Below are 57671 nucleotides of genomic sequence, written 5' to 3' on the forward strand. Positions count from 1 at the left end.
TGTTCCTCGGCCGCGATTTGGCCTTTTGCCGCTTGTAAGAAGCGATACGTCACACCTTGGAGTGTCATGTTGTTTCATCCGATGCGTTGGCAAAGCGATGAGAACATTCCGGTCACCGAGGCGGCAGAATGGGTGCGGCACTACCATCATTTGAATTCTGAGATGGACTCGATGCTGGCAAGTCTCTTCCAAACGCAAGCCGAGACGATTGCGCAGTGGACGCATCCTGGGCGGTTCGTGACTGGGGCGGAACTGGCCGCTACCGGTCTGGCCGAGCTAATCGAGCTTTTCTGATCGACGCCCAACGTATTACGATACCGTCTGGCTCCATTCGGAACACCTTGTTGGACGCTTCCCCTATGGCTCGCGCTGTCTTGTTGTTAAGCATTGCTCTGTTAACTAGTTCCATCCTGGGTTGTGGCGAACAAGTCGCTACCGATCCCTATGGTGCCAATGCAACGCCGGCTGATTTTGGAGAATTACGGCTCTCGGAGACGGTTAACGATCCGAGAATTAAGAACGAACTTGAGCGACTCGAAGCAAACGGCACGCTGCCCAAGCAGCTGGCATCGCAATACCAAAGTCGCACGGATGAGGCTTCTACCACGCAGACAGCTCGCTTTTTCGATGGCACCGATCCTGACTACGTCGACGAGCAACTTGCCAAGAGCGGGCATTGGTGGAATGTGAACGCTCCGGGGAGAGAGCTGTTGATTACCACGCAAGGTGAAGACTACCTTCGCAAGTGGGACAGCCAGCGAACTGCGGCACGCAAAGCGCTGATTCAGCCAGATGTTCGCTACCCGATTCAGATCGAGCAAGGCTACCTGGCCGATCCTACTTGGGTAGGCATGATGCACTGTCTGGCGCGCGCTGAACTATTAGAAGCAGCTCGGCAAGCCAAGCAAGATAATGTGGACGAAGCCGTGACCGCCGTTGCTTACGCGATAGCGTACGGCGATCAGTTGAACCAAGTGCCAATCTTAGCTGCTCGCAACACGGCAGCCGCTATTCGAGAAGAATCTTTTGTCACGTTGCGAGCCTTGTTGCGGCATCCGAAATTGGAAGCAGGACACCTAAGAACCTTGGAAACGGTTCTTGAGCAGTCGTCCCGAGCTTGGCCCGATGATACCGAGCTATGGAAAGTGGATCGTGCCTGCGGCTTGCACTTTCTAGAAATGATCCGTGCCGGGCATCTCGCCTCTCTGCTGACGCGGGAAGAATATGACGCGATGTCGGCTAGTGGAGAGCTGGCGAAGCTGTCGGTGAATATTGCTAAGAATTTGACAACCGATCAGGCATTCTATTTGGAATCGATGAAGAAGGTCGTCGACTCTGCCAAAGAGCCCTACTACGCTCGTGTGGAAGTCTTGAATTCCATTGCCGATGCTTTGAATCAAGCACGGAACTCAGGGGGATATCCCATCGTTTCAGGAGATTTTCTTTTAAGCGGAATGCACGCCCAGCAAGCAGACTTGGCAAAAGACAAGCTACGCTTGACGATTTGGCTAACGGCTTTGCAAATGGCCAACGGCCATGCTCCCAAAACGATGCCGCTTAGTGAATTCTCGGGGCAGCCCATTGAGGTTCGTGATGAACCGACCCAGGTAGTGGCCAGTTTCGCAAGAGTTCCTGGCGAGATTCCCGAGCTTATCGTGCCGAAGATGTCGACGAATTAGCGGTAACTCTCGTGGCAGGCACTACAGGCCTGACCAATATCGCCAGCGGCTTTACGGGCGGCGTCGGCGTTGTTGTCTTTCACCGCTTGTACGACCGCTAGGGCGGCATCTTGCATTTGTTGACAATAGCTGACGTAGTCTTCGTCGTCGTGGTATTCAAAGCCTTCCTTTTGCATCGCATGGCCAATCGCCGCGATAATCTCGGCTTCGTGCAAGATGTCTTCCGTGTTTGATTTAAATTCGCTTTCGCTGGCCGTCATCTTTTTAAGGCGTTTATCGAAGCCGATTTCCAGCCGTTCCATCAGTGGCGGGCGGTCGGCGATGGCGTCCCACGTCGCTTTCGGATCGGCATCGCGATCTGGAATCGAGCCACCACGGACTAGTTCTTCTAAATCCCGAGAGCGATCTTTGGCCTCTTTGAATGAATTGTCGGTACCTACCTTCGAGTTGAAGCCAGCCCGGGCGAAAAGATCTCGGGCAGTTAGGGCGTGTTCGTTCCAACGGACGTCACCGTTGTATTGAGCGATTATCGCGAACAGCATGGCCAGTTCGGTGTAATCGCGACGAGCATCCTCGAAGCCACCTCCGTTGAATTTACGAACGTTTTGTACGGTATCGAGAAGCTGCGAATTCAAACGCTTGACTTCATCTTGAATTGTCGTTGCGGAAATGATTTTAGCCCACTCGGTGTTGCCGTCAGCAGCGGCGGCAGGCGTGCTATTACCGCTTGATGCACTGGGATTCATGCCAGCCGGAGCCACGCGGTTCTGACTTAGTGCGGCAGGGCGTTCCCCTTGCAGGGCTTCGGAAAAGACATCTTTAAAGAAGATGATGCTGGTCGTCGCTTCATCGAATTGACGGTGCTTGGCACGCGGCTGGGCGTCTTGCCCCTGCGCAGCTGAATTAGTCGCCAGCAAGCCGAACATTCCGAGAGTGATAACCAGACCCAATCGACGCATTGATATTGTCTCCTGACATTTACAGTTCACAATTAGTATAACCCTTAAGTTGAATCAGGGACAGAATTTCGCTCTCTCGCTGCTAAAGCGTCCAGCCGAAGGATATGTCGTGACGTCTGAAGAGGAAAAACGGACAAGCCGCCGAAATTTTCTCCGCGGAAAGCTATCCTCGCCGTCCGAGGAGGTGGTGTCCGAAGAAACGTCGGCGGAAACTGCCCCCTCTGAGGAAGTGCCGGCTGGGGCTTATCTAATTCAACTTGCCCGCCAGGCCATGGCATGCCAGTTCGAGGTGTACTTAAACGCCAACGGTCCAGGCAGCGAGGCGGAAGCCGCAGTCGCTGCGCTCGACCTGGTCAACGAGTTGGAGCAGCAGCTTTCGGCATATCGTCCAGATAGCGAAATCTGTCGCTTGGGGGCGACTGCCTACTTGCAGCCGGTCGTGGTGGAACAACGTTTGTTTCAGTTGCTCGAGTTATCACTGCAACTGCACCGCGATACCCACGGCGCGTTTGATATTACCGCTGGCCCTTTGACCAAAGTTTGGGGCTTCTTTGATCGCGAAGGCAAAGTGCCGCAAGAGAGAGATCTGGTCGAGGCCATGAACCTTGTCGGCAGCAACCAGATTGAGCTCGATGCCGATAATCGGACGCTAAAGCTCGCTCGTGAGGGAGTTGAATTGAATCTGGGCAGTATCGGCAAGGGGTATGCACTCGATCGTTGCCAAGAGGTTTTGCTGGATGCAGATGTCGATGACTTTTTGATCCATGGAGGAACAAGCAGCGTTTTGGCACACGGAATTCGACGAGACGGTGTTTCCCGAGAGGGATGGGAAGTGGGCGTGCCCCATCCATTGCGACCAGATCGCCGGATTGGAACGGTGCATCTGAAAAACGAATCGCTGGGAACCTCAGGAGCGGCGTTCCAAGCGTTCTTCCACCAGGGAAAAAAATACGGGCACGTACTCGATCCGCGTTCTGGCAGACCAGCGACGAAGGTCCTCTCTGCGACGGTGATCGCTCCGACCGCAGCCCTGGCCGACGCATTGGCGACGGCCTGTTATGTGATGGGACCTGAGGAAACGGAAGCCTTTCTGGAGAATTACCCAGAGGTATCTGTTCTATTGGTAAGCGAAGGCCAGCGACGAGGCTCGGTGGAAACCATCATGCTGGGCGAAATGTCGCAGCGTCTATCCGTAGGTTAAATAGCTCGGGAGGGTGGATCGATTAGTCCCACCACCAACCGTGATGGTTAATCGTCTGCGGGACACTGCTTTCGATGCGCTCGGCGGACATCAAACCGTAATCATCGACATGGATGTTTTCATCCTTGACGAACTGAGAAGAATCGAAGCTAACGCCTCCACTGACTCCAGCGATGATATGTTTGCGATCGATGATTCGCATATTCATTATCGAGTCGACATCTTGCGGAGCTGGGGACGTTTGAGGAGTGTAGCTGCCCTTAGGCCCAAAGTGGGTCATGTTCCAGTGGGTCTGGTCGGCAAGGCGTTCTTTCTCGATCAGGGCACTGACAATTGCTAGATCGAAAATGTTCTTCATCTCGGCATAAATCGGGTATTTCACGGAAAGAGCATCGTAGTTTTGCGTGAAGTTTCGAGCGAACGTTGCGTTCAGTGCGGTTGCCGTATTGGTGTGGATTCGGCCTCCTTGGGCATCGAGCAGCTCGTTTTCGCACAAGACCTGGACGCCAGGCCCTTGCAGCTCAAAGGCCTCCCGTTTTTCCGTGGCGTTGATCGCTTTGTAGTTGAGGGTGAACCACCAACGCAGCACATCCATCGGGGGTGGACTGCCACCAGGGGGGACGGAGATCATTTCCAGGTAGCTGGGAACGCCGGCGGTACCCTCTTCCAGCCCCATGCCGATTCGCTTCATGTGGTAATCTGCTTCGACAATGACCTGTCCTACGCGTGTGTCGCGATTGATCCCATGAACATCAATCTCTTGCTTGCCGATTGCGTCGCGCAGTCCAGTTAGCCAAGCATCACGTTGGCGAGGGTGAAGTGGTTTGTCAGAGGTTGCGTCGAGATACTCTTGGGCGTTCTTTAGACCGGTTTGAGTGGGGGTGATCGCACAACCGAACCGCCCCTTATCCGTAATGGCATTTCGGAGCAGGACGACCAAGTCGTCTAATTGCAAAACAGGGTGAGAGGTAGCTTGGTTGACTGTGCGGCCTTCGGCATTTTCGTGCCACGGACCAGCAGGGCCAGCGATGACAATCTCCCCTTCTTCCGGATAAACGAGTACGTATTTAATTTCATAAATGCCGGCCAGATTTAGCATTTCTTCCGTGGGTGGTTGCCCCAAGGCCCAGCGAAGTTGGGATTCTTTTTCCAGGCGAGTTAGAGAAACCTTCCGCAGATGGGAAGTGATCGAGGCATCTTGATTGGACGCCGCGATTTTCGAGGCATCATGAATGCCAGAGAGCAACGTGTTGTCCGCCAGCTTGGTGACCCGCTGTAGCGTACCTTGAGAATCGACGTAAACACCGGTTGCGAAGGGGGCCACCGAACCTGGACCGCCTAGTTCTTCCCAGCTTTCCGGCTGGACGGTCGTGGTGATCAATTCGATTAATGAATCGAAGTCGGGCTGAACGCCACCACCTCGCGGAGCGACTGGTTCGGCACGTGCCGCCGTTGCTTCGGCAAGAAACTGTGAGCGTGTTTGGTCATCTTCAATATACGAAGCCGTTTCGACCGAAGCACGGACTAGCCCAAAACGAAGCTGATTACGAGCAATCGTGGCGTGAGCATCGTCGCGCTGGGCATTGCTTTTTAGATGTTTAATTTCATCTAATGCCCGCGTGAACTCGCCATGTTGACTAAATGCGTTGATTCGGCTGAGGGGATCTTGGTCCGTGGGGCGATCTTCACCAAATGTTACATTAGCAATGAAAGAAGCGAAAAGTAACGCGAACAAACCGTTCGCGAAAATCCCTGCCCGAATAAGGGTGAGCATGGGAGATTTCTCCAAGTGATCGAATTCTCTAGTTCCGTGAGTAGACTATTAGATTCTCTTCTTGGCGAGATAAGGTCAAGCAATTAGTGGGCAGTCGGCGGAATTCGACTCAAATTTCTTCCGCAACGGCCAAGAAATAAAAAACAGCCAGAGTTTCGTCTAGGAAATTCTCTGGCTGTTTTTTTATTTTACCGTGCTGGCGATTTAGGCCGCACCAGTCGCGACTAGCCGCAGCAAGTCGGTTCTGGAGCACAGCAGGTTGGTTCCGGCATGCAGCAAGCTGGCTTGCAGCAGCGGTGCAGCTTGTGCTTCAGGTGGTGGAACAAGCCACACTTCTTGGCACAAGGATCGCAGCAGGAAGGTTCTGGAGCACAGCAGGTGGGCTCTGGAGCGCAGCAAGTGGGTTCCGGAGCACAGCAGGTCGGCTCAGGAGCACAGCAGGTGGGTTCCGGTGCACAGCAAGCTGACTTGCAGCAGCGGTGCAGCTTGTGCTTCAGGTGGTGGAACAAGCCACACTTCTTGGCACAAGGATCGCAGCAGGAAGGTTCCGGAGCACAGCAGGTTGGCTCAGGAGCACAACAGGAAGGTTCCGGGGCACAGCCACAGCCGTGCGAGAAGCCGAACATACCGGCTTCAGCGGTGGAGGCAGCGGCAAAGATCAAACCGACAACCAACATCGCAGGGAAAGCAAAACGGGCATTCATCGAGAGGACTCCAACTTGACTTAACATTAACCACCAGAAAAAAACAAACTCTCACCCCATCCGCTGTGACCTAAATCCAGGGCGACAAAGCCTGGATCCCGCACTTTGAACTAGGCGAGTAACTTTCCTCGGTAAGGAACTATCACTCGCTATCGACTACCCAAAACGAAACCCTCTAGCAAAATGCCTAAATTGTCTAGTCGGAGCATCTTTACAGTTCCGGTCGTAGCGTCTTAAACGGCTGTGCTACCACTGGCTTCATTGAGGAGGTTAAATCGCTCCCCAGATGTGGGCGAAAACACGGTTCGAAACCCATGGTTAAGAAGGAATAGTCGCTTCTCGCTGGGGACCTTTCCCAACGGAAATTGCGATATGGAAGGGGTAAGCGAGCCTCTAATAAGGCTCAGCATTTAGGAAGGGGCGTGTTCAATGTCGACTACAGATCACCATGCGTTGGTCTACTCCGAATTTGGAGACGACGAGGATTTGGCCGAACTTGTCGAGATGTTTGTGGATGAGATTCCTGATCGTGTTCAAAGCATGCTTGATGCTGCCGAGAGTTCGGATTGGGAACAGTTGGGGAGAATTGCCCACCAGATGAAGGGGGCGGCAGGAAGTTACGGTTTCAGCGAGGTCACCAATGTTGCCGCCGTGCTAGAGCACGCTTGCCGACACAATGCCCCAGCCGAAACGATTCAACGGAGTTTGCATGACTTGGTAACAATATGCTTGCGAATGCGCGCGGGAACCCCAAACTAAGGGGCTGTTCAATCGCGTCCCCGTTGACCTGCCACGACTCGACTACCTATCATTCGGGAATCGTAACTACGCTTTCCGAATGACAAGGTATCGATGTCCATAGCGACCCCCTTCGGCGATAATGCTCGATCAGAATGCGATATTGCACCAGACTTGGTGCTCGCGAATCTTCTCGCGGAATGTTCTGCCGCGCCCGACTTGAAGCAGACCGTCCTCGACGGACTAACCAATCCGGTTGGCTACCCCGATTTGGCCCAGGCTTCGGTGCCAGGGGATGTCGTGTTGTTTGTGTTCGGCAAAGAAGTGGGCGATTACGAACCAATCGCTGCGGCGATTGTCGCCTATGCCCAAGCAACTGGGATGAACGATCGCTCGTTTCAATTTCTGCTCCCGCACGACACCTTGAGCCCTATCGTCGAGCGGTTGAAGCAGGTTACGGCTCCGCTGGGGGAACAGGCGGAAGTGATCGTGCATCAGCCGCAAGATCAAAAAGCGAACGCTTTTCTCACGTCAACACAAGAGAATCATGCGATTATATTGAATCGCCACCTATGCGATGCCGACTTGGTGGTGCCCATTGACGTAGCGCGAAGTAAGGGGGCCTTTGGTTACTTCGGTCCCTATTCTTCGATCTTTCCGACCTACTCCGATATCGACACACAAAAACGATGGAATTCGCCACTGTTTGTTACCCGTCTACCGCGTCGGAAACGGCGTATCGCTGAGGTGGAAGAGATTCGTCAATTATTGGGAATCGTCTACAATTGCCTCTTAATTCCGGCTCGTGGTGGTGGCTATGGAGCCGCGATCTTTGGTGAAGCGTCGCATGTCGAAAGGGAAGCGAATCGCCAACTGCGTGAATTCTGGGAGCCCCATCTGCCCACGATGGCCGGCGTCGTCATTGCTTTGATTACCGGAGGTCAAGCCGGACAGACCTGGGAGAATGCAGCCCGGGCGCTCGCCAACGTCGAGCATCTTGTCCGCCCGGACGGAGCGGTTATCTTGGCGACCGAAATTCGGCAACGTCCCGGCGTGGCGATGTCGCAAATGGCCGAGTCTTTGGAGTTCACCGACTTTGAAGCCCAAATGCGTAAGTCGCGGCACGAAGATTCTGCGATCGCACTTCAGTTCGCGCGGACGTTAGCCCAGTGTAAGGTCTATATCCGTACGGCATTACCGGAAGCGGTGATGGACGATCTTGATATGATTCCGGTTCAATCGGATGAAGAGTGTCGTAAGATTTGCGAACACTATCAAGACGTTGTGGTTGTCCATGATGCTCAGAATATGTCGGTCCGTGTTGCGGATTCGACTGCCTCTTTCTAAACCTTTGCTTGATTAAAGAATTGATGCCGGATCAAAGCTGCCAGCTATTGTGGACTGCCTCGCCTTGGGCAACCTGGATCGAAATCAGCGGGCCAAGTCACCTGCGGTTTGTTCAAGGGCTTTGCTCGAATGATGTGGCTGCGTTGGAAGCAGGACATGGCTGCGAGGCTTTCATCCCAACCCTGCAAGGAAAGATCTTAGCGCACGGCTATCTTTGGAAGTCGACCGACCGAATTGAGTTTGCTGGTTTAGGAAATCAGACGCCTGGCTTGCTGCCTCATTTGCAGAAATATGCCATGATCGAGGACGTGGAAGTCGCCGACCGAAGTACCTCAGGAGAAGCGATTCTGGTTTGGGGTGAAGAGGTAGCGGCCGTCTTGTCAGCGATTCTCGGAACCGAGGTGCCTCTCGGTGATTTAGAACAGAGCGAGGTTATTTGGGAAGGCAATTCCCTTCGTCTGTTTCGGCCCACTGCCATGAACACCGCTGCAATGGAAATTCGAGGGGAGCAAGCCACGGCTGTCGCCTCGCTACTGAGCGAGAAGGGAGCGAAGGAAGTTGGGATGAACGCGTTCCAGCAATCGCGAATCGCCCAGCGTTTCCCTTGGCATGGAGTCGACATCACCCCTGAGCATCTGGCCCAAGAGGCGAACCGAGACGATCAAGCGATTAGCTTTAAGAAAGGGTGTTATCTGGGTCAGGAAACAGTCGCTCGAATCGATGCTTTGGGGCACGTCAATAAGAAGCTAGTAGCCGTTCGCCTGCTTGGCACCTGCGAAGACTTGCCGCAAGCAATTGTCGTGGAGGGGAAAGAAATTGGGCAAGTAACCTCGCTGGCGGAAGTCGACGGGCAAAATATCGGCTTGGCCATGATTCGGCGCAGCCACAATGCCGCTGGTACTAAGATCGAGTGCGAACTAGGCACGATCGAAGTGCTTAAGTAATGCTTGTTGCGATGCGTGTCCCGGCAGCCTCAGCAAATATGTGAAGTTCACCCTCTGCACGCTGCGAAGTGATTAAGACGCCCAGTTATTGACATCGAAACCAAGCTCGGCACGCTCTTCTCGCATGATGAGTTGAATGTCGTCTCGTGCGGCGAAGAAGGCTTCAACCACCTTCGGATCCCACTGAGTTCCCGAACCTTCGCGGAAGATCTGGTCGACTTTCTCGGCGGGCATGCCTTTACGGTAGGGCCGATCACTCGACATCGCGTCGTAGGAATCGGCCACGGCGGTGATGCGGGCCATCAAGGGGATTGTTTCCCCGACCAGCCCATAAGGATAGCCTTTGCCATCCCATTGCTCGTGGTGATGTAGCACCACAGGAAGCACGTCTTTCAGTTGCTTTAGGCCGGCCAAAATATTGCAACCTAGTTCAGGATGCAGCTTGATATGTTCGTACTCTTCATCCGTTAAGCGCCCAGGCTTGCGGAGAACGCAGTCATCAATCCCAATCTTCCCCACGTCGTGTAGCAGACCTGCCATGTACATGAGATTGAGGGCTTGATTGTCGAGGCCTAGTTCTTGGGCCAGTCGAACACCTAGGCGGGCCACGCGATCGCTATGGCCGCAAGTATAAGGGTCTTTGGCATCGATCGCGGAAGTGAGTGCATGGACCACGCTAGTCACAAATTCGGACTGACGGCGGTATAGCTCGATATTGCCGCTGTGAATGCCAAGGATCGTGCCGACACTACTCAGCAAACTGGCTTCGACGGTCCCGAATCCTTTTTCTTCGTTGTGATTGATCGCAAAAAGCCATCCGAAGATGTTTTCGCTTTCAACGAGGGGGACCGCAATGATTTGCCGAATCTCGTGAAATGGCCAATCGGATCGTTCAGTCACACGCTGATTGGCGACGAACGCGGAACGCTTTTGATTCAGGTTCAGATGATGAACCAACTGACTCAACATCTGGGCATCGGCGGGGCAGTCCCCGGCGGTCAATTGCTGCGAGGAAAAAGGATTGCCATCGGCATTATGGGCGTCGCGATTGTTGCCCGGTTGTTGGAATAAAATCGAGAGTCCCCGACAAGGGATCACTTCCAGCAACCAATTTAATGCCAAGTCCCCAAGTTGAGCGTCGCTGCTAGAAATTCGTAAATTCTGGGTAAGGCCGTACAGTAAGCTGATTTCTTCGTAAGTTGAAGAAAGGCTGTCGGAAACTTTGTCGATTTCTTCGGTTAGACGAACAATTTCACTCTCGGCACTCATCTTGCCCAGTACAACCGAGGACATGCGTTGAAGGGCGGGGATGGTCCATTCTGTTTGTCTGTGGTACCAACGTTTGGCATCTCTCGGCGAGACGCTCAGGACCTTCGCCATGCGGGAAAAATCGACCGCCGCCGTCGAGGTGTTGGCCAAGCGAAACGGAGCCGAAGCTACGAGGTCTTGGTGTTCGTCTTTGAGGGGGAATGCGAGCAGCGTGCAACCGGCTTCCTCGGCAACAAACATTGCCGTGCCTTCCTTCACAACGCCAGGACTGATACTCGCAAGTAGATCCTCGTCTCCGTAACAATGCCCTTCTGCTGGTAAAATGAGTTCCCCAGATCTGCCATCACGAAAGCTAAAGGGTACTCCGAAGTAGTTTTGTAACTCTGTGCTTAACTGTTTCAAACGGTGGCGCACCGCTGGCACAAAGGCACCAACCGTATTGCCGGTGAGTGACAGCGAAGCGGGTGGCATCGACATAGAAACAATCCTGACAACAGAGATAGAAGAACCGCAGATGTCGGCTGGACATCTTTTAAATGTAGATCACAATGCCAATCTTGGCTGCCAAGTCCCTTTAAGTCATACTTTGGGGCGTCACCTACGGTTTATCGCGTAATTGTTCCCTTGTCTGAGTCTACTGCTTCGGCATGCAAGTCACCCCGAATTAGGGCTATCGAATAATCCGAAAACTCTTACGATGCGGATTCTGCTTCCCTGAGATCTAGTTCCAATGAGGTTTTCTTGTAGGGGTTGCAGGGATTGGGGGAAGTGAACACGGAAAACCGCTTTTCAATTCCCAGCCTGAATTTTTTTATGTATTGCGCATTTCAGTTCATTTAGATCATGTCTCTTCGCTTGCCATTGCTGATTACCGGGGTGCCTGGTGTTCCCGGTTACAACGCCTTATTTCACTTCGGCCATAAGTATCCTGGCCAGGTTGTTGGGCTACGTCCTACCGACAACTGGCGGCTAGATGGAGAACATATCGTCGCGTGCGACATGGAAGATATCGACGCATTAAAACGCCTCTTCGACGAACACCAGTTTGGTTCGGTGCTGCATTGTGCGGGGAGCTGCGCGCTGAAGTCGTGCGAGCTCGACCCTGCGATGGCTTGGCGGATCAATCTCGAAGGAACGCGCAATCTCCTGCACATCTTGGAGGGGACCAACACGCGGTTGGTGCATTTATCGATCGACTTAGTATTTAGCGGCGTCGGGACTGGCAATATGCTGGAAACGGACAGTACCGACCCGGTCACCGTGTACGGCAAAACGATGGCGGCGGCAGAAAGCCTGGTCTCTTTAATGCGCCCCGATGCGACGATTTTGCGGATCTCGTTGCCGATGGGGGTCAGTTTTAACGGGCACGCTGGAGCGATCGATTGGATTCAATCACGTTTTAAAAAGCAGCGTCCGGCAACGCTCTATTTTGATGAAGTACGAACGCCAACCTATACCGATTGTATGAATCTTGCGTTTGAAGAGGTTCTCGCGCGATCTTTGCCCGGAATTTATCATGCCGGTGGTCCGACACGCCTGAGCTTGTTCGAGATTGCCCAGGTCGTCAACCGCGTGGGTGGATACGACCCAGATCTGTTGATGGGGTGTATGCGTGTCGAAGCAGGCCCAATTCCGCCGCGAGCTGGCGACGTGTCGATGAACTCGACCAAGCTAGTCGAACAGCTGGGATTCGAGCCGTTTCATTCATGGCCCTACGACGCCCGGTATGTTCCGACCCACCGCGAGTGGCATTACGATCGAGCAGGGGACGAAGAGGGTAGTGCAGAACTTCTCGAACAGATTTTGTACTGCAACCCACTGCGTGAGGAAGGGGTTGTCCGCCCACCTTTCGTGCGCTAGACCAGCCGCCAGTCAGCGACCAGCCTAGCTTTCGAAAGAGAGTGTCAACAAGCGAGTTTTTCCGAACGACTACTTGATTGGCTGAGGGAATTCCGGGTTAAGGAATCGTCCGTTTTCGCTGATCAGTTCTCCATCGGCAAAGATTTGACCTCCTTGGCGAAGATCGCACACCATGTCCCAGTGCAGGCCAGACTCGTTTGTGCCGCCAGATTCTGGATACGCGGCCCCGACTGCGGCATGAAAGGTTCCGCCGATTTTTTCGTCGAACAACGTGTTTTTCGAATATTGCTGAATTGCGTAGTTCGTACCGATCGCAATTTCTCCGAGGACCCGAGCGCCGGCATCTTGGTCGAGCATGGCCAGAAGGAATTCTTCCCCCTTGGTGGCCTTGGCATCAACCACACGGCCATCCTGAAAGGTTAGCTCTATTCCATCCGACTCACGACCGCCGTGGACAGCCGGGAAACTGTATTTGACGACACCTTGGGTAGCGGTTTCGACCGGACCCGTAAAGACTTCTCCGTCGGGGAAGTTCTCGTGCCCATCACAATTGATCCACTTCCGCCCCTCGATACCGAGCGTGAGATCGGTGCCTTGCGGGGTAACGAAGCGGATCTCTTTTTTGGTCATCAAGAAATCGGCCAGTTTTTGCTGGCCAATGCTAAGCTGTTTCCAGATTGCGACTGGATCGTCTTCGTGGATGTAGCCAGAGCGGAAGACGAATTCTTCGTACTCGGAAAGTGACATTTCTGCATCTTGAGCAGACGATTCGCAGGGAAACTGAGTCCCCACCCAATTCAGCTCGCCCGATGCTGCGCGGCCCAGGAACTTCTTGAAATAGGTCTTCCTTGCTTGGCTTAGGAGCGTGCTTTTTTGAGGTGGAATGGAAGATAGGGCTTTGGTGTTCTTCTGGCCCCACAGGCCAATCGAACAGTCGATTGTTTCCACCGCTTGTATGAGCAAAGGGTTTTCGTAGAGGAGTTGCTCGTCGGAGCCTTCTTCTAGCAAGATTCGTTTGCATTCGTCGGGGACAACGCTGATTTCGGCATGGGCACCTGCTCGGATGACTTCCCGATAAATGGCAATAATCATCGGCTCGGCAATCGTTGGGCCGCTAATGCGAACCAATTGGCCAGGCTTCACTTTTCCGGAGTACTGCACCAGAACCTGGGCGAGTTTTTCGTAGCGTGGGTCCATCGAGACCGATTCCTTTCCGAGGGCAAAACAAAGCTATTCGCGACGGTGGGGCGGCGCGGAAAGAGGAATAGCGCCGAATCATCATCGGCGCCATATTATCAGAGCAAACAAAATCCACGGAGCCAGGGCGATTGCTAACGCGGCAATTTGCAGCGACTTGGGGGCTCGACGTTTTCGTCGAGATTGAACGATCGGCGTAAGAAGTCCGCCTACACTTCCGGTAACAACCGACGTGAAGAGGAGAAGATCCCCAAACGCACGCAACGTATCTTTGGGGCCACCTGCTAATTGCCAGATAGCAATTGCGAACCACATCAGTAGCACGCCAATGACAAACACCAGAGTCGCAAAGATGCAAAGACTCCAAAAGATTGTCAGAGATTCTATTGCCTGTGACTCGCCCGGAGGTGCATGGCCCTCGGGGCGGGACAGCTTTTTTTGACTGCGCCGCTTTTTCGACACGATGAGTTCCGCATTGCACGTGGGGGGGATGAATATTTCCCCCCAAGTATGTCGCTGTCGACTTCATTGGTCAACAAGGAAGCATTCCCGGTGGACATCGCGTTTTTACGGCGTAGCGATCTAATCGGCGAGTAAAACTACTTACCGTAATAATGGACGTCGACTTTGTCGCAACCTTTGAAGACGACCTTCACCTTAAAACCGCAGCACCATTCGTACTCGACGATCCCACGCTTAAACAAACCGCAGCGGCTAGAGATCGAGGGAACTCCTTCGCAACAAGCAGGCAGGCAAATCGGAACATCGACGTAGCAGTTACAGCGTGGATCGGTCACCTGCAAAATGGCTTCGGTCGGAGGTGTACACGAGCAAGAGAGTGCTTTTTTGGCGTGCAGACCATGCGTTTTGTATTTGAAGCATGGTTCGTAGCAGCACGGCTGAGGTGGTACAGGCGCACAGCAGCTTGGCTCAGCAGATTTCGCGGCTTGCGAGGCACTGGCCGAAGCGAATAGTACCACTGCGGCGAAAACAATAGGCAGCATGTTGGTAAACTTCGTCATGTTGGCAAACTCCTTAGGGCAAGTGGGCGACTGCGCGAGAATCCTTCGCTGGCGATACGTTCGTATTTCATGTGAACGCGAACATCTCCTTCCAGCCTACCATCTCTCTGCTGCCGGGCAACTGGGTGCTTTAGCCTAAGTTTATTAGCCAAACGAGGAGACTGTATCACCTACCTCAAAGGTATTTGTTTTGTCAATTTCGCGGGTTTCTTTTGCCAAAGGAAGAGTCGCGACCTACGTTTCAAATGGTGGTTGCTGGAACAGCGAGGCACCCTCCTCATAAACAGCGGGAAATCCAATGTTTCCCAAGAAAAACTTTTCGAGCTTGGCCCGTTTCGTGGGCGATCTTTTCGCAGAGTGGAATATGGCCGAGTTCTCTTCATGTGATAGGCGGAAGGCAGGGTTGACGTGAACGCTCACGCAATGGCTCCCTTGATGAGCACCGACTACACGCCGCTCGATCAAGCACTAAGCCAACTCCGTTTCCAAAACGGAGAGTTGGAAACGTTTATTGATCAGCTGCTCAGCGAGATTACCCATTGGGGTCAAGAGGTTGAATCGTATGCGAATGAACTGATCAACACGCGGCGAGAACTCGAGCAAACGGCCCAGTCTGCTTCTCAGCTTGCTGAGGAAAACCAACGTTTAAATCAAATCGTCCAGCAGCAAAACGAAGCGATAGACCAAACCAAGACAGAAATTGCAGAACTGCAACAACAGCTTTCTGCCGCGAACGAGGCTTGTCAGGCCGCCGAGAACAGGCCCACTGACCAGCAGCGGATTGCGGAACTCGAGCACGAACTTAGTGCTGCTCGTTCTCATTTCAACGGCGACGAATCACTGTTGGGGCAAGTCGAGCAACTTCGCCGCGAGTTGGCGGCCACCAAGTTGGAACTCCTTAAACGCGAGCAAGCCGAGGCGAATGAATCGCAGCATGAGGATTTCGACACTTTAAAACAACGCAATGAAGTACTCGAAGGCGAACTGCATCAGGTGCGTGGCCATGCGTTGCGCTTGACCGAAACGATCGACCAGCAACGCAAAGAGATGAATCAGCAGAAGTCTTCTTGGACCGAAGAGATGCAGGCTATGCGATCACTGCTCGAGCGACGCATGGCTCCGGCAGCCGCTCAACCCCAATCGTTCGCAGAAACGTCGGTTATTAACGAGACAGCCACCGTTGCAAGAGATGAACTAGAGATCCGAGCCAATAACAATAACACGGTAGTCGATTCCGTGATGGCGCAGTTTGCCAAGCTACAGCGAGATGTGAATAAGCGTCGCAACCAGCAGCGTAGCTAGACCCTTTTGAAGAAGTCATCATTCAGGATTCAACTCATGTATCGCTATTTAGTAGGGGGGATTGCGGTAGCTGGCCTGGTAGTACTAGGTGGGCTGGCCTGGCTTTCCCATAATCTTCTCTTGGCTTACATGGTCGCTCTTTTATCGGCCGCGCTGATCGCTGGGATGCTTTTCTATCGCGCGTTTCAAAAAAAGCTGTCTTCCTCGCCCGGTATGAAAGCGAAATCGCCAGCTACAACAACTGCGGCGTCTACTCGCGAACAGAATGCGATGGACTCGGAAGTGAATGATTCCCAAGACCTAGCCGAGCTCATGCTAGAGCAAGGACGTTACGCACTTCTGTTACGACCACAAATTGCCGCAAGCATTCCTCCCCAAACATTGGCTCGCGCCCAAGAGATGTTGGACGACGAGATGACCTTGGTCCCCTGCGGGGATACGATTGTCGGCAAAGGAGTCAGCGATTCGGCAGATCTGCCGGAACACCTAGATGGCCGCGTCGTGCATGTCGAGGGGTTTTATCTCGATCGATACCAGGTCACCAACGAACAGTATCAACGTTTTGTAGATGCCGGTGGGTACGAGCAACTTCCGCTTTGGGACCCTGAAATCGTTCCGGCTATTCTTGAGTTCGTCGATTCAACGGGAATAGGTGGGCCGCGCTATTGGAAGAACGGAACCTATCCTTCCGGCCAGGCAAAGCATCCGGTAGTAGGTGTTTGTTGGTACGAGGCTGCCGCCTATGCGCGGTGGGTGGGCAAACGATTGCCAACGGATCCCGAGTGGGTCAAGTCAGGGAGTTGGCCAGTACCACTGCCTGGCTCGCGGCCGATTCAGCGTAAGTTTCCTTGGGGAGAAGCATTCGATCAAAACAAAACCAACCTCTGGGGAAGCGGCAAAGGTGGAACCACGCCGGTCGATGACTTTGCCGACGGCATGAGTGTGGGGGGGGCCTACCAATTGATTGGCAACGTCTGGGAGTGGACATCCAGTCGTTTTGGCGCATGGCAATCGAGTATGCGTCCACTGATCTTGGATGCCTCGATGCGGAGCGTGCGGGGAGGTGCCTTCGACACTTACTTCGAAAATCAAGCCTCCTGTGATTTTCAAAGCGGCGACAAAGCCGTGGCTCGAAAGCGGAATATTGGCTTCCGCTGCGCGATCGGGCTGTGCGATCTGATTCCAGACGATGCGATGCAAGCCGACGAAACTCTGGATCAGGTCGAAACCTATGAAGAATTTGCTGAGGTGACCCAATGACCAAGCGTGTCCTCGTACCCATGGAATCGTATCGGCTTGCTGAAGCGGCTGTACCTTTGTCGTGCTACATCTGTGGTGTCGACAATAGTTACAGCACGGAATTATGCCGCCACTGTGGCGCTCCGCTGGCTCTTTCGCATCAAGCTCGGACCCAAGGCGTGCGTCCGCAGATGCTGGCCGTTCTAGGAACCGCTGCCGCTGGCAAAACGGTTTACTTGGGCATGCTGCTAGATATGTTGACGCGACAAAATGGTCGTGTGCAGGTGCTGGCCCGAGGGGCTTTCTCGATCACGCTACAGCAGCGGACCATGATGGCGTTGGCTAAGTGTCAATTCCCTGAGAAAACGCCGAACGAGCCTGATCGCTGGAACTGGGTCCATTGCCAAGCGAAGCTCAACAATAAAAAGGAACCAATGGAGCTGATCATGCCGGATATGGCCGGGGAAGCGATCTTAGAAGAGATCGACCATCCCAATGCCTATCCCGCGATTCATTCGTTCCTCGATAAATGCTCTGCGGTCATCTTGCTGGCCGATACCGATCGGATTGAACGTGGCGGGGCGGAACAAAATTACTTCTTAATGAAGCTGATCACCTATCTCAGCGAAAAGGATGGTCGCCGTAACAAAAGTAAGAAATCGACTCGCCCGGTTGCCATTGTCTTTTCCAAAGCGGATCGCTGTGAGCCTTGTTTCGATAATCCAGAACTGTATGCCAAGGAAAAGACTCCTAATCTTTGGCAACAAGTTCAACAGCGATTTGAGAATTATGGGTTCTTCGCTTCCGGGGTAGCTGGGGCTGTCGGTTTCCGGGAGGAGCCAGGCGAAGGGCCTCTGGCAGTACCACTGCGGATCGAGCCACGCGGGATTGTGGAACCATTTGAATGGCTTGTCCGCAAAGTTTAAATCGGTGAAAGCAGTGACTCCTCGCACGCCTCAGTCTCTTCAAGCATCCAAGTCGAACATCACAAGACCAGCCGGAACGGTTCCTGTTGAGCAGGCCATTTTTACTTCGGCTCGGACAGCGAAGAAAGACGGCTATCAACTGGTCGCTTGGAGCCCAGGAATTAGTGCGGATGACGCCCGCCTGTTAGCGGTATGGGGGCCGGCGCACGATTCGATGATCGTCGATGACCCATCCGATGTCAGCTTAAACTTTCATCCTTTAAGGGAAGGGAAATTCTGCATCTCACGCACGATGCTTGGCTCGGCCGAGTATAGTGGACGCGGCGGTCGCCAGGTTTACACGCACTGTTTCGTCTTAGATACGTCCGGCTTCGCTCGATTTTATAACGATCCGTTTCGTGTGCTGTCGGCCGCGTTAGCGATTCATGATTTACGTCCTGGGCCTGAGTTGCCGACCGATTTGCCGACGATGATGATGTTGCCTTCCGGGCCACCGGTCGAGCCTGGCTTGATTCGTTTCTTCGACGAACCCAAGCAGCAGCAGACGCTTGTAACCTGGTTTCATCAGGCACTTACGTCCAAAAAACTGTTATTCACCGGCGACTATAACGATCGTTTCCTCGCGGTGTTCTTTAATCTGCTGCCCGTCTCGATTCGACCTTGGTTTCCTTTCTCGACACGTTTGCGATATTCGCCGAGGCGTGAGTTTCGTTTGATCGGGCTGGCCAACGACATCGAAGAACAAAAGAAAGCTGCCCGGCAGGAAGGATGTTCGACGTTTGCATTCGACGCGCCAGCACGTACTCCGGAACTATCACGGCATCCTTGGGCAACGTGGGTGCAAGTTGCCCTGTGCCAACGCGAACCAGATTTTGCGGCGCGTATGATTGGCGAGCTTCCTTTGTCGACACGGTTAGAGGATTTGCCTTCGATTGGAAATCGCCTGCGAATCGCTCTCTCTGGACAACGCCGTCGAGAGGCTGACTCCGCCGCTGCAATAGCGTTGTCCCCGGTCGCGCTGGAAAACGATACCGATCGAGAAGAGTTGTTGCAGCTGGTCGAGCGTTCGCTCGAAGGGGATATTACTGCCTTAGAGCGGCTAAGCTCGGCCTGGGGCTGTCCCGCTGATGAGCGAATGGAGGTGTTGCGTGAAGACTGCGCCAAGCACTTTGTGCAACTCACACGTGAGCGGAAGTCTGCCAGAAATACGAGAATGGCGATGGCAATCGAAATCCTCAGCTTGATTCTGAGAACATCGACCTAGGCTTCTGCCCAGCAAATGCCAACCGTTGTCGCTGCTATTTAGGCGGTGGCGATTTCTTGCGTTCGTAGCTGCGTTCGATTTGAATCGCCTTGCGTCCTTTGTAGGCACCTGCGAAGGCTTGGAACGTTGGTGTTCCATTCACGTTGACTTGCAACGGAGTCCGTGAGTCCTTAGCGGTCGTAATCACATCGCCGACACGCAGGTCGAGCAGTTCTTCCATGGTGATCGTTGTTTCGGCCAGGATCACATCAAGATTGACGTGGGCCTTATCAATGTGATCGCCAATTGCCGCTTTCGATTGTGGTGTTGCTTCGGTGCTGCCGTAAGAAAACCAGGTGTTGGCGGTGAGCTTGTGGCTGATCCGTTCGATTGAGTTGAACGGAATACAAAGATTGATCATGCCGCGAACATCGCCGATTGCTAGTTCAAAACTTACTAGCACGACCACTTCGTTCGGCGGAACGATCTGTACTAACTGGGGGTTGCTTTCCACACGCACGACCTTGAGATCGAGCGGCAAAACGTTTTCCCAAGCTTCTTTTAGTTCCATGAGGAACAAATCAGAAATTCGCGAGACGAGTGTCAATTCGATCTCGGTTAAAGGACGGCGAGTAGCTGGCGTGCTCTCCTTGCCTCCGCCCAAAAGTCGGTCGATGATCGGGTAGAGAATCGACGGGTTGATGTCAAGAATCAAGTTGCCTTCCAGCGGCTCGGCCACAAGCAGGTTAAAGCAACTTGGGTTTTCGAGGCTAAAGACGAACTCGCTGTAGGTAAGCTGATCGACGCTGGTGAGCTTGACTTCGACAATCGAACGGAGCAGGGCAGAGAGAGCTGCTCCGAAGTTTCGGCTGAATCCTTCGTGCATCGATTGCAACGCCCGCATTTGGTCTTTACCGACACGTTCGGGGCGTTTGAAATCGTAGGGGGTAATCTTTTCACGATGACGCGGAGCGTGGCCAGCTTGAGAATCAGCCGAAGCGGTCGCTGCCGGTTTCGACGGTTCGTTCCCCGTCTCCATGGCATTGAGAAGGCTTTCGACTTCAGCTTGGCTCAGTACGTTGTCGGCCATGAATCACTCCCTTGATTCACGATGTCAGGTCGCGCGTAGCACCTTAGCTACGAACGTGACCCTCTCCCATGACGATGTATTTATAGCTCGTTAACGCTTCGATCCCACACGGGCCGCGGGCATGGAACTTGTCGGTACTAATGCCAATCTCGGCACCCAGACCGAATTCCCCGCCATCGTTGAAGCGGGTGCTCGCGTTGACCATTACCGCCGAACTGTCGATTTGGGCGGTGAACTTACGACTGGCGGCCAAGCTTTCGGTGATGATCGCCTCGGTGTGCTTCGAACTGTAGCGATTGATGTGGGCAATCGCTTGGTCAATGTCCGCAACGACTTTGACCGAAATAATTGGTCCCAGGTACTCTTCGCCGAAGTCTTGCTCGGTAGCGGGGACTGCCGATTTCACAATCTGACAAGTTGTCTCGTCACCCCGCATCTCCACTTCCTTCTCTGCGAAGGCTGCGGCGATCAGCGGGAGAAATTTTTCGGCAACCGCCTGATGAACGACAAGAGACTCGGCCGCGTTACACACGCCGTAGCGATGGCACTTGCTGTTAACCGTTACGCGAACGCCTGTCTCAAGATCGGCGTATTGGTCGACGTATACGTGACAGTTGCCGTCGAAGTGCTTGATCACCGGCATCGTCGCTTCTTCGCTAACCCGCCGAATGAGACCTTCTCCGCCGCGAGGAATCGCAACGTCGATAAACTGGTTGAGTTTCAGAAAATGGCCAACAGCGGCGCGATCGGTGGTCGAAACCAACTGCATCGCGTCTTGGGGAATGCCGAACTCGACGGCTTTGCCTTGCAAGATCTGAACGATGGCCTGGGACGAATGGATTGCTTCTTTTCCGCCACGCAAAATCACCGCGTTGCCGCTCTTCACGCAGATGGCTGCGGCATCGGCGGTAACGTTTGGTCGCGATTCGTAAATGAAGAACACAACCCCCAGCGGTACGCGAACTTTTTGAATCGAAAGCCCATTAGGACGCACGGTCGAGTCGATGGTTTCGCCGATCGGGTCGGGAAACATGGCGATTTGTTCCAACGCCGAGGCAATGCCTTCGATGCGATCTTCAGTTAAGCGAAGCCGATCGATCTGAGCGTCGGTTAAGCCGTACTCAGGGGCATTGGCAATGTCTTTGGCGTTCGCCTCGGCAATGATGTCAAAGCTCTCGCGCAGCGCCACGGCCGAGGCACGCAGCCAATCGTTTTTTGCCTGTCCGGAAACGGTCGCCAATATACGCGACGCCGCTTGGGCCTTTTCAGCCGTTTGAAGACAGTAAGTTGTTAAGTCAGTTTCGTCCGCGATCGCCATTTTCAAACCTTGAGAAGCTTTTCGTCCAACGTGAGATTATCTCTGGAATGGGATGCTGGGTCAATGCGAAAGGTTCGCTCTGTATGGAACTAGGGTGTTTTGTAATCTCTTTCTAGAAAAGAAGTTACGTAAAAATAGATCACAGCGAGGAATGTCGGCGGGAAGATAGTAGGCTCGCCGGAGGGAGATCACTGACGCTTGACTAGCCAGTAGGGGACTCCAGTGGTTTTACGAGAAAACGACGAATATTGACTACGAGATGTGCGGAGGCAATCAAGGAGAACAGGCCCAAGCAAGCTGTCCAGATAAGCAGCAGTGTCAATTCTTGGGCGGGAAGTGCATTGTGAGCGTAATAATCGTACAAGATGACGAGCGGAGCGAAGACAGTGAGCAGGACTCCCAGCGGCAAGCCAAAGACATACAGCGTGTAGATGCCTCGACCGGCTGGTGCCCAGTAGCTAATCATGCCGAAAGTGATGCCTAAGACAAAACCAATCAGAATGCCATAGATTCCAGCCACCGCACAGTAAATTCCAAGCGGAGTCAGCACTTGAGGAGAGATTCGCTCGGGGAAGAAAACCACGAGCGTCAACAAGATGCAAAGGGTCATACTCGCGACAAAGTACGCGGCAAAAAGTAGGATGCCGGAAAGAGTCGATAACCCAACCCAACGCCCCATGGTTTTCGATTGATGCAAAGGGCCCGTATATGCGGGGACCTCTTCAATCTCGGGACTAGCGAACGGGTTGGAAGGCGGATCTGGCATGATCCCAATTATCAGGGAATTGGAGTCTCCGGCAACTCCAGGGCAACGCCATCGATGCCCCCTGTCGCGACAAATGCTTCTAAGGCTTCCTGGTTGGCCCGTACGTCATGGACGCGAATGATTTGAATCCCGAGCCGAGCCAACGTGAGGGTTGCCCCAACAGTCGCGAGAGTGCGGTCTTTGTCCTTGTCGCCAAGTAGCTTCGCCAGAAAGCCTTTGCGCGAGTGGCCAACCAAAATCGGGCAGCCCAACGTATGGAACTCGTCGCACTTGGCCATCAGGTCGAGGTTATGCTGATGTGTCTTGCCGAAGCCGATACCTGGATCAAGACATATCTTCGAGCGATCGATGCCAGCGTAACGCAGTTGGCGATAACGTGCTTGCAGGTAGTCGAAAATATCGAGCACAACGTCGTCGTATTGGGGGTCGTCTTGCATTGTCTGCGGTGTGCCTTGCATGTGCATGGCACAGATCCCAACCCCGGTTTCGACCGCCAAAGGAACCATCTCGGGATCGGCTTCTAAACCGCTGATATCGTTGATGATTTCTACCCCGGCAGAGATTGCTTCCTTGGCAACGGCTGCCTTGGTGGTATCGATGGAAAGGGGAATATGAACCGCTTCATGAACGGCTTCGATAATCGGAATGACCCGTCGTAATTCTTCCTCGACAGAAACCGGATCGGCGTAGGGGCGTGTACTTTCTCCGCCGATATCAAGGATCGAAGCACCATCGGCTTCCATTTGCAACGCACGGTCGACGACCGCTTTAACGTCCAGCCCTTTTCCTGTGGAAGAAAATTGTCCCCCATCCGAGAAGCTGTCTGGGGTGACGTTTAAAATACCCATCAATTTGGGAAGCCGATCAAACCGGAATTTCTTCGTACGAAGATTCCAGGTAATCGCGCGGTAGGGATAGCGTTCGGCGAGTGTTGTGCTGTGTGGGATCGATTTCATAGAGGTAGTCTACCAAGGGAAGGGATATCTCAAATCCCGCGATCACCAAGGAGCCTGCATATTTTCGACAACTTGTTTGGCGAAGGCATCAATGGCCTCTTGCTGGGCGGTGACGATGGTTTGACCAACTTCTGGGTAGAGAATACCACGGGCGGTAATCGTGCCGGTCTTGAGAATTTGGGACAGACTGACAGTTGTTGGCTGGCGAATCAACTGGCCGCGCTGGTCATACCATTCATATTGAATTTGGAGATCTTCTCGCAAAATACGAGGGTCGTCGAGTGGGTTCGTCCCCTGGACAAATTTGTCGTCCCGCACAATGGTCCCCCGCAAGACACTATCGGCTGATTCTGCATCGGCGATTCGATAGGGAGAAGTGTCTTCAATCTCACGGATAATCTGTTCCGTTAATCGCTCGCCAAGATCGCGGCGGAAGCTCTCCGACTTGAAGATGGGAACATGTACGGAATGAATGTCAGGCCGAAATAGGCTGCGATTGCCAAACTGGTAATGCACACAACCGGTCATGTTGGCCAACGCCATTCCGGCGGCGGCCAACAGGAAATTGCGGCGATTGGTGTGTTGGTTTGGCATGAGGTAAAAGCGGACGATTAAATGTTAGCGGCGAGTTGTGTCTTGATCTGGCTGAGTCGCGATACTTTCGATCGGAGTTGCCGAAGCCTGTGGAAGATCTTTGCGGCGATCGAGCCAGCTGTAAAGGAATTCCCCAGGCGGAGTCGGTGTGTCGGGGCGCCCTTCGATTTCAACCAATCGATCTTTCGCTGTGGTGGCCATGTTGGATGAAGGGAACTGATCAATAATTTTCTTGTAGTAGTGTCGGGCTCCGGCGAAGTCGCTCCGCTGATCGTAGAAGGCGGCCATGTACCAGAGGCGTTGAGCTTTGGCGGCGCGGATGTCGTAATCGAGTTTCTCGATAACTTCGATGTTCTCCTGCGTCTTTTCAGGAAATTGTCGCTTCATGCGGGTGAGCAGTTTTTCGGCTTCATCTAAAGGTTTGCCATCGTAGGCTGGCCCTTGGTAGACCTTCATCTTGGTAACCACGCCCAAGTAGTGAGCATTGAATTGGTGTTCGCTGGTTGGGAAGTTCTGCCGCAAGTCGGTGTAGAAGCGATCTGCGGTTTCAAAGTTGGCTTCGCGGAAATGGGCATTCGCGGCGGCCAGGGTGGCATCATCAGCGAGATCTCCCGTCGGATCGTCCAGACGAATCAAGTCGAATAACTTGATGGCATTGCCAAAGCTGTCGAACGTTGGCATCTGCTGGTCGGTGAAGTTCGGTTGAATTGCCCAGGGACGGTCTTTGTTGAAGCGATCTAACCAATACCGGGCCAGTTTAAAACGACGTACGTCGATAACGTCGAGGTGCTTGGTATTGGGGTGTTTCTTGATCAGGTTGTCGTACTGCGTGGTCGCGTCGGCGTAGTAATCGATGAAGAAGTAACACTCGCCCGCGTACATGAGCGAATCTTCTTCGATGGAGGTGCCTGGCTGGTAGAGGGCGGCTCGTCGAAAGTATCCGGCCGCTTCAAGCATCTTCTTTTCGCGTGCCGCTCCCTCGGTGGCCAAACCTTCTTCGTACAAGGCTTCCCCTTGAGCGAATAACTGCTTGGCCAGAGTCTTGTCTTTACTGTTTTGGCCGGTCACTTCTAAGGCTCTTTGCCCTACACCGGTTGGGTCCCACCAAGCACGATCGGCTGTCGGTGCTGCGTCGGGGGATTGCCCCCGTTGCACTTCTTCTTCGTAACTTACCTGAGAGACACGATTAAACGAGGTGGAAGGCGGAGTGGGATCTTGTTGACCCAAGCTCGTGCAGCCCACCGCAGTGAGAGCCGAAAGAAGGCTGATCGTGAGAATCAAAGATGTTTTCATTATCGCGGACTTCCTTGCCCAGTGCGTTATCCAACCCGAGTTCAGATGGCGAGAATCCTCAGGTATTCTCGTAATCTGGGTGTCTTGCCCAGGGTATGGCTCATGTATCGGTTGACGAGTGCCCGGACTTCCATGGCCAGGCGAGGTGGAATTTCTGTTGTCTTCCAACGCTCGTCTTCTGCGGCGTAAATCGAAAGCAATTTGAGCGAATCGACCGCCACATCAATCACGTGACGATGACCGCTCCGTGCTCGTTTCGATAGCACGCCACCGGCGAGTAGTCCAAATGGAGTACGTCCGCTATCAGCAATTGGTTCTCCTGTTTCAACGCATTGCGTTAACTCAGGCAATTGGCCGAGGTAGCGAAGTAGCATCATTTCGAACCGCAACACCAAAGGAGCAACCTCTTGCAGATCGTTTAATTGGGAAAGTACCCGCTCGGACAAACGAAAAAGTTTCTGGTATGGGTCGGAACGGTCGGTCATCTCAGCTAACAGCTCAGCCACGTAGTAGCCAGCATAAAGATGATCGACACTCTTCTGTCCTGCACGAAACCTTCGTTCGACTTTCGCTTCGGTCAGCAAGTCGAGGCTGTCGCTTTTTTTGTGGAGGAAGACTATTCGACTTACGGTCAAAACGTCAAGAGCAGACTCAAACGGGCTCTTAGGACGCTTGCATCCTTTGGCCAATGCTGTAATCTTGCCGAAATCCTCGGTAAATAGCGTGACAACCGAGGATGTCTCGCTGAAATCGACGGTCCGAATCACAATTGCTAGCGTCTTTTCCGCCGACATGAAATAAAGCTTTTAGGTTGAGAGATGCCTCTGATATCACTGCATGCTTGCCCGGCGATGATACCGCGAGCGAAAGATTGCTCAAAGATCAGGCCGTTTGCGCTTTGTTTTGCTTGGAGCGTGTCAGACGCAATTGATGAATTCGGCGGCGATCGGCGGCGACCACTTGAATGCTGATATCACCCACTTGCAGGGTCTCGCCGGGCTTGGGAATCCGCCGCATCATGTGAATGACCAGACCGCCGATGGTGTCGTAGTCGTCCTCTTCGGGAAGTTCCATGCTGAGGACTTCGTTGATGTCTTCGACATGGGCTTTGCCGGTAACGTCCGCTTCTTCATCCGAAACTTGAATGATGCCGTTATCCGTTTCGTCGAGGTCATGCTCGTCGACGATTTCTCCCACGATTTCTTCCAGTACGTCTTCAATCGTGACAAGGCCGGTTACGGCGTGGTATTCATCAACCACCAAAGCCAAGTGAGTATGTTTGCGGAGGAAGTATTTCAGCAGTTCGCTGACGGTCATGCTTTGTGGAACGTGAATGACCGGGCGAGAAAGTTCCAGGAGCGATTTGCGGGTCGTTTCGGGACGGGCCAGTTCCGGCAGAAGATCTTTGACGTACAAAAGCCCTGCGAAGTTGTCGCGTGAGCCATCCCAAATGGGGATACGAGTTCGACCGGTCTTGGAAATGAATTCGACCGTTTCCCACCACGATGTTGTGGCCGCCAAAGCATCGATATCGGAGCGGGGCGTCATAATGCTCACGGTTTCGGTGTCGTCCAGCTCCATTACCCCTTCGATCATTTCCCGAGCATCTTCTTCGATGTGACCTTCTCGAATGGCTTCCGTGACGATGGTGCGGATTTCTTCTTCGAACTCTTCCTCTTCGTCGGTTGGTTCGTCTAAGATCCCTGCGGCTCGCTTCATGACCCCACCGATAAAATGAACACCAAAGGTCACCGGGTAGAAGATCGTCGCGACCGACGACCACAATGGCCAGGTGTAATAGATGTAGGCAGGCCCAAAATGTTCGGCGATAGCCCAGGGAAGCCAAACCATGGCTACCATCAAGACAAGCGTTACCCCGACCACATCCCCTAGGAACGTGTAGGAATCGAGAATGGTCTCGGTACGCGAACCCAGCAGCCAGGCCTGACTCGAAATCAGGAAGATCGCCAAGCTAAGCACCTGCAATGCCTGGGCCGAGAGAGCTGCCAGTTCGTGGTGCTCGTGAATGATACTAAATAGCTGCGGGCGATCCTTCTTCTCGCAATATTCCTCCAGATCGTGCCATAGCATGTCGGGCAAGATCGTGGCCGCGATCGAAGTTAAGATGAGGACCAGCAAACTGGATGTGGAGAGCCAGATAAATAGCGTCGGTCCCATCGCTTACAAAGCTCCTTGATTAGGGATACCGGACGCAGCGGCTTGCCCATCGTACTCGATGCCTAGTTGCCGCAAGTAATGCTGTTCTAAGCGTCGCATTTCGGCCCGATCATGATCTTCGTGATCGTCGTATCCTGCTAGATGTAAGCAGCCGTGGACAACGTACAGGGTCATTTCCTTTTCAATGGTCCAAGCATGTTGCTTTGCTTCCTCAGCCGCATACTGAGCACTGAGCATGATCTCGCCGGAAAGGAAGTCTTCGGCTTGATCCATGGGAAAGGTGATCACATCGGTGGGGTAGTCGTGCTGCAGAAAGCGGACATTGAACTCGTGGATTTCCGCATTATCGACCACGGCGATCCCGACTTCGCCGCGTGGGAAACCTTCGCCGGAGAAAACGGCTTGGACGGCTTGGTGAAAGAGTTGGTCCGGTATTGGGAATTCGGACTGGCGATTGGTTATATCGATTTCGTACGAGGAGGACATCCGTCTCGCTTTAAGCTGGCTGCGAACTAGGGTATTTAACACGACCATGATACACAGCGGTTAGACTTTTCGTCACGCTGTTTTGAATTTGGCGGAGTTCCTGCAAAGTGAGGCCGCATTCGTCGAACTGGCCATCGAGCAAGCGTTTCATCGAGAGCTCTTCCACCAGAGCTTCGATGCGGGCCGAGGTGGGTTCGACCAGCGTTCGGCAGGCACTTTCGACCGCGTCGCAAATCATCAGCACGGCGGCTTCCTTGGTTTGCGGCTTAGGCCCAGGGTAGCGATAAATGGCTTCGTCCACCTCGCGCTCGTCCGGGTTGGCTTCCACTTTGGCGCTGGCCACGCGGTAGAAATACTCGACCAGGGTCGTGCCGTGATGTTGTTCGATGAAATCAATAATCGCCCGTGGCAGGCGGTTCTGGCGGGCCAGATCGGCACCATCTTTCACGTGGGCGATGATCACTAGTGTACTGATTGCCGGGTTTAAGCCATCGTGCCGGTTATTGGAAGCGTTTTGGTTTTCGACAAAGTACTCTGGCTTGAGCATCTTTCCGATGTCGTGAAAGTAAGCCCCTACACGCACCAGCAAGCCGTTTGCACGGATCGAATCCGCAGCAGCTTCCGCGATCGAAGCGACGGTGATGGAGTGGTTGTAAGTACCAGGGGCACGCTGAGCGAGCTTCTGCAGCAGAGGATGGGCCGCATCCCCCAGTTCCAGCAAGCTGATATCGGTAAGAATTCCGTACGCTTTTTCGACGAAGGGCAAGAGCACGGTCATCAAAATACCAGCCCCTACAGCGTAAGCACCTTGCCTGGCGGCTGCCTCTAGCAGCGCCAGGGTAGCCGGTTGTCCCGCGACGATGCTAACTCCGTAATTTGTCGCGAAAGCGACGACACCAGCCCATAGGCCAACAAAGAGCAGCTTATTGCGACTGCGAATCCGTGTCATCGACAACGTAGCTGCGCTACAAGTGGCCGCCACCGTGACAAAACTGACTAAGCTCGATCCGCTTGTCAGCACGATTGCCAAACTCACACAGGCCGTCACCAACAGGGCAAACTCTTGCTGGTAGACAATTGATATGGTCATTGCCAAGATCATCACCACCAAAACCTCGGCTTGCCAGCGATCGTCAAACCAATAGCCAAGGGCAATTGTGGCGCATGTGGGCGCTAGGAATAGGAGGAATTCGTTGAGATCTTTAAGAATACGGGGGCACTTAACCACCAAATAAATCGCGCACAAGGCACCTAGGGCGTAGTACATGCCTAAGATGGCCAACGAATAGATTGTCTTGGAAAGAAAGCTCCGTTGATCGCAATAGGCCTGATGTTCGCTCCGCAGTAAAGCCAGCTCTGCCCCATTGAGGGGAATACCGGCAGGCACGACGGCGTCTTTTGTGGAGTAGATATGCTGCAACTTTTCCACGGCTTTGACCGCTTTCTCTCGCTCAAGCGTAGTGGCAGCTCGATCAAAAGTAAGCGTGCCCGGCAAGTTCTTTTCGACCCAGAAATCGACCGCTTCGACCAGGAATTTAATATCTTCCCCTTTGGCGAGTTCCTCCAGTTCTAATTGAAGGCTCTTGCGGATCTTTTCGAGAACCTGGGCGCGGAGGACATCGTTGAGCGAGATGATTTGTTGATTGGAATTAGGGCCAGGGGTTACCACGATGATACTGGCGGCCTGGCCTTGTTTCAGTTCGAGTTGATCGGGGGCCATGATGCCGCGCGAGGCGAACGGTTTAAACGCGGTTTCCACTCGTTGTTGAAACGCATTCAGCATTCCTTCCCGCTGGAAGAGCGTTTTTAAACGGATGAACTGCTCTTCTCGCTCTTTAGGGTTCAGCGGGGCAACGTTTTCGTCGGCGATAGGGAAGAACTCGTTCCAGAGACGTTCGACCTCGGCGTCGAACTGCTTGGCCTGAGTGAGTTGGTTGATGATGGTCTGCAAGCGCGTTCGCATCTGTTCCAGGCGGGCCGGATCGTTGTTATAAACCGACATCGCTGCGTTTTCTGCATCTCGCTCGGCTGTTGTGGTGGCCAAGTCGTCGTCCACCGAGAATTGCACGCGTGGATGGATCTCGGCCGGCGGAACATAACCAAGGCGATACTGCATTGGTGGGTTCCACGCACCGGTGACCAGCCACAAAGCGACAGCCGCGAACAGAGCGCACGCTAAATAGAGAAGCTTGTCTGGGTGCGAAAGCTCGGAGACAAAGCGCCGGAATGTTCCTGGAGGAAGCTCCAACGCTTGAATGCGTTTGCCACGTTTTCTGGTTTTACCGGGAGGGGCCATAGTTTATTGGTGCCCTTCCGAACTGGGTTCGCTATCGGAACCTGATTCGTAGGCGTCCACAATCTTTTGCACCAGCGGGTGACGCTGGATATCCGCGTTGGTTAACTCGACTCGGCAAATACCATCGATATTTTGTAGGCGGTAAAGCGCATCCGTCAAACCGCTTTTTACTCTTGGCGGCAAGTCATTTTGCGTGATGTCGCCGCTAATGACCATCCGTGAATCTTTGCCCATGCGGGTTAGGAACATTTTCATCTGAGCCGTCGTCGTGTTCTGGGCTTCGTCCAGAATGATAAAGGCGTTCTTCAAGGTACGCCCCCGCATAAAGGCCAACGGCACCACTTCGATCACATCGGTCGCCATGTACTGCGTGATTAGATTCGGCTCCATCATTTCGGTGAGCGAATCGAGCATCGGACGCAGGTATGGGTTGATCTTTTCATACAATGTTCCGGGCAAAAAGCCAAGCTGTTCGCCAGCTTCGACTGCCGGACGTACCAGTACAATCTTCCCAATTCGGTCTTCCAGCAACGCCTCGACGGCCATGGCAACGGCTAGGTAAGTCTTGCCGGTACCAGCTGGGCCGAGGGCAAACACCAGGTTGTGATCGCGAATCGCCTCGACGTATTTCTCTTGTCCCGGCGTGCGAGGTTTAACACTGCTTCCTTTTTGGAAGGTCGCAATTGGAATTGTACGACGTGGAATCAGCTCGCCTTCGACTTCAGCCAACGCTTCATCGAGATCTTCCTTATGCAGGGCTCCATTTCGTTCGATGCGATGGCGCAGATCTTCCACCACTCGGATCGCTTTGGCGACTGCACGTTCTTCGCCAGAAATACTGACGCGCTCGTCGCGATGCGTGATGGTGACATGCAACGAATCACGGATACGCCGCAAGTGCTGATCGCGGCTACCGAAAAGTTGGAGGACCGACGCGTGGTCTAAAAATTTGATCGTCGCTTCGTACATTGCTTGGGCATAATCCCCGTAAGGAAGAATTCCTACGTCAAAATATAGACAATGTTTTGTGCGGGGGAATCATCAATGTGCGATGAAGAGTTGTAACTCGTTAGTTTGAAATTAGTTAGGTGTTTTGGGGAAATAAGGTGCCAAGCGGTCGATTCCTTATATCCCTCCTACCTTAACGTCCTGGGCCGATGATGCCGAGTTCCCAACACATCAGCGCCACCGGGGCACCTAACAGCATCGAGTCGAGCACGTCCAGGATTCCCCCCAGTCCAATCAGCCACGTGCTGGAGTCTTTCGCCTCCATATCTCGTTTGAACATCGACTCGGCAAGATCGCCCACCATGCCGGCAGGCGAGACCAAGAGGGCGAACAGTAACCAGCCAAATGGTATCGACTCGACCGGACTGCCTAGCATCCAGGGGCCAACCCACTGAAACATCACGTAGCTGCCCAGGCAGGACGTGGCCAATCCGCCAAGCGTTCCTTCCAGTGTCTTACCAGGGCTAAGACGGGGGACAAGTTTGGTGCGTCCGAAGTTCGAACCAATAAAATAAGCGCCAATATCGGATGTCTTCACCACCACAATCATCGACAGCAACGCGAGCATGCCGTATGCGTTGGCGTCGGGGGTGTCTTGAATGACCACCCGCAAGCGGGTGACAAAGCTAAGCAGGCCCCCTACGTAAAAGATGGTGAAAATGGTCAGCCCAAGGTGAATCATAGAATGCCCCGGTTTTTCATACCGGCGCATTTCTCCTACGATCGCCAAGATGGCACCAAAGGCCAGGGCAAACAAAATCCATTTGGCTTGGTCGGCTTGGTCGGGAACTTGGCTGAAGGGCCACCACATCGGGAGCCCCGCCGCGATCACCACAAGGAACGTGCCGATATGGCACGACCAGGCGTTTGGCAGAAGTTGCTTTGCACGAAGCAGGCTTATAACTTCGGCAGTCGACATAATGGCCAGCAGCAAAACCAGCGGAAAGAGCCAGATGCCGGGGCGGCCAAAGTTGTAGTGGAAGTCTAGCCAGCTAAGTCCGCAGAGCGGCAGAACGATGGCGAACGCTCCGATCAATCGCCACTTGAGCACGCGTTCCCTCCTGAGGGCCCGCTAGAGCTGAGGCCGCCAAATCTTCGATCCCGAGAGGCAAAGTTATATATCGCGTCTTGCAAAGTCTCTTCGCGGAACTCAGGCCAGCAGAGGTCTGTGACCCAAAGCTCGGAGTAACTGATTTGCCAAAGCAAGAAGTTACTGATGCGCATCTCGCCTGCTGTCCGAATCATGAGGTCTGGGTCGGGCATGCCGCGGGTGTATAGGTGCTCCGCGATTGTTTCTTCCGTAATCTCTTCGGCTTTAAGGCGACCTTCTTTTACCCCTTCGGCAATGCAGCGAACCGCGTCGACCATTTCCGCGCGACCGCCATAGTTGATCGCCAGGCATAGGGTGGTGCCGGTGTTTTGGGCGCTGAGTTCGATGGTTTTGTCCATCTCGCGCTGGACTTGCTCCGGAATACCGTCTCGGCGGCCAATGATCTGCACGCGGACGTTTTGCTTCATGATCGTCGAACGCTCTTCGATCATGTACTGCTCCAGCAGGTGCATTAGGAAATCGAGTTCGTGCTGCGGACGTTTCCAGTTTTCGCTGGAAAGGCAATAAAGCGTCAACTGGCGAATCTGGCGTCTGGCGCATTCTTCAACGGTGCGCCGAACCGAGCCGACTCCACGGCGATGCCCTTCGATCCGGGGAAGCCCTTGCCGTTGTGCCCACCGCCCATTGCCATCCATGATCACCGCGATGTGTTCCGGAAAACGCTCACGAGGTAGGTCTTCGATCGGATGTCGCTCTGTGGTTGCGGCTTTAGACACTTCGAAAAACTGGGCCAAAGGGGCGAATGAAACTGGGACGTAAGGCTTTCGCCCTATTATGATCTCTCCCTGGGGGGCATTTCAACGCGAGAATTTCCGCGTCAGCGATTCCCAGGGGGCCCAACATGGATAATTTCTTAGGTTGTGGCCAGTTTGAGCACGTCCGAGGTGAAGATCGTTTGTTTCCGATCAGGACCGACTGAAACGACGCCGACTGGGAAACCAACGAGTTCTTCAATGCGGCGAACGTAAGCCAATGCGTTTTCTGGAAGATCTTCCATCGAACGAGCGCCGGTGATCTCTTCCTGCCAGCCTGGCAGCGTTTCGTAAACCGGTTTCACGTGGCGAAGGTCGTCGACATGCGAAGGGAAACGGGTGATTTTCTCGCCGTTTAGATCGTAAGCAACGCAAATCTTCAATTCGTCGAAGGTGGACAGAACGTCTAACATCATAAGCGAAAGGACGTCGATGCCACTCACGCGGGCCGTATAACGAACCGCCACTGCGTCGAACCAGCCAGTGCGGCGGGGGCGTCCGGTCGTGGTGCCGAACTCGTTGCCGCGCTGACGGATCTTTTCGCCCGTTTCGTCATTCAGTTCGGTGGGGAAGGGGCCACCGCCAACGCGGGTGCTGTAGGCCTTGGCGACGCCGATCACTTGGTCGATATGTTTGGCAGGCACGCCAGCCCCGGCAGATGCCCCTACGCCAGAACTGTTGCTGCTGGTAACAAATGGGTAGGTGCCGTGGTCGACATCGAGCAGGGCACCTTGCGCACCCTCGAACAAGATGGTTTTTTCCTCATCCACTGCGTTAAGCAATAGGTCGGTTGAATCGCAAGTGAAGGGGCGCAAACGCTCGGCGTAGGCGGCAAATTCGTTGTAAATCTTGGCCGCGTCTAGTGGTTCAAACGTGCCGTCTTCGTACATGCTAGCGATCGTGCGATTCTTTTTATCGCAGATCATGAAGACTTTTTCTTTGAAATTGGGACGCAGCATGTCGCCTAAGCGAATTGCATACGAGCGACCCACTTTGTCGCGATAGCAAGGGCCAATACCACGCAGTGTGGTGCCGATATTCTCGCCATCGGCGGTGCCTTGATTCATCGCGCGATCTTCAGCAATGTGCCAAGGAAAGATGATATGCGAACGATCGCTGAGGCGTAGGTTGTCGATCGGAACCCGCCGATCGGTTAGCCCGTCCATCTCGCCTAGTAGGATTGGTGGGTTGATGACCACACCGGCAGTGATCACGTTCAAGACATCACTGCGGAGGATACCACTGGGAATGTGGTGCAGTTTATAGACGTTTTCACCGTCGACCACCGTGTGACCGGCGTTTGCTCCGCCTAAAAAGCGGGCCACGATGTCGTGGTGTTGCGTCAAAAGATCGACGAGTTTCCCTTTGGCCTCGTCACCCCACTGCAAACCAATAACACACGAACCAGCCACAAACTTTCTCCAGTGATAGCAATTAATTCCAGACGAACCCACCTAGTGTAGCGCGAAGCGGGGGAGGTGGTCAACGAGGCGATCGCACCACCGAGGGCCAATCTGGGGGAATTCGGCTTCTTCCGGCCACGGTAAACCGATACACTCGGCCCTTGTGCGAGATTTTTCTCGTAGCTTTGCGAATAATACTATCGTCTTGAAGTTTTTCCGCCCTAATTGGTGGCCGCGATGACAACCCTCTTTTTGATGGCCATGATGATGGCCGCCCCGGAAACGCCCGCTGGCCAAGCGTACGATACCGTGGTGGTTTGCCCTCAGCCCTATGTCGAGGCCATGCGACCGTGGTTCGAATACCGAGCCACTCAAGGGCACAGTATTGGCGTGGTCACCGAAACGTCTTCCAAAAAGAAGATCCGTGAAACGATTCGCCAGGCTGCCGAGAAAGGGGAGCTTAAGCAGATCTTGCTAGTGGGGGACGTGATTCCCGATGAGTCGCAAGAGATCGGCGTGCCGGTTCACTACCAAAAAGCGGTTGTCAACGTGTTGTTCGGGTCGGAGCCAGAGATTCCGACCGACAACTACTACGCCGATCTGGATGATGATGCTATTCCAGACGTCGCGATCGGCCGGTTTTCCGTCGCCAACGAAGACGAACTGAAAGCAATCGTAGCCAAAACGCTGGCATACGAAACCAATATTCAAGCGGGGGACTGGTGCCGTCGTTTGCACTTTGTGGCCGGACTGGGGGGCTTCGGCACGGTGGTCGATACCATGCTAGAGTCGGCTACCAAGAAGTTTCTTACTGACGAGATTCCTCCTCATTTCGAGACCGTTGTCGCCCAAGGCAGTTGGCAAAGCCCTTATTGTCCTGATCCTCGCGAATTCCGTGACGAAGTCGTCCGGCAATTGAATGATGGAGGGTTGTTTTGGGTTTACATGGGACATGGGCACGTCGAACACCTCGACTATGTCCGCGTGCCTAACGATGCTTTTCCTATTTTGTCAAATGAGGACGCCGCGGCACTGCATAACGAATCTTCCCACCCAATCGCGATATTTTTGTCTTGTTATAGCGGGGCAATCGATGCGAGACGGGCTTGTTTGGCGGAATTGCTACATCGCAGCGAAGGAGGCCCAGTGGCTGTCTTCGCTGGATCTCGGGTGACGATGCCGTATGCCATGAGTGTGATGGGAACGGAAATGTTGCAGCAATACTTTCAGGAAAAACAGCCCACGCTGGGGCAATTGATCTTAGCAGCGAAACGCGAATCGATTCGTCAGGGGGGCAAAACCGGCAATCGCAAGATGCTCGACACCATGGCGCAACTTGTTAGTCCGAAGCCTGCTTTATTAAAGGAAGAACGGCTGGAGCATCTCGCACTATTCAACTTGCTGGGCGATCCGCTGTTGAAGCTGCCGCATGCTTCTACCGTCGAGATCACCGCGCCAAAGCTCGCCCATCCGGGAGAAACCATCGAGATTGCTGGCCGCACTCAAATGCCTGGCACGGTGCATGTTGAACTCGTTTGTCGGCGTGATGGATTCGTTACGCCGCTTCCCAAGCGAATCGAATACGACGGACGGCACGACCAACTGACCGGTTACAACGCAACATTTCGGGCCGCAAACGACCGAACTTGGCAGATGGTTGATTTGCCGGCGACTGATGGGCAGTTTCAGGCCAAGCTGCAAATTCCTGACACTTGCTTGGGACCTTGCCACGTGCGAGTTTGGATCGAAGGGGCTTCGCAAGTTGGGTTAGGTTCGCAAGATATCGAGATTCAGGCTCCAATGGTCGAGGATCGCGCAATCGCAAAATCGGTCTCGGATAAAGTTCGATAGCCTCTCGGATTTCTACTGTCTAACACTTAAAACGTGTTGCAAACGGTTTTTCGTACAAATATCGAGAGGTAAGTCTTGATCGATGGTGTAAAATGTGGGTAGAGTAAAATGGCAGATCGGGCATCACAAGTCCGATTTGCAACCCGACCTGCGTGCAGGAGTCATGAGGTCGCTCCCCGCCTAATCACACTATTCCCGCCCCCATCGATTGGGACTTGTTCATGAATTCGTTGCTCACGAACGGCATCCGCTGGATGACCGCTGGTGTCACATTCGCCTTGTTGGTTGTTGTTGTTCCTTTTGCTTTCGCAGAAGAGGCCGACAAGATCGACTTCAACCGCGACATCCGTCCGATTTTGTCGGATCGATGTTACGCATGTCACGGCCCTGACGAAAATCATCGAGAAGGGGGCGTCCGTTTTGATGTCCCTGAAAGTGCCCTGGCGGAAGCCGATTCTGGCGAAATTCCGATCGTGCCAGGTCAGCCGGGCGAAAGCGAGTTACTGGCACGGCTTATCACCCAAGACGAGTCGATTGTCATGCCACCGCCAGCGTCGAATAAGACGCTAACGGGCGAAGAGATCGAGAAACTACGCAAATGGATCGAGCAAGGGGCCAAGTTCGAACAGCATTGGTCGTTTAATGTTCCCCAGAAAACCGATCCTCCCCAAATCGATTTACCCGGTTGGAACGCCACTGAGATCGATCAATTTTTAGGGGCACGGCTCCAACAAGAGAAGCTTCTACCCAGCTCCTCTGCCGATAAACTGACCCTCATCCGCCGTGTAACTCTTGGGCTGACAGGGCTGCCCCCAACTCAAGAAGAAGTCGATGCGTTTCTGCAGGACGACTCTCCGGAAGCGTACGAAAAGCTGGTCGATCGGCTCTTGGCTTCGCCCCACTATGGCGAGCACATGGCCCGCTATTGGCTCGATGCGGCACGCTATGCTGACACGCATGGATTGCACTTGGATAACTACCGCGAGATGTGGATGTATCGTGATTGGGTCATTCAAGCGTTCAACGAGAACAAGCCGTACGATGTCTTTTTAACCGAGCAATTGGCTGGTGATTTATTGCCGAACCCTTCGTGGGAACAGCAGGTAGCCTCCGGTTTCAATCGTTGCAACGTGACAACCAACGAAGGGGGCTCGATCACAGAAGAAGTTAAGATGCGGAATGTGAATGATCGAGTGGTAACCACCGGGACGGTCTTCATGGGGTTAACCATGGATTGCACCCGCTGCCACGACCACAAGTACGATCCGCTGAAGCAAAAAGACTTCTACGCAATGTACGGCTTTTTCAACAGCATGAATGGCAGCCCGATGGATGGCAATCGGAAAGACCATGCCCCCACGGTTTATTCAAAGGAAGCGGTAGAAGAAATTGCCGCACTTGATCAACAGATTCGTCTAAAGCAAGAAGAAATTAAAACCACCTTGGCCAAGATCGAGTATCAAGATCCAGGCCCAGGTGTCGACAATCCGGTGATCGCGTCCGAGGAAATTGTCTGGTTGGAAGACAGCGTCCCTGGCAAAGCGGAAATCAATGGTGACTATAACTGGGTATCTGCCCCTGAGCCCGTTTTTAGTGGTGAGAAATCGGCCAAACGGATCGCCTCCGGCAACCAGCAGTGCTTTTTCATCAACACCGATCAACCGATCACCGTTTACGATGGAGATTCGTTGTTCGCTTACGTTTATCTCGATCCCCAGAACCCGCCCCGTGAAATCATGTTTCAATGGAACGATGGAGATTGGGATCAGCGTGCCTACTGGGGTGAAGACCTGATTCCTTACGGCAACAACGGCAAAACCAAGCACCGCATCGGCGACCTACCGGAACTTGGCAAATGGGTTCGATTAGAGGTCCCCATTGCCAAGGTAGGGCTGGGCGGAGGAGCCAAGCTCAACGGTTGGGCTTTTACTCAATTCGACGGCACCGTCTATTGGGATAAGGCCGGGATGGTGACCAAGTACGGAAAGAAGCCGCAGTTCAAGTCACTGCATGATTGGACCGAATTTGCGACGAAGTCGCCTGGGGCGCTTGATCCGGCGAACAAACAAGTCACTGAAATCTTAAAGAAGCCGGGAGATAAACGCTCGGAGGCCGAACGCCAGCAGCTGCAAAGTTACTTCTTGGAATTCGTCTGTCTCGACACGCAAGAGACCTTCAATAAGCTCCGAGCTGAGTTGAAGGGGATGTCGGATAAGCAAAACGAGATTCGCCGCACGGCGCCCACGACTTTGGTTTACGCGGAAGCCGACAAGCCGGTTCCGGCTTATATTCTCAACCGAGGAGAATACGATCAGCTTGGCGAAGAAGTCGCTCGAGCAGTGCCCAGCTTCTTGCCTCCTATGACCGACGAGATGCCAAAAGACCGGTTGGGTTTGGCCATGTGGCTGACCGACGCATCGCATCCGTTGACTGCCCGCGTGTCGGTCAACCGTTTGTGGCAGCATGTGTTTGGCGTGGGTTTGGTAAAGACATCGGAAGACTTCGGTTCGCAAGGAAGTGTCCCTTCGCATCCGAAGCTGCTTGATAATTTGGCCGTTGAATTTCGGGAAGAAGGTTGGGATATCAAGAAGCTAATGAAGCGGATGGTCATGTCCGCTGCCTATCGCCAAAGTTCGACGGTCTCACCTGAGTTGGCTCGGCGTGATCCCGAGAATCGCTTGCTGGCCCGTGGCCCTCGTCATCGTTTGGATGCCGAGATGTTGCGCGATCAGGCCTTGGCACTTAGCGGGCTGCTGGTCGACAAGTTGGGAGGCCCTTCCGTCAAACCACCCCAGCCAGATGGCCTGTGGAAAGCGGTCGGCTACTCCGGTAGCAACACGGTGAACTTTAAAGCGGACGAAGGGCCTGAGAAAGTTCATCGCCGCACGTTGTACACGTTCATCAAGCGAACCGCCTTGGCTCCGCAGATGAGCACATTCGACGCACCGAATCGTGAGTCGTGTACCGTCCGTCGCGAACGAACCAACACACCCCTTCAGGCTTTGCTGTTGTTGAACGATCCGCAATACGTGGAAGCTGCCGTGGCGATGGCTCGTCGGGCGATGGACGAAGGGGGCTCTGATCCGGTTTCAAAAGTCGAGTATCTCACGTCGCTTTGCCTGATGAGTCCGCAGAACGAAGTACAAAAGAAAGAGCTGGAATCGCTCTACTTCGATAGCCTGACCTATTTTCAGCAACATCCGGAAGCGGCCAATAAATTGGTTGGCCAAGCGGAAACTCCTGCTGAACTGGCGGCCTGGGCGATGGTTTGTAACGCAATTTTGAATCTGGACGAAGTTGTCTCGCAGCGGTAAGGCCGTTTCTTCAAAACAAGAACCGACCTTGGCGACATCATAAATAAGCAGAACGGACCGAATCATGGATCCTCGTAACGAGTATATCGAAGCGATCACGCGGCGGCATTTCTTTCAGAAGGGTGCGCTAGGGTTAGGGGCAGCCGCGTTGGCTTCGATGACCGACTTGCCCGCCGAAGCCGCCAAGCTACCTAGTTCTGGCATAGGAGGCTTGCCGAATTTGCCTCACTTTGCCCCAAAGGCCAAGCGAGCCATTTATTTGTTTGCCGCTGGGGCTCCGTGTCAAATGGATCTGTTTGACTACAAGCCGAAGATGGCTGATTGGTACGACAAAGACCTGCCTGAATCGATTCGCCAGGGGCAACGCCTCACGACGATGACCTCGGGGCAAAGCCGTTTTCCGATTGCTCCGTCAAAGTTCAAGTTCTCGCCCTATGGTGAAAACGGCACGATGTTAAGCGAGTTGATTCCGTACCATGGGAAGATGATCGACGATATCGCCCTGGTGCAATCGGTCCATACCGAAGCGATCAATCACGACCCGGCGATTACTTACATCTGTACCGGAAATCAGTTGCCAGGACGGCCGAGTTTGGGATCGTGGCTGAGCTATGGGCTCGGTTCGATGAACTCGAATCTGCCGACCTTTGTCGTGATGACCCCCAATTGGAGTTCACGCCGCGACGCCCAGGCTTTGTACAACCGGCTCTGGGGAGCAGGCTTCCTGCCGTCGAAGCATTCCGGTGTCTCGCTCCGCAAGAGTGGCGATCCGATATTGTTTTTGTCGAACCCTGAGGGGATCGACTCTTCGCTGCGCCGGCGGATGCTCGACAGCGTAGCTAAGATCAACCAAGAGACCTATCGGCTTTCGGGCGACCCAGAAACACAGTCCCGCATCTCGCAATACGAGATGGCCTTCCGGATGCAATCGTCGGTACCGGAACTGGTCGATTTGAAGCAGGAAAGTCAGAACACGCTGGATATGTATGGTCCGGAAGTCAACAAGCCTGGCACGTTTGCCGCCAGCTGCCTTTTGGCCCGGCGCATGGTTGAGCGGGATGTGCGGTTTGTGCAGATCTTCCACCGTGGCTGGGACCAACATGGCAACGTAGCTCGCGATCTGCCGGCCCAGGCGAAAGACGTCGACCAGCCAGCTTGGGCGTTGATTCAAGACTTGAAGATGCGTGGGATGCTGGACGATACGTTGGTGGTTTTCGGCGGAGAGTTTGGCCGTACGATCTATAGCCAGGGTGGTCTCTCGAAAGAGAACTACGGTCGCGATCATCATCCGCGCTGTTTCTCGATCTGGATGGCTGGGGGTGGGATTAAGCCAGGGATTGTCTATGGCGAGACCGACGAGTTCAGCTACAACATTGTCAAAGATCCGGTTCATATCGCCGATTTAAATGCCACCATTCTGCATTGTCTCGGGATTGATCATCGGAAGTTGTCGGTGCCGTTTCAGGGGCTCGATGTCCGACTGACCGGAGTAGAAGATCGAAGTCCGGTCAAAGAATTGCTGGTGTAGCTAGTTCGACCGAATGTAGTTCTTCGGTCGAAGCCGCCGACGATTTTCCTAAGAAAACTTTGCTTGCCTAAAGAGGAGAGCCACGGTTTGCCACGGGTGGCCAGCAAGTTTTCTATATTTTGAGCCACGGTTCGCCGGCGGCTCTTTTGCTACGGGGGCGATCTACTCGCCGAACTATTTTGCTCGGCTAATGTAAACCGGAATTTGCGATTCGCGTTCCGGTTGGACCATCGATTTGGCACGATCGCGGACGCTGACCAACTCACCCTTGGTTTCCGGTGTAGTCAGCTTCTGGAATCGGTTTGCCAACTGTTCGACAGCCGGTTGCATCAAGATGATTTCTGCTAACTGAGCTCGCAGGTCTGCCGAGCTTCCCAGGACAGCATCCATCGTCTTGTTAAGTCCATTGACTAGATCGACGTTCTCGACCAAGGTCGGCACACATGCGTCGAGGCGAACGACTTGTCGCTCGATGTCGTCGATTTTACGCAGGCTCTTCTGAGCAGCCGTGATCTTCGTTTCCTGCGAATTGATGTAGTCGACCAACCAAGCCATTTCGTCCATGTTCTTCGAGGCTGCGGACGTTTGCTGAGAAACGTTCTTCAGCTGCGAATTCAGACGAATCGCTTCGTAGGAAAGTTCGGTCGCGGCGTCCAACGTGTCGGCCAACTTCTTGACCTGCAGATCCATCGACTGCTGATCTTTGAGCAAATGCTGCACATTGCTTAAAACCAGTTGGGACGATTCCGAGTCGATTGCCAATTGCTGCACCCGGTCTTGGTTGCTGGCCAGCGAATCGATCGCACGGTCGGTGACGTCGGCTTGAGCCGCCAAATCGCAGATCGCATCTTGCAATTTCCACTGCGAGGTGACCGTCTGCGTCAACTCAGGCATAACACATTGCTGGTTAATGAGTTGCTGCTGAATCAACTCGATCGAGGCCAGGGCGTCTTGAGCCATGTAGACCTGAGGGCCGCTGTTCTTTAAGCGATTGGCAAGTTCTTCGAGTTGTCGGACGCGTCCTTCGGCCACGGCCAGTTTGGCGTTGGCGTAAGTCAGGTTCGACTCCATCTTGGCCATCTTTTCGGCAGCCACTTCAATCGAGTCAAGCTTCACAGCCAGACGAGCGATTTGGTCGTTCAGGCGTTCGGTTTGCTGGACCGTTTGGCCTGCTTTGTACAACATGCCACTTTGCGATTCGAGCCGACCGAGTAGCGAGTTGGCTCGATTGGTGGCGTCTTTGAATCCGGTTAGTTGGTTAAGAGGGTGATGGGTTGCTTTGACATCTCGTTCGACGGCGGCAAGTTGCTGACGAAGATCTTGCTGCAACCAGAATTGAGAAACAGCGACGCCAACGGCAATTCCCATAACCAGACAGAAACCGCCAATGATGCCCGGGTTGTGCGAAGCCCAACCGTAATCGGCATCGTCCATGTATCGATCATTGATAGGCATATGAAACTCCTCCGTGTGTTAATTGCAATGTCCGTGCTCCTCATGAGCACTTATGTTATCGAGAGAGATGACCTCTTCAGAAAAGTCATCCCGAATCGATTCCCAAAGGTTTACTAGCACCCCGCACCAATCACCCAAATAACCGACACAGCCTGAACGATATGTTAAGGGTAAGCGAATCTCTTTGCTTAACGGTAAATATCGCCGTCCCACAACGGTCGTGGTCGCGCCAATCGGAACAACCGCCAAGAGTTTGCTGGTCTGCCAATCGAACGTGATATATCTGGCAAGCACGTGGTAAATTAGTGATCAGAAATTGGCCATTGCGGCTCAAATTTTGACTCAGGACGATCTTCCATTCCGAGCTTTATGCCCATGCGACTCGAAGGTGTTTCGATCAAGTTATTCGCACTATTGTTATTCGTTTGTGGGACAGGTTGTCAGCCGCAATCCAGCGTCCAGATCAGCACGCATATCATCGAAGTGAATGGAGTATCGCGAGCGTATCGGTTGGTGTTGCCTGATGATTTACCGGAGCATGCTCCGGTGGTGATCGCTTGGCATGGTTTCGGTGATACTGCAGAAAGTATGGCCAGCTATTCAGGGCTCGATCAACTTGCTGCTCGGCAGCATTTCTTGCTTGTCTATCCGGAAGTTGAAAAGGGAGGCTGGCGATATCCGCTGCCTGGCGCGCCTAATACTAATGTGGATGCCGATGTCGAGTTCTTCGATGCGATGCTAATTGATCTTGCGCGGCATGCTTCGATCGATCGGGAACGTGTCTACGTTGTGGGGATGTCGCAAGGAGCAACGTTCGTTCAGTGGCTAGCCACGCAGCGTGCGAGGGAAATTGCGGCAGTCGTTGCCCATTCAGGCGGGCCTCCTAAGGCGGTTGATCCTTTGACTTTCTCCGTTCCCATCATGCTGATCGCAGGTAGCAAGGATCCAGTTCATGGCTCGATGAAAAAGAGTGCAGACAACTACCTCGCGGATGCCCGGTTCGTTTCCGTGCCAGGGCTGGGGCACGCGTGGTCTAAGCCACAGAACCAGGCAATCTGGAAGTTTCTCTTGCAGCACAAACAGATTAAACCGGTTGAGTCAGAATAACTTTGCGGCTATCTGGATCTTGGACGATTGCTTGCAGTCCCCAAGGCATCGATTCTGGTTCTCGCACAATCCGTATTCCGGCCAGTCGAAGTTGCTCGACCGTGGCCACAACATCATCTAAGCGAAAACCAACATTGGTCGTGGCGTCGATTGGCTCGGCGGAGCGAGCCGGGTAAAGCTCCAAGACGAAGTCTTCTACCGTCGTACTAAAATGCTCAGGTCCTTTTCCATGCCGTTCGCGTACCCATACGAGGCCGAGCATTTGGTAGAACCTGCATAAACGATCCAGGTCTAGGCTTCTTAGGATGACCAGGTTGGGTTTCACGTTGCCAGCAGGGCGGTGTGGTACCAGTTTCACCAGATCACTCAGCAGCCCTGGGGAAAGATCGCACGGCCCCGTCTCGGCGACACGTAATGTGGTTTCTTCTAACGATTTGCCCTCAACTTGTGCCAACGCCGCAGCGACCAATCCGGGAGAGCGACTCATTGCCGCGCTGCAAGCGACGGTTGTTGGCCGTTTGGCTTGGATGAAATTCGCCAAGGTATCGATGACCATTTTCAACAAGGCCAAGTCGTTCCCTCCACCATCGAGAAGGGGGAATCGAAGCGAGACGATATCTCGTGGAAATATGACCGGCTTCTCTTCTATTGCCAAGTCGATAATCGCTGTTGTTCCGGAGGAAAGCACGGTTCTCAGGTCTCGGACTTGTATCGCGTTGGCGATCCAAAGCTGTTCAGGGATGATAACCCGCATAATCTCTTCCTTCTTTTTGAATCTATTATAGTCCTCCTCTTTCGGGGAGGGCGAGATTGAGCGCTGCGTCGACTAAAGGTATGCTGATAGGCGTTCCCCCCTGTTTTATTGGGTCCTTACGGCAATTGCCTGGGAAGAATTCATGAAAGTCGCCAAGAACACCGTCGTTTCGATTGCTTACACCTTGAAGGATGCCGACGGTAACGTGTTGGATACGGCCGATGCGGATGCGCCTTTGGCGTACCTGCATGGCTTTGGCAACCTGATTCCCGGAATGGAGAAAGCGCTCGAAGATCGCGATAAGGGCGAGACGTTCGAAGTGGTGATTCCACCTGAAGAAGCTTACGGCAGCTTCGACGACGATCTCGTCTGGGAGCTCGACAAGGACCAGTTCGGCGAACTGGGCGAGGTTGAGATCGGGACCCAGTTTGTCCTCGAGACGGAAGATGACCAGGTATTGGTTACCGTCGCCGAGATCAAGGACGACGTGGTGATTGTCGACGGCAATCATGAACTGGCCGACGAGACCCTCTTTTTCGAGATTTCTGTCGTCGACGTACGAGAAGCAACGCCAGAAGAAATCGAGCATGGCCATGCCCACGGACCAGGCGGTGTAGACGACTACGACCACGACGACTAACGGTCGCTCGCGATATCGTCTAGTTACGTTCCAGTACCGATTTCGGTTAATCTGCAGGAAGACGGTACGCGCGGACCGTCTTCGTTCTTCTGGCTACACGGCATTTTTATGGGTTCGCACTGCGAGCCTGCGAGAGTATTCATGGGGTATCGCAATCTGCGAGCATGCGTCGACGATCTACGGCGAAACGAGCACTTGGTCGTTTGGGAACAAGAAGTCGACGCCCACTTGGAAATGGCCGAGATTCAGCGGCGAGTTTATGCCAACGGAGGCCCGGCCGTTCTTTTCTCCCAGGTGAAGGGATGCCGCTTTCCGATGTTGGGTAACCTGTTTGGTTCGCTCGATCGGGCTCGGTTTATCTTTCGCGATACGCTGGAAACGGTTCGTCGCTTGATCGAACTGAAGATCGATCCGAACAAACTGTTCAAAGCACCGCTGCGTTATGCCTCGGCACCGTTTGGGGCGCTACGGATGTTGCCCAAGCGGGTTAGTCGTGGGCCGGTCTTCGCCAACGAAATCAAGCTGCCTGACTTGCCCAAGTTGGTTTCCTGGCCGGACGATGGTGGTCCGTACGTCACTCTGCCGCAGGTCTATACCGAGCATCCCAATCACGGCGGGCTGACGAATTCCAATTTAGGTATGTACCGCGTGCAACTGGCCGGGAACGACTTCAATCCGCAAAGCGAAGTTGGCCTGCATTACCAGATTCATCGCGGCATTGGTGTCCACCATGCGGCGGCGATTGCTAAAGGAGAGCCGTTAAAGGTAAACATCTTCGTCGGCGGAAACCCGGCGATGACCTTGGCAGCCGTCATGCCGCTGCCGGAGGGTTTGTCGGAACTAGGTTTTGCCGGGGCACTTGCGGGGCACCGGATTGCGATGGCTAACGGGAAGACCGGTTTGCCGGTTTATGCGGAAGCTGATTTCTGCATTTGCGGGACGATTCATGCTGGCGAGGAGAAACCGGAAGGCCCGTTTGGCGATCACTTGGGTTATTACAGCTTGAAGCATCGGTTTCCCACGATGCGTGTTGAGAAAGTGTTTCATCGAGACGGAGCGATCTGGCCGTTTACGGTGGTCGGTCGCCCGCCGCAAGAAGACACGACGTTCGGGCAGTTGATTCATGAGATCACTGGGCCGGTTATTCCCACGGTGCTGCCTGGGGTAAAGGAAGTTCACGCGGTGGATGCGGCAGGCGTGCATCCGCTGTTGTTGGCAATAGGTAGCGAACGCTACGTTCCATACGAAGAACGGCGACGACCGAAGGAACTCATGACACAGGCCTCGGCGATTCTGGGGCAAGGGCAGATGTCGCTAGCCAAGTACTTGTGGATTGCCGCCGAGCAAGATGACCCGCAACTCGATCTGCACGAGGTGGTACCTTTCTTGATGCACATACTCCGACGCGTCGACTGGCGGCGGGATATTCACTTCCTGACCGAAACAACCATCGACACGCTCGACTATTCCAGCGGTGAATTCAACCATGGATCGAAGGCAATCGTCGCCGCAGTGGGGGGCCCAATCCGTGAGTTGCCGACCGAGATTCCCAGCGATTTGAGGCTTCCTGATGGATTCCATACGCCCAAGATCGCTCTGCCCGGCGTGCTGGTTGTGACAGGACCAGCGTATCGGGCCGCTCATCGCGAAGTTGAGCCAGAGATCGAACGGTTCGTTTCTGCTTTCCGCACAAGCGATTCCATCAACACGTTTCCGCTGGTGATTGTGGTCGACGATAGCTCGTTCTCAGCTCAGACGATGAACAACTTGCTTTGGGTGACCTTTACTCGCAGCAATCCAGCTGCCGATGTCCATGGAATAGGCAGCTTCACTCGGCAGAAGCATTGGGGCTGTGAAGGTTCGTTGGTGATCGATGCCCGCCTCAAGCCATGGAACGCCCCTCCACTGATCGAAGACCCGCAGGTCACTGCCAAGGTCGACGCTCTCGCGGCCCAGGGGGGAGTACTGGCCAAATATCTTTAGGGTGAAAGTGGCGTCCCACCGGCCCTTATGTGAAGGTGACGCCGGTATCTTGGTATCGGCGCAAAGAAAGGGGCAGGTCTTGCCTGCCCTCGTTTTCAATGCCAATTGAATTGTTCTACACTAATCCTTTAAGGGATTGAACAAGATCTGAGTGCCGTCCTTTCCGGCGACGACAATATCAATATCGCCATCCCCGTCGATGTCGCCGGTGCGAATTTGTAAGCCAATTCCGACCTGATCGCGGTTGACGATGTGCTTGGTAAAGTTGGCTTTGTCGTCGAACTTATAGTAAGCAACGATTGGGGGCTCTTTGCCGCCGGGGTCGTTGCCGTTGTGGGCCCGCACGCGTTTTCCGGTGATCAGGTCGTCTTTGCCGTCCCCATCCAAATCGGCCAAGTGGAGGCAGTGAGCCTGACTGAAGGTTTCGTCGATCATCTTCTTTTCGAAGGTCAGTTTGCCTTCCGCATCAGGGCCTTTGCTGATCCAAGCATACAAACCGAAGCCGTGTGCTTGGCTGGCGATCACGTCGTTCTTGCCATCTCCGTTGACATCAGTCACCAGCATGGGGCAGGGGAGTTGCTCGTTCCAATCTTGGTGGAAAGTCCAGGGGCCGCTGAAAGGGCCATCGGCAGGCCCTTCGTACCAACCTTGCCCGACTAGCAGATCGATTCGCCCGTCGTTGTTGATGTCTCCCACGGCAATGCCGTGTCCGTTTTGCTCGCCAACTTTAAACGAAACAAGTGCCGGTTCCCCTTGTTCGTTCTTGCTCATACGACAAGCGAGCAGCGGGTTCTTCGGATTCCATTGATTGGTGATCCATTCGTCGTTGCCGTCGCCATCGAGATCGAACATGATGGTCGCTTCGTTGGTCCCCAGCTTGGTATCGATCAGCGTGTGCTCTTTCCACTGCATGCCTTGAGCGAGAGCCGGGTTGCCGGGGTTTTCGTACCAGTTGACTTTGCCTTGAAAGAAATCCCCAGCGATTACATCGACCCGCCCATCGCCGTTCACATCGCGGGCAAAGTCCCCGTTCGAGTGAACATAACCGTTCGCGTCTTCGATCACTCGGACCGGGCGTGGGAGCCAGTCGCCGTTGCGATACCAATTTCGCCCGGCGACTACATCGAGCTTGCCGTCCCCGTCGAAATCGGCGATATCGCAACCTTCGTTGGCATCGACGCCCAGAACCTTGACGGTAAAGTTCTCTGGGGGTGCCGCAAACAGGGAGGGAGTCGCAGCCAGGAGGATCGCAAGACAAAAAAGAGAACGCATGGTTGGGTTTCCTGAGAAGGGATTTGGGTAGGGAGGAAGTAAACTTCCGTTGGTGGTTGCCGTTGTAAGGGGAGCGGCGAGGGTTGTGCGTGACGAGGGTTCCGACGAGCAATCATGAAATTGAGGCTTCGACGGTTTTGTTTCTCACCCTAACGAGTATGAGTTCCCCGGCGCCAGCGATCAAGCTCAGCTATCAATTCACGCAACGCTATGCCCTCGCTGGGGTTTGCCGTCAGGTGGTAGGGTTCCTCTCAGTTTACAATAGAATAGGTTCTCAGGGGAAATAGCCCGGACAGGTTTTGTCCGGCAGCGGAAAGCTTGCCAGTTGTTCTCACGGAAAATCGCCGATGCGTTGGCCACTCATTTATCAAGTTACCTTGCCATTGGCGCTTTGGACGCTGCTAACTGTATTTGCGCTCTCGATGTTCAACTTGTGGTATGCCCAGGTCGAAACAGGCGAAGAAGTTCAGGACCGACTAACCGCAATTACGAAACAAGTGGCGGAGGTCCGCTTTCCCCTTTCGCTACCGGTGCTTCAGCAGATTCAAGCATTGACCGGAACCGAACTGGCTTTGACCGATGGAGAAGGGAAGTTGCTCCGTGGGACGACGACCATTTTACCGGAAGAGTTGACGCATCTGCTAGAAGAAACGGGTTCTGCCGATGTCGATTTGTCGCACATCGTACAGCTTTCAGGCGAGAGCTTTTTTCATAGCACCACGCCGGCTCCATTCTCTGGTACCGACAGGCTGACGGTTCACTTGCTATATCCGAAAGCGAATTACGATCGCCGCGTGACGCAATCGTTCTGGCCGTTGATGTTGCTGGGGCTGCTCGCGGTGGGGCCGATGCTGCTGGTTGCTTCCGTGCTGGCGGCTCGTATTACACGCCCTATCGCCCGACTGCAAAAACAAGTGGGGCGAATTGCCGAGGGGGACTTTGTAGAGCTTCCGCCAGGCAAAACCAACGACGAACTAAACGACCTGGCCCAGGCCATCAATGGGATGTCGCACCAGTTGGAATCGTACGAAGCGAAAGTCCGAACGATGGAGCGCGCCCAGGTACTCGGACAAATCGGCGCTGGCTTTTCGCACCAGATTCGCAACGCGATGACTGGTGGCCAGATGGCCATCGGGCTGCATCGCTTGGACTGCAACATTCCAGATTGCGAGAGTCTGCAAGTGGCCGAGCGACAAATGAAGATGGTCGAGCATATGGTTCAGTCGATGCTTCGATTAGGCAGAAAGCAGGAGATTTCGCAGCAAGAGATTAACGTCAAGCAACTCATCGAAAGCACGGTGGCGATGATTGGCCCCCAGGCGAGCCACCATTCATTGCCGATTCACGAAAAGATTACCTTGCCGCCAGAGGCGAAGCTATCGGGGGATTTTGTCTTACTGCAAACTTGCCTCATGAATCTGCTGCTCAACGGAATCGAGGCAACCTTAGCGGCTCAAGCGATGCGTCCAGGGGAAAAGGAAAGTGGGACTGAAGGAGGAAAGCTGCAAATCGATGCCGCACCGCACATCGATGGGAAATCGATTACAATTCGAATATGCGACGAGGGAATGGGGCCGTCAGCAGCGATTGCGGAGCAACTGTTTGAGCCTTTGGTCACGACCAAGAAGGAAGGGACCGGATTAGGGCTGCCAGTGGTTCGCGAAATTGTGGAACTGCATGGGGGTACGATCGAATGGTACCGAGTCGATGAGAAGACATGCTTTCAAATCACCCTTCCCCGCGTTGCAACTGAATAGTCCATCATGGCAAGCATCCACGTAGTCGACGACGAATCGAGCATTTGTTGGGCGATCGAAAAACTAGGAACTAAGCTCGGGCACGAGGTGCAAGTTGCTTCGACCGCCGAGCAAGGTTTGGAATTGCTAACCGAGAAGCATCCTGACTTGATGTTTTTGGATGTTCGCTTGCCAGGAATGTCTGGCCTGGAAGCATTGCCAGAGATCAAGCGTATCGCGCCTGAGACACCGGTGGTTTTGATTACCGCATTCGGCGATTTGGAAGTTGCCGTCGAAGCGGTCCGCCAGGGGACGTTCGATTACTTGGTGAAACCGTTCTCGCTGGAAGACATTCAAACCGTAATCGATCGGGCGTTGGCTCAGAAAACCAACGAAGAGGAAATCCGGCCTGAGTCGGTTTCGGCAGAGATGGTCGGTACGTCATCGGCCATGCAAGAGGTGTTCAAGCGAATCGCGTTGGCAGCCCGCAGTGTGGCCCCGATTGTTATTCAGGGGGAAAGTGGTACCGGGAAGGAACTCGTTGCTCAAGCAATCCACCGGTATGGACCGCGTCATGCGTCGCCGTTTGTGGCGGTGAATATCGCGTCGTTGGCACCGTCGCTCATCGAGAGCGAATTGTTCGGCCATGTACGTGGGGCTTTTACGCATGCCATTCAAGATAAACGGGGATTATTGCAACAAGCTAACGGCGGAACGCTTTTCTTAGACGAAGTCGCGGAAATTCCTCTACCCACGCAGGCCAAATTGCTGAGGGCCTTAGAACAGCGAGAAGTCGTTCCGGTGGGTGGTTCTACGGGAGAAAAAGTAGATTTTCGAATCGTTTGTGCTTCGCATCAAGATCTATCGGCCTGTGTGAAGCAAGGAACATTTCGGCACGACTTGTTGTTTCGGCTGAATACGTTTCGGATAGAGCTGCCCCCCCTCAGAGAACGTCGCGATGATATTCCGTTATTGGTGTATCACTTTTTAGAACAATTAGAAAAAGAATACGATAAACGGCTGCGTATCTCACCAGCAGCCATGCACGAACTGGAACAGCGGTCCTGGTATGGCAATGTGCGAGAGCTGCGAAATGCGGTCGAGCACGCTCAGATTTTGGCTCGACATGGGGTGATCGAGAAAGAAAATTTACCGCCGCCGGTGGCGAAAGATTGGTTCGATCGCTCTAGCCCGGCAGAATCTCCCGAAGAGAATCTCGTACGCTCCATTGGGGCATGGACGAAGCAGCAAACCGCGAGCGGGGCCACCGAGAACTTATGGTCTCGCTTTCAAGCGTTAGCGGAAAAAGAGATGCTGCAAGAACTTCTGGCCCAGTGTGATGGGCAATATTTGGCCATCGCGCGGGTCTTGGGTATTCATCGAACTACGGTAAAAAAGAAGTGCGAACAGTACGGCCTGCTTTCCTCAGAGCAGCAGGACGATTAGAGTGGAAACGTACTATTTTGCGTGAAATGGTGCGTCATCTGGATTACCATTCAGCAGAACCCAGCTGTTGACGTTCTTTCCTAGAAATGGGTCTTACCTTCATGAAATCGATTATCGCATTAGTTTGCTTGGCTGGATCTCTGCTGGCCACACTGACGCTTTCCGCAGTTGCTTATGCGGAAGAAGCCTTATGCACTTGCCGTTACTGCGAAGCGGCCGCCGCGCGGGCTAGTTTTGGAGTCGAATTGGGCAATGATGGTCCTCACTACGCTCCGGTGCGGATGGTGGATGTGCAGCATATCAAGCTCGACATTACCCCTGATTTCAAGAAACGAACCGTTGGCGGGACGACCACGATTCGCTTTGTCCCACTGCGGAAGCCACTTGAAGCTCTTACCCTCGACGCTGTGCAACTGAACATTACCGGCGTGGAAGGTTCGACACCGGTAACGGAGTTTGAAAACTCGGGTGAAGAACTCACCATTGCTTTCAAAGAGCCGATCCCGGTTGGCCAGGAAAGTTGGGTCACCATCGAACATAACTGCGAACCGACTGGCGGTTTCTACTTCCGCACGGCGGAAATGGGCTACCCAGAAGAAGACACCCACTGCTGGACTCAAGGCGAATCCCACTATGCCCGCCGCTGGTTCCCTTGTTTCGATTATCCCAACGAAAAGTCCACGACGGAAGTGATTTGCCATGTTCCTTCCGACATGACCGTTATTTCCAATGGACGCAAGTTGGGTGAAAGTGTCGACCTGGAAAAGCAGCTGAAAACGGTCCATTGGCTGCAAGATAAGCCGCACGTGAACTACCTGATTTGTGTTGTTGCTGGCTACTTCGACAAGCTGGAAGACACCGCAGGCAATATCCCGCTCGGTTTTTATAGTCAGCCGTCGCTTTCCAAGCATGCTGCCAACTCGTTCCAAGATACCGCTTCGATCATGAAGTTCTATCAAAAGGAAATCGGCGTAGCGTACCCCTGGAACAAGTACGATCAAGTCACGATCTGGGACTTCATTGCCGGTGGCATGGAAAACACCACGATCACCACGTTGACCAACAACACGATCTTCAGCAAAGAAACCGAGAACATCAAATCGTCGCGTGGCTTGGATGCTCACGAATTGGCACACCAGTGGTTTGGTGACTATGTGACGTGTGAAGACTGGAGTCATTTGTGGCTCAACGAAGGTTTTGCCACTTATTACACGCACCTCTACGAAGGGGAAAAGTTCGGACGCGATGCCACGTTGTACGGTTTGTACCGCGATGCGACTAATCGTGTTCTGCCAGGCGGTAATAACGACAAGCGTCCAATCGTCTGGAAGCGATACACCAACGCTGGCGATCAATTCGACTACCGAGCTTACCCGAAAGGAAGCTGGGTTCTGCACATGCTGCGAAGCCAACTAGGGGAAGAAATGTATCGTCAGGCGATTCAGAATTATCTGAAGGAACACGCCCTGACGACGGTCACCACGCCAGAACTACAAGCCGCATTCGAGGAGACCAGTGGACGAACGTTCGACCGATTCTTCGATCAATGGGTTTACCACGCCCGGCACCCAGATGTGAAGATTCGTTATCGCTACGATCCTAAATTGTCGCTGGCTCACTTTACCGTCGAGCAAACCCAAAAGGTCGACAACGACGTAATGCTGTTTGCGTTCCCAGCGACGTTTGCGTTGAAGTGTGGTGACGAAATGGTCTATCACACCGAAGAGATCACCGACAAGAAGCACGAGTTCTACGTCCCGGTCCCCAGCAAGCCTGAGATGGTGCAATTCGATCCTGAGTACACCTTGCTGGCCAATATCGACTTTGATAAACCCGAGGAATTGTGGCTGAACCAGCTGGAAAACGCCGAACGTTGCGTTGGTCGAATCTTGGCGATTGAAGCTTTAGCCAAGAAGAAGACGAACAAAGGGATCGATGCCATTCAGAACGCTTTGGCAAGCGATCCGTTCTTCGGCGTCCGAGTCGAAGCGGCCAAGGCCCTAGGCAAAATGAATCGTGACGAAGCGTTAGCCGCATTGGTGAAAACGCCAGAGCAAGACGATGCCCGCGTTCGTTTGGCAGTTGCAGATGCCGTGGTTGGCTTCTACCGACCGGAAAGCTTGGACACCATTCTAGAATCGGCTCAGCAAGAAAAAAATCCGGCGATTGTCGAGCAGTGGATCGACGGATTAGCAAAGTACTCTGACGACTCGGTGACTAGCTACTTGCGGGCCTCGTTGCAGCGAGAATCGTTCCGCAACCAGGTCGCGGAAGCGGCTGTGGTTGCGATGGAAAAGAGCGGCTCGTCACAGTACGTGCCTGATTTGGCAGAACAAGTGACGAATCACTCGGACAAGTACACGTCGCGTGGCTTGGGCAAAGTGCTCATTGCTTTGGCCAAGTTGAGCGATGGAAAAGAAGAAAAATTGCAGTCGTTAAAGCTGATCGCACCCCATCTGAATAACGGGCGAACCGACGTCCAGAAAGCAGCGATCACCGCTTTGGGGCAGCTTCAATTAGAAGAAGCCCGCCCAATCTTGCAGGCGTACGCCGATGCGACCAATGACGAGGAACTTTCCAAAGCGGCCAGTAATGCCTTGGCAGAGTTGACCAAAGACAAGTCTCCTCAACCACGCGAGCTAATCGAACTTCGCAAGCAAATGCAAGAGCTAGAGAAGTCGAACAAGTCGCTCAAAGAAAAGCTGGACGACTTGGAGAAGAAGCTCGAAACGACAGAAAAGAAAGATTAACCCCTTCCTCATCCGGTTAGTCAATTCGCAACTTGTTTCATCTTCATCTGGAAAGAGGATCGATGTTGATTCGGAATGCTGCTTGGTTGGTCATGTCTTTCATGATCATGGGGTTGTTTTCCTCCGCTTTAGTGCAAGCGGAGGAAAAACGTTGGGCAATTGTCCTGCACGGTGGGGCAGGCGATATTCCCAAAGACATCCCGCCTGAACTGGTGCAAGAGTACAAGCAGACGCTAGAAAAGGCACTTGCCACCGGCGAGAAGATCTTGGCCGAAGGGGGCACCGCCCTGGATGCCGTGCAGCAGACGGTCATGGTCATGGAAGACGCCCCTTGCTTCAACGCGGGGCGAGGTGCTGTTTTCAATGCGGCTGGCTATCAGCAGCTTGATGCTTCGATCATGGATGGTAGCAATTTAGCCTGCGGAGGTGTTTCCGCAGTTGAAACGGTTCGCAATCCGATTGTCGCAGCACGCTTGGTGATGGAGAAAACGCCGCACGTCCTGCTCACAGCGAAGGATGCCGACGAGTTCGCAAAAGCCAGCGGCCTAGAAATTGTGCCGCGAAGTTATTACTTTAACGAAGCTCGCTGGAAGGATTTGGTTCGCCGTTTGAAAAAGAAGGGGCAACCGATCCCTGCAGAGCCACCGTACGGTCGTCCGAATGTATCGCTGGCCCCAACTCATCCGGCAGATGTTGATCTGGGCAACGGAACAGTTGGTTGTGCTGCGCTCGACCAAAATGGCAACCTGGCCGCTGCAACTAGTACCGGTGGGCTGACCGGCAAGATGGTTGGACGGGTTGGCGACTCCCCGATTATCGGTGCCGGCACTTACGCCGATAACGCCGGGTGTGCCATCAGCGGGACAGGCACCGGCGAGCAGTATATCCGGCATGCGATTGGTTTTCAGGTCAATTTCCGCGTGCGTGAAATGAAGCAGTCTTTGCAAGAGGCGGTCGATCATTGCCTTACCAAAGTGCTCGATCCAGGCGACGGCGGACTGATCGCGGTCGACGCGGAAGGCAACATGGTACTGGAAGTAAGCTCGACCACACTTGCCCGTGGTTGGTCCGATTGGAAAGGAAGCCGAGGCGTCGCCATCTGGGACGAGCCACTAGAGGATTAGTTACCGATTGATAAATTTGGAATGAGTAAGTGTAGCCGTAGGAAATAACGATCTCGTTACACGACCGCAGATTTCCCAATTGTTCCGGGCACTATGCGTTTGAATCTCTTAGGGGGGCGGCAATATGCATCCATTCGAGAAAAACTGAGAGACCTTTTCTGCCATTTCTTCTGCTTGCTCTCCAGTCACCGTCAGAGTGAGAGTCGTTTCAGGTTCTGCAAATAGCACCAATAGTTCAAGGATTGATTTACAACTCGCGTCTTGTTCACCCTTGGAAAGCCGGACATCGCCCGGAAAGTCTTTCGTGAGATGCACAAGGTTCGAACACGGTATTAGGTGCATACCATTTTTGTTCAGAACGGTTATTCTTTTGCAAATGCTCGTCGAGTCATTCGTATTTCCCAGGCTCAATTTCTTTACCTTTCATTCTTCGAATTGAAGCAGCAAGTATAGAAAGCCTATTCAGAGGTCAATTGGTTTTCGCCATGGGCTGCTTCGTCATCCGAAGGAGAAACTGCTCGACTTCCGGAGAAAAATTCGGCCATGCGTTGAATCAGAACGTAGAACAAAGGAATGAAGAAGATTGCGAGAAACGTTGCAGAGAGCATTCCGCCCACGACTCCGGTTCCAAGAGAACGACGTCCTGCGGCTCCGGCTCCTGTGGCGATTGCGAGGGGAACCACACCTAAGATGAATGCTAGTGAGGTCATGACGATGGGACGAAAACGCAGCTTCGCGGCTTCAACAGCGGCATCGACGATACCCATCCCTTCCTTACGAAGAGCAACGCAAAATTCGACGATTAAGATCGCATTCTTCGCCGACAGCCCAACCAGTGTTAGCAGGCCAATCTGGAAGTAGATGTCTTGCGTGTAACCTCGGAAGTAAACGGCGATCAGGGCACCAAGCACGGCTAAGGGAACAGCCAACAGAACGCCAACGGGAAGCGTCCAGCGTTCGTACTGGGCCGCCAGCACCAAGAAGACCACCACTAGTCCGAAGAGAAGTACCATTGGAGCTTGGTTGCCCGCTTTGATTTCCTGATAGGATGCCCCGCTCCATTCAATTCCATACCCAGGGGGAAGCGTATCAGCAGCAAGTTGGCGAATCGTGTTCATGGCTTGTCCACTACTGATTCCTACGGCGGGAGCTCCCGTGATCTCGACAGCAGGAAATCCGTTGTAGCGGCTTACCAAGTTCGGGCCAGCTTGGAATTTAGTGTCCACGATCGCGGAAAGCGGGACCATCTTGCCGATATTATTGCGGACGTAGATTCTGTCGATATCGGTCGGCGAGTTCCGAACTTCGGGCTCGGCCTGAACTTGGACGCGCCAAATCCTCCCGAAACGATTGAAGTCATTCACGTATAACGAGCCAAAATAAGCCTGCATCGGTTCAAAGACGCCGCTCAGTTCAACACCCATCATGCGTGTCTTTTCGCGGTTCAAATCTACGAACACTTGTGGCAATGTTACTCGCAAGGTTGCATTAAGACCGACGAGATCAGGATGTTCATTGGCGGCGGCAAGGAACTTTTGCGTGACGTCCGCTAGTTCGGTTACACTACCGCCCCCTCTTTGCTGAAGTTCAATTGTGAACCCGGCACGCTGACCAAGCCCTTGAATTGGTGGGGGGTTAATTGTCAGGATCAATCCGTCGGTGACGGTCAGCATCAATTGTTGAGAATCCGCGATCAGTGCTTGCGCCGAAAGTTCCGGTTCTTCGCGATCATGAAATGGCTTGAGACGTACGAATAAAACACCGGCATTGGTACTTGCCGCACCACCGCCAAGAACGTCGTAACCGACTAGTCCCACAACATTGTCCACCGCCGGGTGATTCTTGAAAAACTCTTCACCCTGTTCGATGACGCTTTGTGTCTTATCCAGGGAAGAACCGTCGGGCAGCATGACAACTCCAATCACATAGCCCTGGTCTTCGTCCGGCAAGAACCCTGCGGGAACGACACCGGAAAGACGATAGGTGGCGTAGCAGAGTACACCGAAGGTAATCAGTGTAACCAAAGTCATGTGGATGGTTGCCTTGACTCCGCTTA

At 53.6% G+C, this 57671-nt stretch carries 46 protein-coding genes (2 of these 46 cut by a window edge); 21 read left to right on the forward strand and 25 right to left on the reverse strand.

Annotated features, from left to right (window positions below; genetic code table 11):
• A protein-coding gene (locus tag DTL42_RS09965) for an ATP-dependent Clp protease proteolytic subunit (protein WP_114368581.1) crosses the window boundary here: on the forward strand, positions 1-294 show its 3' portion. It extends 255 nt beyond the left edge of the window; 294 of the gene's 549 nt are visible here — the last part of the coding sequence; its start codon lies beyond the left edge, outside the window; its stop codon occupies positions 292-294.
• Between the two features lie 65 nt (positions 295-359).
• A complete protein-coding gene (locus tag DTL42_RS09970; protein WP_114368582.1) occupies positions 360-1679 on the forward strand; it encodes a hypothetical protein in 1320 nt (439 codons plus the stop codon).
• Here DTL42_RS09970 and DTL42_RS09975 read toward each other — a convergent pair.
• Positions 1676-2638 (reverse strand): cytochrome c, encoded by a 963-nt coding sequence (locus DTL42_RS09975; protein ID WP_114368583.1) that lies wholly within the window; start codon positions 2636-2638, stop codon positions 1676-1678. The genes DTL42_RS09970 and DTL42_RS09975 overlap by 4 nt on opposite strands.
• A gap of 109 nt (positions 2639-2747) precedes the next feature.
• Here DTL42_RS09975 and DTL42_RS09980 point away from each other — a divergent pair, with 109 nt between their 5' ends.
• Positions 2748-3839 (forward strand): FAD:protein FMN transferase, encoded by a 1092-nt coding sequence (locus DTL42_RS09980; RefSeq protein WP_147274227.1) that lies wholly within the window; start codon positions 2748-2750, stop codon positions 3837-3839.
• A 22-nt stretch (positions 3840-3861) separates the two neighbouring features.
• On the opposite strand, the gene DTL42_RS09985 is transcribed toward DTL42_RS09980, so the two are convergent.
• Together DTL42_RS09985 and DTL42_RS25990 are read right to left on the reverse strand one after the other, a co-directional pair.
• Positions 3862-5613, reverse strand: a complete 1752-nt coding sequence (locus DTL42_RS09985) for a DUF1598 domain-containing protein (protein WP_114368585.1) — start codon at positions 5611-5613, stop codon at positions 3862-3864.
• A gap of 224 nt (positions 5614-5837) precedes the next feature.
• Positions 5838-6317 carry a hypothetical protein gene (locus DTL42_RS25990; protein ID WP_147274228.1) on the reverse strand — a complete coding sequence of 160 codons (480 nt, stop codon included), beginning with the start codon at positions 6315-6317 and terminating at the stop codon, positions 5838-5840.
• A gap of 429 nt (positions 6318-6746) precedes the next feature.
• Between DTL42_RS25990 and DTL42_RS09995 the strand changes: the two genes are divergently transcribed.
• From DTL42_RS09995 to DTL42_RS10005, 3 genes are all read left to right on the forward strand, one after another.
• Positions 6747-7076 carry an Hpt domain-containing protein gene (locus tag DTL42_RS09995; RefSeq protein WP_114368587.1) on the forward strand — a complete coding sequence of 110 codons (330 nt, stop codon included), beginning with the start codon at positions 6747-6749 and terminating at the stop codon, positions 7074-7076.
• A 93-nt stretch (positions 7077-7169) separates the two neighbouring features.
• On the forward strand, positions 7170-8402 hold the full coding sequence (locus DTL42_RS10000; RefSeq protein WP_114368588.1) for a lactate racemase domain-containing protein: 1233 nt from the start codon (positions 7170-7172) through the stop codon (positions 8400-8402).
• A gap of 23 nt (positions 8403-8425) precedes the next feature.
• A complete protein-coding gene (locus DTL42_RS10005) occupies positions 8426-9346 on the forward strand; it encodes a YgfZ/GcvT domain-containing protein (protein ID WP_114368589.1) in 921 nt (306 codons plus the stop codon).
• Between the two features lie 72 nt (positions 9347-9418).
• Here DTL42_RS10005 and DTL42_RS10010 read toward each other — a convergent pair whose 3' ends face one another.
• Complete coding sequence (locus DTL42_RS10010) at positions 9419-11092, reverse strand: HD-GYP domain-containing protein (protein WP_234824150.1); 1674 nt, start codon at positions 11090-11092, stop codon at positions 9419-9421.
• A gap of 366 nt (positions 11093-11458) precedes the next feature.
• On the opposite strand from DTL42_RS10010, the gene DTL42_RS10015 reads away from it, so the two are divergent.
• Positions 11459-12475, forward strand: a complete 1017-nt coding sequence (locus DTL42_RS10015; RefSeq protein WP_114368590.1) for an SDR family oxidoreductase — start codon at positions 11459-11461, stop codon at positions 12473-12475.
• 69 nt (positions 12476-12544) lie between these two features.
• Here the strand turns inward: DTL42_RS10015 and DTL42_RS10020 are convergent, their stop codons facing one another.
• Complete coding sequence (locus tag DTL42_RS10020; RefSeq protein ID WP_114368591.1) at positions 12545-13672, reverse strand: aminopeptidase; 1128 nt, start codon at positions 13670-13672, stop codon at positions 12545-12547.
• A gap of 599 nt (positions 13673-14271) precedes the next feature.
• Positions 14272-14694 (reverse strand): hypothetical protein, encoded by a 423-nt coding sequence (locus DTL42_RS10035; RefSeq protein ID WP_114368594.1) that lies wholly within the window; start codon positions 14692-14694, stop codon positions 14272-14274.
• A gap of 408 nt (positions 14695-15102) precedes the next feature.
• Between DTL42_RS10035 and DTL42_RS10040 the strand changes: the two genes are divergently transcribed.
• From DTL42_RS10040 to DTL42_RS10055, 4 genes are read left to right on the forward strand one after another with little or no spacing between them, the layout of a single operon-like run.
• On the forward strand, positions 15103-15996 hold the full coding sequence (locus DTL42_RS10040; protein ID WP_147274229.1) for a hypothetical protein: 894 nt from the start codon (positions 15103-15105) through the stop codon (positions 15994-15996).
• Positions 15997-16032: 36 nt separating this feature from the next.
• Positions 16033-17256, forward strand: coding sequence for a formylglycine-generating enzyme family protein (locus tag DTL42_RS10045; protein ID WP_114368596.1), 1224 nt, complete (start codon positions 16033-16035; stop codon positions 17254-17256).
• Positions 17253-18161 (forward strand): TRAFAC clade GTPase domain-containing protein, encoded by a 909-nt coding sequence (locus DTL42_RS10050; RefSeq protein ID WP_114368597.1) that lies wholly within the window; start codon positions 17253-17255, stop codon positions 18159-18161. Before DTL42_RS10045 ends, DTL42_RS10050 begins: the two co-directional genes overlap by 4 nt.
• A 4-nt stretch (positions 18162-18165) precedes the next feature.
• Positions 18166-19425, forward strand: coding sequence for a hypothetical protein (locus DTL42_RS10055; RefSeq protein WP_114368598.1), 1260 nt, complete (start codon positions 18166-18168; stop codon positions 19423-19425).
• Positions 19426-19459: 34 nt separating this feature from the next.
• Here the strand turns inward: DTL42_RS10055 and fliM are convergent, their stop codons facing one another.
• From fliM to DTL42_RS10125, 14 genes are all read right to left on the reverse strand, one after another.
• Complete coding sequence (gene fliM / locus DTL42_RS10060) at positions 19460-20494, reverse strand: flagellar motor switch protein FliM (RefSeq protein ID WP_114368599.1); 1035 nt, start codon at positions 20492-20494, stop codon at positions 19460-19462.
• 43 nt (positions 20495-20537) lie between these two features.
• Positions 20538-21812 carry a glutamate-5-semialdehyde dehydrogenase gene (locus tag DTL42_RS10065; RefSeq protein ID WP_114368600.1) on the reverse strand — a complete coding sequence of 425 codons (1275 nt, stop codon included), beginning with the start codon at positions 21810-21812 and terminating at the stop codon, positions 20538-20540.
• Positions 21813-22014: 202 nt separating this feature from the next.
• The gene (locus DTL42_RS10070; RefSeq protein ID WP_114368601.1) at positions 22015-22578 is read right to left on the reverse strand and encodes a hypothetical protein; all 564 of its coding nucleotides are present in this window, start codon (positions 22576-22578) and stop codon (positions 22015-22017) included.
• A gap of 11 nt (positions 22579-22589) precedes the next feature.
• Complete coding sequence (gene folP / locus DTL42_RS10075; RefSeq protein ID WP_114368602.1) at positions 22590-23534, reverse strand: dihydropteroate synthase; 945 nt, start codon at positions 23532-23534, stop codon at positions 22590-22592.
• A gap of 42 nt (positions 23535-23576) precedes the next feature.
• Positions 23577-24128 (reverse strand): LPS assembly lipoprotein LptE, encoded by a 552-nt coding sequence (lptE, locus tag DTL42_RS10080; RefSeq protein WP_114368603.1) that lies wholly within the window; start codon positions 24126-24128, stop codon positions 23577-23579.
• Positions 24129-24152: 24 nt separating this feature from the next.
• Entirely contained in the window at positions 24153-25421 is a 1269-nt protein-coding gene (locus DTL42_RS10085) for a tetratricopeptide repeat protein (protein ID WP_114368604.1), read from the reverse strand.
• 41 nt (positions 25422-25462) lie between these two features.
• On the reverse strand, positions 25463-26215 hold the full coding sequence (gene recO, locus DTL42_RS10090; protein WP_114368605.1) for a DNA repair protein RecO: 753 nt from the start codon (positions 26213-26215) through the stop codon (positions 25463-25465).
• 88 nt (positions 26216-26303) lie between these two features.
• Positions 26304-27599: a hemolysin family protein gene (locus tag DTL42_RS10095; RefSeq protein WP_114368606.1), complete on the reverse strand. Its 1296-nt coding sequence runs from the start codon at positions 27597-27599 to the stop codon at positions 26304-26306.
• Between the two features lie 3 nt (positions 27600-27602).
• Positions 27603-28085: an rRNA maturation RNase YbeY gene (ybeY, locus tag DTL42_RS10100; protein WP_158545307.1), complete on the reverse strand. Its 483-nt coding sequence runs from the start codon at positions 28083-28085 to the stop codon at positions 27603-27605.
• 10 nt (positions 28086-28095) lie between these two features.
• On the reverse strand, positions 28096-30381 hold the full coding sequence (locus tag DTL42_RS10105; RefSeq protein WP_114368608.1) for an HD family phosphohydrolase: 2286 nt from the start codon (positions 30379-30381) through the stop codon (positions 28096-28098).
• 3 nt (positions 30382-30384) lie between these two features.
• The gene (locus DTL42_RS10110) at positions 30385-31350 is read right to left on the reverse strand and encodes a PhoH family protein (protein WP_114368609.1); all 966 of its coding nucleotides are present in this window, start codon (positions 31348-31350) and stop codon (positions 30385-30387) included.
• Between the two features lie 172 nt (positions 31351-31522).
• Positions 31523-32440 carry a phosphatidate cytidylyltransferase gene (locus tag DTL42_RS10115; RefSeq protein ID WP_114368610.1) on the reverse strand — a complete coding sequence of 306 codons (918 nt, stop codon included), beginning with the start codon at positions 32438-32440 and terminating at the stop codon, positions 31523-31525.
• The gene (locus tag DTL42_RS10120; protein ID WP_234824151.1) at positions 32422-33216 is read right to left on the reverse strand and encodes an isoprenyl transferase; all 795 of its coding nucleotides are present in this window, start codon (positions 33214-33216) and stop codon (positions 32422-32424) included. The genes DTL42_RS10115 and DTL42_RS10120 overlap by 19 nt, the downstream gene beginning before the upstream one ends.
• A 137-nt stretch (positions 33217-33353) precedes the next feature.
• The gene (locus tag DTL42_RS10125; RefSeq protein WP_199590112.1) at positions 33354-34664 is read right to left on the reverse strand and encodes an adenylosuccinate synthase; all 1311 of its coding nucleotides are present in this window, start codon (positions 34662-34664) and stop codon (positions 33354-33356) included.
• A 228-nt stretch (positions 34665-34892) separates the two neighbouring features.
• On the opposite strand from DTL42_RS10125, the gene DTL42_RS10130 reads away from it, so the two are divergent.
• The 3 genes from DTL42_RS10130 to DTL42_RS10140 all read left to right on the forward strand — a co-directional run bounded on the left by DTL42_RS10130 (position 34893) and on the right by DTL42_RS10140 (position 41348).
• Positions 34893-36506, forward strand: coding sequence for a C25 family cysteine peptidase (locus DTL42_RS10130; RefSeq protein ID WP_114368612.1), 1614 nt, complete (start codon positions 34893-34895; stop codon positions 36504-36506).
• A 221-nt stretch (positions 36507-36727) separates the two neighbouring features.
• Positions 36728-39820, forward strand: coding sequence for a PSD1 and planctomycete cytochrome C domain-containing protein (locus DTL42_RS10135; RefSeq protein ID WP_114368613.1), 3093 nt, complete (start codon positions 36728-36730; stop codon positions 39818-39820).
• Between the two features lie 64 nt (positions 39821-39884).
• Positions 39885-41348: a DUF1501 domain-containing protein gene (locus tag DTL42_RS10140; RefSeq protein ID WP_114368614.1), complete on the forward strand. Its 1464-nt coding sequence runs from the start codon at positions 39885-39887 to the stop codon at positions 41346-41348.
• A 174-nt stretch (positions 41349-41522) separates the two neighbouring features.
• Here DTL42_RS10140 and DTL42_RS10145 read toward each other — a convergent pair whose 3' ends face one another.
• Positions 41523-42803: a hypothetical protein gene (locus DTL42_RS10145; RefSeq protein ID WP_114368615.1), complete on the reverse strand. Its 1281-nt coding sequence runs from the start codon at positions 42801-42803 to the stop codon at positions 41523-41525.
• 375 nt (positions 42804-43178) lie between these two features.
• Here DTL42_RS10145 and DTL42_RS10150 point away from each other — a divergent pair, with 375 nt between their 5' ends.
• On the forward strand, positions 43179-43910 hold the full coding sequence (locus DTL42_RS10150) for an alpha/beta hydrolase family esterase (protein ID WP_158545308.1): 732 nt from the start codon (positions 43179-43181) through the stop codon (positions 43908-43910).
• On the opposite strand, the gene DTL42_RS10155 is transcribed toward DTL42_RS10150, so the two are convergent.
• The gene (locus DTL42_RS10155) at positions 43888-44664 is read right to left on the reverse strand and encodes a VOC family protein (RefSeq protein WP_114368617.1); all 777 of its coding nucleotides are present in this window, start codon (positions 44662-44664) and stop codon (positions 43888-43890) included. The genes DTL42_RS10150 and DTL42_RS10155 overlap by 23 nt on opposite strands.
• A 142-nt stretch (positions 44665-44806) precedes the next feature.
• On the opposite strand from DTL42_RS10155, the gene DTL42_RS10160 reads away from it, so the two are divergent.
• Together DTL42_RS10160 and DTL42_RS10165 are read left to right on the forward strand one after the other, a co-directional pair.
• Positions 44807-45304, forward strand: coding sequence for an FKBP-type peptidyl-prolyl cis-trans isomerase (locus tag DTL42_RS10160; RefSeq protein WP_114368618.1), 498 nt, complete (start codon positions 44807-44809; stop codon positions 45302-45304).
• A 141-nt stretch (positions 45305-45445) separates the two neighbouring features.
• Positions 45446-47287, forward strand: coding sequence for a UbiD family decarboxylase (locus tag DTL42_RS10165; RefSeq protein WP_114368619.1), 1842 nt, complete (start codon positions 45446-45448; stop codon positions 47285-47287).
• A 120-nt stretch (positions 47288-47407) separates the two neighbouring features.
• Here the strand turns inward: DTL42_RS10165 and DTL42_RS10170 are convergent, their stop codons facing one another.
• Entirely contained in the window at positions 47408-48559 is a 1152-nt protein-coding gene (locus DTL42_RS10170; RefSeq protein WP_234824152.1) for an FG-GAP repeat domain-containing protein, read from the reverse strand.
• 347 nt (positions 48560-48906) lie between these two features.
• On the opposite strand from DTL42_RS10170, the gene DTL42_RS10175 reads away from it, so the two are divergent.
• The 4 genes from DTL42_RS10175 to DTL42_RS10190 all read left to right on the forward strand — a co-directional run bounded on the left by DTL42_RS10175 (position 48907) and on the right by DTL42_RS10190 (position 55615).
• A complete protein-coding gene (locus DTL42_RS10175) occupies positions 48907-50316 on the forward strand; it encodes a sensor histidine kinase (protein ID WP_114368620.1) in 1410 nt (469 codons plus the stop codon).
• Between the two features lie 6 nt (positions 50317-50322).
• On the forward strand, positions 50323-51741 hold the full coding sequence (locus DTL42_RS10180; RefSeq protein ID WP_114368621.1) for a sigma-54-dependent transcriptional regulator: 1419 nt from the start codon (positions 50323-50325) through the stop codon (positions 51739-51741).
• A 101-nt stretch (positions 51742-51842) separates the two neighbouring features.
• Positions 51843-54491 carry a M1 family aminopeptidase gene (locus DTL42_RS10185; protein ID WP_158545309.1) on the forward strand — a complete coding sequence of 883 codons (2649 nt, stop codon included), beginning with the start codon at positions 51843-51845 and terminating at the stop codon, positions 54489-54491.
• A gap of 62 nt (positions 54492-54553) precedes the next feature.
• Positions 54554-55615 (forward strand): isoaspartyl peptidase/L-asparaginase family protein, encoded by a 1062-nt coding sequence (locus tag DTL42_RS10190; RefSeq protein WP_114368623.1) that lies wholly within the window; start codon positions 54554-54556, stop codon positions 55613-55615.
• 108 nt (positions 55616-55723) lie between these two features.
• Here the strand turns inward: DTL42_RS10190 and DTL42_RS27080 are convergent, their stop codons facing one another.
• Positions 55724-56026, reverse strand: a complete 303-nt coding sequence (locus DTL42_RS27080; protein WP_147274230.1) for an HPr family phosphocarrier protein — start codon at positions 56024-56026, stop codon at positions 55724-55726.
• 47 nt (positions 56027-56073) lie between these two features.
• Positions 56074-57671 carry the 3' portion of an efflux RND transporter permease subunit gene (locus tag DTL42_RS10200; RefSeq protein WP_114368625.1) on the reverse strand. 1573 nt of this gene lie beyond the right edge of the window, so only the last 1598 of its 3171 coding nucleotides appear in the window; the start codon falls outside the window, past its right edge — the gene reads right to left on this strand; its stop codon occupies positions 56074-56076.

Origin of the sequence: Bremerella cremea (assembly GCF_003335505.1) — a bacterium.
Lineage (GTDB): Bacteria > Planctomycetota > Planctomycetia > Pirellulales > Pirellulaceae > Bremerella > Bremerella cremea_A.

What these genes read in the sequence shown, in the direction of transcription:
- folP (WP_114368602.1), bottom strand. Translation starts at nt 23,534, where the DNA reads ATGAAATCGATCCCACACAGCACAACACTCGCCGAACGCTATCCCTAC.
- DTL42_RS10160 (WP_114368618.1), top strand. Translation starts at nt 44,807, where the DNA reads ATGAAAGTCGCCAAGAACACCGTCGTTTCGATTGCTTACACCTTGAAG.
- DTL42_RS10155 (WP_114368617.1), bottom strand. Translation starts at nt 44,664, where the DNA reads ATGCGGGTTATCATCCCTGAACAGCTTTGGATCGCCAACGCGATACAA.
- DTL42_RS10070 (WP_114368601.1), bottom strand. Translation starts at nt 22,578, where the DNA reads ATGCCAGATCCGCCTTCCAACCCGTTCGCTAGTCCCGAGATTGAAGAG.
- DTL42_RS10190 (WP_114368623.1), top strand. Translation starts at nt 54,554, where the DNA reads ATGTTGATTCGGAATGCTGCTTGGTTGGTCATGTCTTTCATGATCATG.
- DTL42_RS10185 (WP_158545309.1), top strand. Translation starts at nt 51,843, where the DNA reads ATGAAATCGATTATCGCATTAGTTTGCTTGGCTGGATCTCTGCTGGCC.
- DTL42_RS10010 (WP_234824150.1), bottom strand. Translation starts at nt 11,092, where the DNA reads ATGTCGATGCCACCCGCTTCGCTGTCACTCACCGGCAATACGGTTGGT.
- DTL42_RS10165 (WP_114368619.1), top strand. Translation starts at nt 45,446, where the DNA reads ATGGGGTATCGCAATCTGCGAGCATGCGTCGACGATCTACGGCGAAAC.
- DTL42_RS10000 (WP_114368588.1), top strand. Translation starts at nt 7,170, where the DNA reads ATGTCCATAGCGACCCCCTTCGGCGATAATGCTCGATCAGAATGCGAT.
- DTL42_RS10015 (WP_114368590.1), top strand. Translation starts at nt 11,459, where the DNA reads ATGTCTCTTCGCTTGCCATTGCTGATTACCGGGGTGCCTGGTGTTCCC.
- DTL42_RS10130 (WP_114368612.1), top strand. Translation starts at nt 34,893, where the DNA reads ATGACAACCCTCTTTTTGATGGCCATGATGATGGCCGCCCCGGAAACG.
- fliM (WP_114368599.1), bottom strand. Translation starts at nt 20,494, where the DNA reads ATGGCCGACAACGTACTGAGCCAAGCTGAAGTCGAAAGCCTTCTCAAT.
- DTL42_RS09985 (WP_114368585.1), bottom strand. Translation starts at nt 5,613, where the DNA reads ATGCTCACCCTTATTCGGGCAGGGATTTTCGCGAACGGTTTGTTCGCG.
- lptE (WP_114368603.1), bottom strand. Translation starts at nt 24,128, where the DNA reads ATGCCAAACCAACACACCAATCGCCGCAATTTCCTGTTGGCCGCCGCC.
- DTL42_RS10170 (WP_234824152.1), bottom strand. Translation starts at nt 48,559, where the DNA reads ATGCGTTCTCTTTTTTGTCTTGCGATCCTCCTGGCTGCGACTCCCTCC.
- DTL42_RS10085 (WP_114368604.1), bottom strand. Translation starts at nt 25,421, where the DNA reads ATGAAAACATCTTTGATTCTCACGATCAGCCTTCTTTCGGCTCTCACT.
- DTL42_RS10005 (WP_114368589.1), top strand. Translation starts at nt 8,426, where the DNA reads ATGCCGGATCAAAGCTGCCAGCTATTGTGGACTGCCTCGCCTTGGGCA.
- DTL42_RS10020 (WP_114368591.1), bottom strand. Translation starts at nt 13,672, where the DNA reads ATGGACCCACGCTACGAAAAACTCGCCCAGGTTCTGGTGCAGTACTCC.
- recO (WP_114368605.1), bottom strand. Translation starts at nt 26,215, where the DNA reads ATGTCGGCGGAAAAGACGCTAGCAATTGTGATTCGGACCGTCGATTTC.
- ybeY (WP_158545307.1), bottom strand. Translation starts at nt 28,085, where the DNA reads ATGTCCTCCTCGTACGAAATCGATATAACCAATCGCCAGTCCGAATTC.
- DTL42_RS10045 (WP_114368596.1), top strand. Translation starts at nt 16,033, where the DNA reads ATGTATCGCTATTTAGTAGGGGGGATTGCGGTAGCTGGCCTGGTAGTA.
- DTL42_RS10145 (WP_114368615.1), bottom strand. Translation starts at nt 42,803, where the DNA reads ATGCCTATCAATGATCGATACATGGACGATGCCGATTACGGTTGGGCT.
- DTL42_RS10095 (WP_114368606.1), bottom strand. Translation starts at nt 27,599, where the DNA reads ATGGGACCGACGCTATTTATCTGGCTCTCCACATCCAGTTTGCTGGTC.
- DTL42_RS10105 (WP_114368608.1), bottom strand. Translation starts at nt 30,381, where the DNA reads ATGGCCCCTCCCGGTAAAACCAGAAAACGTGGCAAACGCATTCAAGCG.
- DTL42_RS09970 (WP_114368582.1), top strand. Translation starts at nt 360, where the DNA reads ATGGCTCGCGCTGTCTTGTTGTTAAGCATTGCTCTGTTAACTAGTTCC.
- DTL42_RS10175 (WP_114368620.1), top strand. Translation starts at nt 48,907, where the DNA reads ATGCGTTGGCCACTCATTTATCAAGTTACCTTGCCATTGGCGCTTTGG.
- DTL42_RS10180 (WP_114368621.1), top strand. Translation starts at nt 50,323, where the DNA reads ATGGCAAGCATCCACGTAGTCGACGACGAATCGAGCATTTGTTGGGCG.
- DTL42_RS10150 (WP_158545308.1), top strand. Translation starts at nt 43,179, where the DNA reads ATGCGACTCGAAGGTGTTTCGATCAAGTTATTCGCACTATTGTTATTC.
- DTL42_RS09995 (WP_114368587.1), top strand. Translation starts at nt 6,747, where the DNA reads ATGTCGACTACAGATCACCATGCGTTGGTCTACTCCGAATTTGGAGAC.
- DTL42_RS10065 (WP_114368600.1), bottom strand. Translation starts at nt 21,812, where the DNA reads ATGGCGATCGCGGACGAAACTGACTTAACAACTTACTGTCTTCAAACG.
- DTL42_RS10140 (WP_114368614.1), top strand. Translation starts at nt 39,885, where the DNA reads ATGGATCCTCGTAACGAGTATATCGAAGCGATCACGCGGCGGCATTTC.
- DTL42_RS25990 (WP_147274228.1), bottom strand. Translation starts at nt 6,317, where the DNA reads ATGAATGCCCGTTTTGCTTTCCCTGCGATGTTGGTTGTCGGTTTGATC.
- DTL42_RS10035 (WP_114368594.1), bottom strand. Translation starts at nt 14,694, where the DNA reads ATGACGAAGTTTACCAACATGCTGCCTATTGTTTTCGCCGCAGTGGTA.
- DTL42_RS10135 (WP_114368613.1), top strand. Translation starts at nt 36,728, where the DNA reads ATGAATTCGTTGCTCACGAACGGCATCCGCTGGATGACCGCTGGTGTC.
- DTL42_RS10110 (WP_114368609.1), bottom strand. Translation starts at nt 31,350, where the DNA reads ATGTACGAAGCGACGATCAAATTTTTAGACCACGCGTCGGTCCTCCAA.
- DTL42_RS09975 (WP_114368583.1), bottom strand. Translation starts at nt 2,638, where the DNA reads ATGCGTCGATTGGGTCTGGTTATCACTCTCGGAATGTTCGGCTTGCTG.
- DTL42_RS10050 (WP_114368597.1), top strand. Translation starts at nt 17,253, where the DNA reads ATGACCAAGCGTGTCCTCGTACCCATGGAATCGTATCGGCTTGCTGAA.